This window comes from Thioalkalivibrio sp. AKL7, from assembly GCF_000381705.1.
Lineage (GTDB): Bacteria > Pseudomonadota > Gammaproteobacteria > Ectothiorhodospirales > Ectothiorhodospiraceae > Thioalkalivibrio > Thioalkalivibrio versutus.
Genome location: NZ_KB906951.1, coordinates 112,625 through 168,030 on the forward strand (window position 1 = coordinate 112,625; position 55,406 = coordinate 168,030).

Annotated in this window: 47 protein-coding genes and 1 pseudogene (1 of these 48 cut by a window edge); 38 read left to right on the top strand and 10 right to left on the bottom strand. The window is 64.7% G+C overall.

The genetic code is table 11. The features are described from left to right. The 3 genes in view from bamB to G315_RS0109530 are tightly spaced (at most 49 nt apart) and all read left to right on the top strand, a layout consistent with a single transcriptional unit that may run on beyond the window. Positions 1–185: the end of an outer membrane protein assembly factor BamB gene (bamB, locus tag G315_RS0109520; RefSeq protein ID WP_018145975.1), read on the top strand. It extends 976 nt beyond the left edge of the window; 185 of the gene's 1,161 nt are visible here — the last part of the coding sequence; its start codon lies off the left edge, out of view; the stop codon is at positions 183–185. A 49-nt stretch (positions 186–234) separates the two neighbouring features. After that, positions 235–1,686 carry a ribosome biogenesis GTPase Der gene (gene der / locus G315_RS0109525; protein WP_019612403.1) on the top strand — a complete coding sequence of 484 codons (1,452 nt, stop codon included), beginning with the start codon at positions 235–237 and terminating at the stop codon, positions 1,684–1,686. A 35-nt stretch (positions 1,687–1,721) separates the two neighbouring features. Next, a complete protein-coding gene (locus G315_RS0109530; protein ID WP_026338864.1) occupies positions 1,722–2,882 on the top strand; it encodes an aminotransferase class I/II-fold pyridoxal phosphate-dependent enzyme in 1,161 nt (386 codons plus the stop codon). 19 nt (positions 2,883–2,901) lie between these two features. Here G315_RS0109530 and G315_RS0109535 read toward each other — a convergent pair whose 3' ends face one another. Both G315_RS0109535 and G315_RS0109540 read right to left on the bottom strand, forming a co-directional pair. Beyond that, positions 2,902–4,275: a sodium-dependent transporter gene (locus G315_RS0109535; protein WP_019612405.1), complete on the bottom strand. Its 1,374-nt coding sequence runs from the start codon at positions 4,273–4,275 to the stop codon at positions 2,902–2,904. Positions 4,276–4,278: 3 nt separating this feature from the next. Beyond that, the gene (locus G315_RS0109540; protein ID WP_018145971.1) at positions 4,279–5,916 is read right to left on the bottom strand and encodes an alpha-D-glucose phosphate-specific phosphoglucomutase; all 1,638 of its coding nucleotides are present in this window, start codon (positions 5,914–5,916) and stop codon (positions 4,279–4,281) included. Between the two features lie 428 nt (positions 5,917–6,344). On the opposite strand from G315_RS0109540, the gene G315_RS0109545 reads away from it, so the two are divergent. Continuing rightward, positions 6,345–6,830 carry a DUF1249 domain-containing protein gene (locus G315_RS0109545; RefSeq protein ID WP_018145970.1) on the top strand — a complete coding sequence of 162 codons (486 nt, stop codon included), beginning with the start codon at positions 6,345–6,347 and terminating at the stop codon, positions 6,828–6,830. A gap of 44 nt (positions 6,831–6,874) precedes the next feature. On the opposite strand, the gene G315_RS0109550 is transcribed toward G315_RS0109545, so the two are convergent. Both G315_RS0109550 and G315_RS0109555 read right to left on the bottom strand, forming a co-directional pair. Next, complete coding sequence (locus G315_RS0109550) at positions 6,875–9,010, bottom strand: EAL domain-containing protein (protein ID WP_019612406.1); 2,136 nt, start codon at positions 9,008–9,010, stop codon at positions 6,875–6,877. 24 nt (positions 9,011–9,034) lie between these two features. Further along, on the bottom strand, positions 9,035–11,164 hold the full coding sequence (locus tag G315_RS0109555) for an HDOD domain-containing protein (protein ID WP_018145968.1): 2,130 nt from the start codon (positions 11,162–11,164) through the stop codon (positions 9,035–9,037). A gap of 208 nt (positions 11,165–11,372) precedes the next feature. On the opposite strand from G315_RS0109555, the gene G315_RS0109560 reads away from it, so the two are divergent. Continuing rightward, positions 11,373–12,875, top strand: coding sequence for a MinD/ParA family protein (locus G315_RS0109560; RefSeq protein ID WP_019612407.1), 1,503 nt, complete (start codon positions 11,373–11,375; stop codon positions 12,873–12,875). 22 nt (positions 12,876–12,897) lie between these two features. On the opposite strand, the gene G315_RS14255 is transcribed toward G315_RS0109560, so the two are convergent. Beyond that, positions 12,898–13,074: a PLDc N-terminal domain-containing protein gene (locus G315_RS14255; protein WP_018145966.1), complete on the bottom strand. Its 177-nt coding sequence runs from the start codon at positions 13,072–13,074 to the stop codon at positions 12,898–12,900. A gap of 174 nt (positions 13,075–13,248) precedes the next feature. On the opposite strand from G315_RS14255, the gene G315_RS0109570 reads away from it, so the two are divergent. Further along, positions 13,249–13,698, top strand: a complete 450-nt coding sequence (locus G315_RS0109570) for a YaiI/YqxD family protein (protein WP_018951260.1) — start codon at positions 13,249–13,251, stop codon at positions 13,696–13,698. A 42-nt stretch (positions 13,699–13,740) separates the two neighbouring features. Here G315_RS0109570 and G315_RS0109575 read toward each other — a convergent pair whose 3' ends face one another. Next, positions 13,741–13,947, bottom strand: a complete 207-nt coding sequence (locus G315_RS0109575; RefSeq protein WP_019612408.1) for a hypothetical protein — start codon at positions 13,945–13,947, stop codon at positions 13,741–13,743. Between the two features lie 295 nt (positions 13,948–14,242). Here G315_RS0109575 and G315_RS0109585 point away from each other — a divergent pair, with 295 nt between their 5' ends. The 3 genes from G315_RS0109585 to G315_RS0109595 all read left to right on the top strand — a co-directional run bounded on the left by G315_RS0109585 (position 14,243) and on the right by G315_RS0109595 (position 17,394). Beyond that, entirely contained in the window at positions 14,243–14,557 is a 315-nt protein-coding gene (locus G315_RS0109585; RefSeq protein WP_369699427.1) for a hypothetical protein, read from the top strand. Positions 14,558–14,611: 54 nt separating this feature from the next. Beyond that, entirely contained in the window at positions 14,612–14,938 is a 327-nt protein-coding gene (locus G315_RS0109590; RefSeq protein ID WP_019571378.1) for a non-heme iron oxygenase ferredoxin subunit, read from the top strand. A 467-nt stretch (positions 14,939–15,405) separates the two neighbouring features. After that, entirely contained in the window at positions 15,406–17,394 is a 1,989-nt protein-coding gene (locus G315_RS0109595) for a DUF1631 family protein (protein WP_018145961.1), read from the top strand. A gap of 266 nt (positions 17,395–17,660) precedes the next feature. On the opposite strand, the gene cysZ is transcribed toward G315_RS0109595, so the two are convergent. From cysZ to queF, 4 genes are all read right to left on the bottom strand, one after another. Next, positions 17,661–18,389, bottom strand: a complete 729-nt coding sequence (cysZ, locus tag G315_RS0109600; protein WP_019612409.1) for a sulfate transporter CysZ — start codon at positions 18,387–18,389, stop codon at positions 17,661–17,663. 10 nt (positions 18,390–18,399) lie between these two features. After that, a complete protein-coding gene (locus G315_RS0109605; RefSeq protein ID WP_018145959.1) occupies positions 18,400–18,609 on the bottom strand; it encodes a DUF3185 family protein in 210 nt (69 codons plus the stop codon). A 394-nt stretch (positions 18,610–19,003) separates the two neighbouring features. Continuing rightward, positions 19,004–20,299, bottom strand: a complete 1,296-nt coding sequence (locus G315_RS0109610) for an FGGY-family carbohydrate kinase (protein ID WP_019612410.1) — start codon at positions 20,297–20,299, stop codon at positions 19,004–19,006. 11 nt (positions 20,300–20,310) lie between these two features. Beyond that, the gene (queF, locus tag G315_RS0109615) at positions 20,311–20,733 is read right to left on the bottom strand and encodes a preQ(1) synthase (RefSeq protein ID WP_018145957.1); all 423 of its coding nucleotides are present in this window, start codon (positions 20,731–20,733) and stop codon (positions 20,311–20,313) included. Positions 20,734–20,950: 217 nt separating this feature from the next. On the opposite strand from queF, the gene smc reads away from it, so the two are divergent. The 29 genes and pseudogenes from smc to G315_RS0109775 all read left to right on the top strand — a co-directional run bounded on the left by smc (position 20,951) and on the right by G315_RS0109775 (position 55,260). Further along, on the top strand, positions 20,951–24,445 hold the full coding sequence (smc, locus tag G315_RS0109620) for a chromosome segregation protein SMC (RefSeq protein ID WP_019612411.1): 3,495 nt from the start codon (positions 20,951–20,953) through the stop codon (positions 24,443–24,445). 39 nt (positions 24,446–24,484) lie between these two features. Next, a complete protein-coding gene (locus G315_RS0109625; RefSeq protein ID WP_019612412.1) occupies positions 24,485–25,702 on the top strand; it encodes a cell division protein ZipA C-terminal FtsZ-binding domain-containing protein in 1,218 nt (405 codons plus the stop codon). Further along, positions 25,699–27,789, top strand: coding sequence for an NAD-dependent DNA ligase LigA (gene ligA / locus G315_RS0109630; RefSeq protein WP_019612413.1), 2,091 nt, complete (start codon positions 25,699–25,701; stop codon positions 27,787–27,789). Before G315_RS0109625 ends, ligA begins: the two co-directional genes overlap by 4 nt. Positions 27,790–27,945: 156 nt before the next feature. Continuing rightward, a complete protein-coding gene (locus G315_RS0109635; protein ID WP_019612414.1) occupies positions 27,946–28,401 on the top strand; it encodes a transposase in 456 nt (151 codons plus the stop codon). Positions 28,402–28,687: 286 nt separating this feature from the next. Continuing rightward, on the top strand, positions 28,688–30,589 hold the full coding sequence (locus tag G315_RS0109640; protein WP_026338865.1) for a nucleoside-diphosphate sugar epimerase/dehydratase: 1,902 nt from the start codon (positions 28,688–28,690) through the stop codon (positions 30,587–30,589). Positions 30,590–30,826: 237 nt separating this feature from the next. After that, positions 30,827–31,993 (top strand): nucleotide sugar dehydrogenase, encoded by a 1,167-nt coding sequence (locus G315_RS0109645; RefSeq protein WP_019612416.1) that lies wholly within the window; start codon positions 30,827–30,829, stop codon positions 31,991–31,993. Positions 31,994–32,445: 452 nt separating this feature from the next. Beyond that, positions 32,446–33,300, top strand: coding sequence for a Wzz/FepE/Etk N-terminal domain-containing protein (locus G315_RS0109650; RefSeq protein ID WP_019612418.1), 855 nt, complete (start codon positions 32,446–32,448; stop codon positions 33,298–33,300). A gap of 958 nt (positions 33,301–34,258) precedes the next feature. After that, the gene (locus G315_RS0109655) at positions 34,259–34,480 is read left to right on the top strand and encodes a DUF6290 family protein (protein ID WP_026338866.1); all 222 of its coding nucleotides are present in this window, start codon (positions 34,259–34,261) and stop codon (positions 34,478–34,480) included. Positions 34,481–34,748: 268 nt separating this feature from the next. After that, positions 34,749–35,015, top strand: coding sequence for a type II toxin-antitoxin system RelE/ParE family toxin (locus G315_RS14265; protein WP_081624469.1), 267 nt, complete (start codon positions 34,749–34,751; stop codon positions 35,013–35,015). Between the two features lie 339 nt (positions 35,016–35,354). Beyond that, positions 35,355–35,600, top strand: a complete 246-nt coding sequence (locus tag G315_RS0109665; protein ID WP_019612421.1) for a DUF6364 family protein — start codon at positions 35,355–35,357, stop codon at positions 35,598–35,600. Beyond that, entirely contained in the window at positions 35,597–35,998 is a 402-nt protein-coding gene (locus G315_RS14270) for a PIN domain-containing protein (RefSeq protein ID WP_081624468.1), read from the top strand. Before G315_RS0109665 ends, G315_RS14270 begins: the two co-directional genes overlap by 4 nt. Positions 35,999–36,431: 433 nt before the next feature. After that, complete coding sequence (locus tag G315_RS0109680; RefSeq protein WP_019612424.1) at positions 36,432–36,674, top strand: type II toxin-antitoxin system ParD family antitoxin; 243 nt, start codon at positions 36,432–36,434, stop codon at positions 36,672–36,674. A 296-nt stretch (positions 36,675–36,970) separates the two neighbouring features. Continuing rightward, positions 36,971–37,261 (top strand): type II toxin-antitoxin system RelE/ParE family toxin, encoded by a 291-nt coding sequence (locus G315_RS0109685; protein ID WP_018938976.1) that lies wholly within the window; start codon positions 36,971–36,973, stop codon positions 37,259–37,261. Positions 37,262–37,672: 411 nt separating this feature from the next. Further along, positions 37,673–37,909, top strand: a complete 237-nt coding sequence (locus G315_RS0109690) for an antitoxin (RefSeq protein ID WP_026338867.1) — start codon at positions 37,673–37,675, stop codon at positions 37,907–37,909. A gap of 3 nt (positions 37,910–37,912) precedes the next feature. Beyond that, on the top strand, positions 37,913–38,320 hold the full coding sequence (locus G315_RS0109695) for a type II toxin-antitoxin system VapC family toxin (protein ID WP_019612426.1): 408 nt from the start codon (positions 37,913–37,915) through the stop codon (positions 38,318–38,320). Positions 38,321–38,927: 607 nt separating this feature from the next. Continuing rightward, complete coding sequence (locus G315_RS0109700) at positions 38,928–39,278, top strand: MarR family EPS-associated transcriptional regulator (RefSeq protein WP_019612427.1); 351 nt, start codon at positions 38,928–38,930, stop codon at positions 39,276–39,278. A 429-nt stretch (positions 39,279–39,707) separates the two neighbouring features. Further along, positions 39,708–40,715 carry an NAD-dependent epimerase gene (locus G315_RS0109705; protein ID WP_019612428.1) on the top strand — a complete coding sequence of 336 codons (1,008 nt, stop codon included), beginning with the start codon at positions 39,708–39,710 and terminating at the stop codon, positions 40,713–40,715. A 300-nt stretch (positions 40,716–41,015) separates the two neighbouring features. Continuing rightward, positions 41,016–42,347 (top strand): flippase, encoded by a 1,332-nt coding sequence (locus G315_RS0109710; RefSeq protein WP_019612429.1) that lies wholly within the window; start codon positions 41,016–41,018, stop codon positions 42,345–42,347. A 12-nt stretch (positions 42,348–42,359) separates the two neighbouring features. Then, the gene (locus G315_RS0109715) at positions 42,360–43,442 is read left to right on the top strand and encodes a nitroreductase family protein (RefSeq protein ID WP_019612430.1); all 1,083 of its coding nucleotides are present in this window, start codon (positions 42,360–42,362) and stop codon (positions 43,440–43,442) included. Further along, complete coding sequence (locus tag G315_RS0109720) at positions 43,439–44,593, top strand: polysaccharide pyruvyl transferase family protein (protein WP_019612431.1); 1,155 nt, start codon at positions 43,439–43,441, stop codon at positions 44,591–44,593. The genes G315_RS0109715 and G315_RS0109720 overlap by 4 nt, the downstream gene beginning before the upstream one ends. A gap of 179 nt (positions 44,594–44,772) precedes the next feature. Then, entirely contained in the window at positions 44,773–45,333 is a 561-nt protein-coding gene (locus G315_RS0109725; RefSeq protein WP_026338868.1) for a transposase, read from the top strand. A gap of 99 nt (positions 45,334–45,432) precedes the next feature. Beyond that, positions 45,433–46,548: a GDP-mannose 4,6-dehydratase gene (gene gmd, locus G315_RS0109730; RefSeq protein ID WP_019612433.1), complete on the top strand. Its 1,116-nt coding sequence runs from the start codon at positions 45,433–45,435 to the stop codon at positions 46,546–46,548. 4 nt (positions 46,549–46,552) lie between these two features. Beyond that, a complete protein-coding gene (locus tag G315_RS0109735; protein WP_019612434.1) occupies positions 46,553–47,527 on the top strand; it encodes a GDP-L-fucose synthase in 975 nt (324 codons plus the stop codon). After that, positions 47,527–48,057 carry a GDP-mannose mannosyl hydrolase gene (locus G315_RS0109740; protein WP_019612435.1) on the top strand — a complete coding sequence of 177 codons (531 nt, stop codon included), beginning with the start codon at positions 47,527–47,529 and terminating at the stop codon, positions 48,055–48,057. The genes G315_RS0109735 and G315_RS0109740 overlap by 1 nt, the downstream gene beginning before the upstream one ends. Further along, a complete protein-coding gene (locus G315_RS0109745) occupies positions 48,054–49,487 on the top strand; it encodes a mannose-1-phosphate guanylyltransferase/mannose-6-phosphate isomerase (RefSeq protein WP_019612436.1) in 1,434 nt (477 codons plus the stop codon). The genes G315_RS0109740 and G315_RS0109745 overlap by 4 nt, the downstream gene beginning before the upstream one ends. Before the next feature lie 261 nt (positions 49,488–49,748). Further along, a complete protein-coding gene (locus G315_RS14560) occupies positions 49,749–50,852 on the top strand; it encodes a hypothetical protein (protein ID WP_155986093.1) in 1,104 nt (367 codons plus the stop codon). Positions 50,853–51,357: 505 nt separating this feature from the next. Beyond that, positions 51,358–52,441: pseudogene (locus tag G315_RS14650) on the top strand (IS5 family transposase). A gap of 105 nt (positions 52,442–52,546) precedes the next feature. Continuing rightward, positions 52,547–53,962: a hypothetical protein gene (locus G315_RS0109770; RefSeq protein ID WP_019612441.1), complete on the top strand. Its 1,416-nt coding sequence runs from the start codon at positions 52,547–52,549 to the stop codon at positions 53,960–53,962. A gap of 332 nt (positions 53,963–54,294) precedes the next feature. Beyond that, positions 54,295–55,260, top strand: a complete 966-nt coding sequence (locus tag G315_RS0109775) for an IS5 family transposase (protein ID WP_019612442.1) — start codon at positions 54,295–54,297, stop codon at positions 55,258–55,260. Positions 55,261–55,406 lie beyond the last annotated feature (146 nt).

Here is a 55,406-nt window from a genome sequence, read left to right on the forward strand (position 1 = left end):
TCGTCGGAGATTACGAGGGCTACCTGCACTGGGTCGACGTCGAGGACGGGCGCATTGTCGCCCGGCTGCGCGCCGGTTCCGGTTCCGTGGTTACGCGTCCCACCCTGGTGAACGGCACGCTGTATGTCGTCACCGACAACGGGCAGCTGACGGCCGTGAATCCCTCAATCCGGGGTGACGAGTGAGCCACAAGGTTTCAGGGCGCCGGGTTCTCCGCGCAGGGCGCAGCCGCAGATGATTCCGGTTATCGCCCTGATCGGTCGGCCGAATGTCGGCAAGTCCACGTTGTTCAATCAGCTCACGCGCTCGCGCGATGCCCTGGTGGCGGACGTCGCCGGACTGACGCGTGATCGCCAGTACGGCATTGGCAAGGTCGGCGACTTTCCCTATCTGGTCGTGGACACCGGCGGGCTCTCGGGCGAGGGCGCGGAGATGGACCGCGCGATGGCCGAACAGACCCAGCGCGCGGTGGCCGAAGCGGATCATGTGCTGTTCATGGTGGATGCTCGTGACGGCCTGACGCCGCAGGATCAGGCGATTGCCGATCAGCTGCGTGGCGCCGGGGTAAAGGCGCGGGTCGTGGTGAACAAGACCGATGGTCTGGATGCCGATTCCGTCAGTGCCGAGTTCTATGCGCTCGGGCTGGGGCAGGTGACCTCCATTGCCGCGGCACACGGGCGCGGCGTGCAGGGCCTGATGCAGGCGGTGCGCAAGGACGTGGCGGCCGCACGCCGTGCAGCCAGTGAAGATGCCGAAGACGACGAGGGCGCCAGTGACGGCCTCGACGAGGCGTCACAACAGGCGGCGCTGGATGACTGGCCGGGCATTCGCGTCGCGATCGTCGGACGCCCCAACGTCGGCAAGTCGACCCTGGTGAATCGTATCCTGGGCGACGAGCGCGTGGTGGCCACGGAAGTGGCCGGTACGACCCGCGACAGCATCTTTGTCCCGTTCGAGCGCGACGGTCAGGAGTACACCCTGATCGATACCGCCGGGGTACGCCGCCGGGGCCGGGTCCACGAGGTGATCGAGAAATTCAGCGTCATCAAGACGCTGCAGGCGATCGAGTCTGCCCACGTGGTGGTCCTGGTGGTGGACGCCCATGCCGGGCTGTCGGATCAGGATTCGCACCTGCTGGGGATGGTCATCGAGGCCGGGCGCTCGCTGGTGCTGGCCGTGAACAAGTGGGACGGCCTGGACGACCACGCGCGCGAGCGCATCCGCGACGAGCTGGACCGGCGCCTGGGGTTTGTCGATTTTGCCCGCATGCGCCTGATCTCGGCCTTGCACGGCACCAATGTCGGGCATCTTCTGGACGACGTGTGCGAGGCCCACGCCAGTGCCTTCCGCAAGATCTCCACGCCGGAGCTCACGCGCCTGCTGGAGGCCGCGGTGGCGGAGCACGCGCCACCGATGATCAGCGGCCGGCGCATCAAGCTGCGCTACGCGCACCAGGGGGGGCAGAACCCGCCGGTGATCGTGATCCACGGCAATCAGACCGATGCGCTGGCCGGGAGCTACAAGCGTTACCTGGAAAACTTCTTCCGCAAGCAGCTCAAGCTGGTCGGGACACCGTTGCGGCTCGAATTCCGCTCCGGGCGCAACCCCTACGCGGGCCGGCGCAACAAGCTCACGCCGAGACAGCAGTACAAGCGCAAGCGTCTGATGCGGCACGTGCGCCGCTGATCGCGACGGTGGTCCCGGGGCATCCCGCCAATCCGCTGCGTGACCCGGCGCTGTCCGGCTTCGCCGAGGTGGTGGAGCCGTTTCGGGTGATGGACATCCTGGCGCGGGCCCAGGCGGCCGAGCGCTCCGGGCGCGACATCATCCACCTGGAGGTCGGGGAGCCGGATTTTCCGACGCCGCCCTTGGTGATTGCGGCCGGGCGTGCCGCGTTGGCAGAAGGGGATACCCGCTACACCCCGGCGCACGGAACCCAGGCCTTGCGCGAGGCGCTGTCCGCCGACTACCGGCGACGCCATGGGGCCGAGGTCGACCCGGACCGCATCGTGATCACCGCGGGTGCCTCCGCAGCCATCCTGCTGGCGCTGGCGGCGGGGGTGAATCCGGGCGAGGAAGTCCTGCTGCCGGACCCGGGCTATGCCTGCAACCGCCAGTTCGTCGCCGCGCGTGGGGCGACCCCCGTGGGCCTGCCCGTCCAGGCAGAACATGCCTTCCAGCCGACCGCCGAGTCGATTGCCGCCGCGTGGGGCGCCAATACCCGGGCCGTGCTGCTCGGGTCGCCGGCGAACCCGACCGGGACCTGCCTGTCGCGTGATCGGCTGGCTGCGATCGTCGAGGTCGTGCGCGAGCGCGGAGGCCTGGTGATCATGGACGAGATCTACGCCCAGATCGTCTTCGATACCCCGGAGCCCAGTGCCGCGGCCGGCTTCCCGGATGTGGTGGTGATCAACTCGTTCTCCAAGTACTTCGCCATGACTGGCTGGCGCCTGGGCTGGATGGTGGTGCCGGAGACCTGGGTGGACCCGGTGCGGCGCCTGGCACAGAACCTGTTTGTGGCCCCGGCCAGCATGGCCCAGACCGCGGCGCTGGCGGCCTTCGCGCCCGAGACCGAGGCGTTGCTGCAATCGCGGGTGTGCGAGCTGAAACGCCGCCGGGACGTGCTGCTGGAGGCGCTGCCGGGGCTCGGGCTGGAGGTCCAGGCGCGGCCGGAGGGCGCGTTCTACATCTATGCCGACTGTACCGCCCACGGCCCGGACTCCGAGGCCCTTTGCGCGCGCGTCCTGGACACGGTCGGTGTCGCCCTGACGCCGGGGACGGATTTCAGCCCCAGCCGGGGTCGGGACTACCTGCGTATCGCCTATACCCAGTCCGAGTCCCGCCTGCGCGAGGCCGTCGAGCGCCTGCGGGGCTTGCTGTGATCCCCCTGGCCGGGTCGCGCTATATCCAACCGGCCAGATTCAACAGGAGTGCACCCAGCCCGATCGGCGCCACATAGCGGAGCACGAAACGCCAGATCGTGAACGCGAAGGGGGCCAGGGCGAGTTCGTCGCGGGCCACACGGGTATGCACAACCCAGCCGGCAAATACCGCGATCAGTAGCCCCCCCAACGGGAGCAGCAGGTTGATGGCCACGTGCTCGATGGCGTGGTAGAGGGTCGGGATCTCGCGCCCCAGCAGGGTGATGTCCAGGCGTGTCCAGGCCGCGCCGCTGAACGAGAACACACTGGCCAGGCTCAGCAGCCAGACCGCACCGCCACAGACCAGGACCGCGAGCACGCGTGACGCATGCAGGCGCTCGTGGAACAGGTGCACGAAGGCCTGAACGTTGGTGATCATGGTGCTGAATGCGGCCAGGCTCAGGGTGGCGAAGAACAGGGTCGTCAGCAGGACGCCGGCGGGCACCGCCGCCAGTGCCAGCGGCAGGGTCTGAAACATCAGCCCGGGGCCTTCGGCCGGGTCGAGCCCGAAACCGAACACGATGGGGAAGATCGCCAGCCCCGCGATCAGGGCGACCGCAGTATCCGCCAGTGCCACGCCAATGGCAGTGCGGCCGATGGACGTGTGCTGCGGCAGGTAGGCGCCGAACATCATCAGCACCCCGGAGGCCAGCGTCATGGTGAAGAACGCATGGCCCACCGCGATCAATACACCGTGCGAGGTCAGCGCGGAGAAGTCAGGCCGCAACAGGAAATCCATCGCCTGGCGGACATCCCCAATCCACCAGGCGCTGGCCAGTGCGGTCAGCAGCAGGACCAGCAGCACCGGCATCAGCACATGCAGCCAGCGTTCCAGCCCCTGGCGCAGGCCCAGGGCGACGATGCCGAAGGCCAGGGTGACGGCGAGGGTGCTCCAGGCGAGCATCTCGGCGGGGGAGGCCGTCATGGCGGCGAACACTCCCGCCACCTGGTCGCCATCGGCGCCGACAAAGGCGCCGGTGGCGGCCTTGTGGACGTAGGAGAAGGCCCAGCCGGTGATCACCACGTAGAAGCTCATGATCAGGAAGGCGGAGAACAGGCCCAGCCAGCCGACCAGCTGCCACAGGTCGTGGGCGCCGCTCTCGCGAGCCACTTCGCGGGCCGCGTAGCCAGGCGAGCGGCGGCCCCGGCGACCGATCATGACCTCCGCCATCATGATCGGAATGCCGATCAGGACGATGCAGCCGAGGTAGACCGCGAGAAAGGCGCCACCCCCGTTCTGCCCGAGGATGTACGGAAACTTCCACACATTCCCCAGCCCCACCGCCGAGGCCGTGGCTGCGAGGAAGAAGGCATAGCCGTGGCTCCAGCGCTGCGCAGTGGCAGTGATCGTCATCCGTCAGGTGATGACGTCGGGCTTCTCGCGGCGAGTCAGGCCGGGGATGTCGCCCAGGCGCGATGCAGCGTCAATAAGCGGTCCCAGCAGTTCCTGGGGGTCGGCATCGAGGTGTTCGGGATGGGTCTCGTGCTGCTCGATATACAGGCGCAGGGTGGCGCCCTCGGTGCCGGTGCCGGACAGGCGGAAGACGATGCGGGCACCGCTCTCGAACAGTACCCGCAGGCCCTGGTGCTCGGTCAGGCTGTTGTCCACCGGATCGCGATAGGCGAAGTCGTCCGCCTGGGCGACGCGCATGCCGGCCAGGGACTGGCCCGGCAGTACCGAGAGCTGCTCGCGGATGCGCGCCATCACCTGTTCGGCCCGCTCGCTCTCCACCGCTTCGTAGTCGTGGCGCGTGTAGTAGTGGCGGCCGTACTGGCGCCAGTGATCACGCACGATCTCCTCGACCGACTGGCGGCGTACGGCTAGCAGGTTCAGCCAGAACAGCACGGCCCACAGGCCGTCTTTCTCGCGTACGTGATCGGAACTGGTGCCAAAGCTCTCTTCGCCGCACAGGCGGATGCGCCCGTCGTCCAGCAGGTTGCCGAAGAATTTCCAGCCGGTGGGGGTCTCGAAGCAGGGGACGGCCAGCTTCTCGGCGACCACGTCCACGGCCTGGCTGGTGGGCATGCTGCGGGCCACGCCCTTCAGGCCGTCGGCGAACGCCGGGATGTGATGGGCGTTGGCGGCCATGATGGCGAGGCTGTCCGACGGCGTGACGAAGAACCGGCGCCCGAGGATCATGTTGCGGTCGCCGTCGCCGTCCGACGCGGCCCCGAAATCCGGGGCATCCCGACCGAACAGGGCCTCGCTCAGTTCACGCGTGTGGGACAGATTCGGGTCCGGGTGACGGCCGCCAAAGTCGGCCAGCGGTTCCGCGCGCAGGATGGTGTCGGCCGGGGCGCCGAGGCGGTTGATCAGGATCTCTTCGGCGTACGGGCCGGTGACCGCGTGCATGGAATCGAAGCGCATGCGGAAATGGTCGGATCGCAGCAGTTCGCCGATGCGGTCAAAGTCGAACAGCGTGGCCATGTAGTCGGCGTAGGTGCCCACGGGGTCGACGACCTCGATGTCCATGTCGCCCATCTGTACGGCGTGTAGATGATCGATGTCGACATGCTCTGCGCCGTTGGCGATGCGGTAATGGCTGATGCGGGTGCTCTGCTCGAAGATCGCGTCGGTCACCGAGTGCGGGGCCGGGCCACCGTTGGCGGTGTTGAGCTTGACGCCGAAATCCCCCTCCGGCCCGCCCGGGTTGTGGGAGGCGGACAGGATCAGGGCGCCCGTGGCCCCCCGCGACCGGATCAGGTACGAGGCGGCCGGCGTGGACAGCAGTCCGCCATACCCGATGGCGACCTTCTGTACGCCGTTGGCTGCGGCCATGCGCAGGATGACCTGGATCGCCTCGCGATTGTGGAAGCGCCCGTCGCCGCCGACCAGCAGTTCGCCGTTCTTCAGGTCCGGGCAGGCATCGAAGACGCTCTGGATGTAATTCTCCAGATAGTGCGGCTGGCGGAACTGCCGGACGCGCTTGCGCAGACCGGAGGTGCCGGGTTTCTGGTCGGGAAAGGGTTGGGTCGTGACGACACTTATGTCCATGGGTCGCTCATCCTTGTTGTCCGGGGAGACGCTGAGCAATGCGGACGCTCGCGCTCGAGTCGATACTGTGTGCTGACATGGCGTGGTGACTGGCGTGTAGTCGCTCGGCACAAGGGAGCCGTTCTGCGGGCAACGGGCCCGTTTTCATCCAGCACGGGCGGCCGAGTCCCGTTTTTCGATGCCTTGTGAGGATGGTGCCCCGTGTTCCGCAATCCTGTGTTGCGCCTTGATGAGGACAAGAATGGGCCGGTAGCACCACCACCGGACTGCGTGCCGGGCCGGGTCTCGGAGAACATGGACACCAACGCGTGCGAGTACAACATTGCTCGGCACCTCCCCTGTCGACGTTACCAAAAAGCCCTGGGGGTGTCCTGCTCTGGATGCGGACAATCGGTGTCCCGCGAAACGGTGCTGTTAGACTGCGCGACATGTTGCTGGAGCGTAAGACCCCGTCCCATTTGGAGCCCAGGCCCGAGAGCTTTGCGGCGCTGATGGAGATGTACGAGGAGAACTATCTCGCACTGCGGCGTTTGTGCCCCGAGCTCGAGCGGCAGCCGTTGCGGTCGGTCTCGCGGGTGGAGGGTGCGCTGGATCTGTATCTGGAGGTGCTGGAGCGCACCCGCTACACGACCACGCTGCACCTGACCTACCGGTTCGACCACCAGGGCGAGCGTCGGCAACAGCCGGACATGCGCGTACGCATGTTCCATGATGCGCGGCAGGCGGAGGTGCTGGAGCTGCATTGCCGCACGATGGGCGACGGTCGCGCGCCGGAGATGCTGACCGGTCACCCGGGCCTGGTCTGCCGCTGGAGGCATAACCGGTTCCTGTACAAGTGGCTGCGCTACTGCCTGCGCCAGGGACACCGCTTCCTGGCCGATGCGGCGCCTGAGGTGGTCGCGGCCGATTCGTAGGGACACGCAATGGAGTCGCAGCGTCTCCCGGGTTGCCGGAGAGGCTACTGGCAGGTAGTGGGTGCGGCGAAGAGGGCCTCGTTCTCCAGCAGGGTATGCAGTGGCGCCGGCTGGCCGAACAGGAAGCCCTGAATCATCGGGCACTCCAGGTCGCGCAGATAGTCGCGGTGGGCCTCGGTCTCGACCCCCTCGGCCACGATGTTCATCTGCAACCCGCGGGCCATGGAGATGATCGCGTTGACGATGCAGGCCTCGTCCTCGCGGCAGATCGTATGGGTAAAGCTGCGGTCGATCTTGAGCGTGTGAATCGGCAGCTTCTGCAGGTAGCTTAGCGACGAATAGCCGGTGCCGAAGTCATCCACCGCGATCTGCACGCCGGCGGCCCCTAGACGGTTCAGCTTGTGCACCGTGTCCGGGGTGTCGCTCATCAGCAGGTTCTCGGTGATCTCGACCTCCAGCAGGTCGGGCGGGAAGCCCGTCTCGCCCAGGATGCCGAGGAAATCCTCCACGAAGTCGTCACGCTCGACCAGCACGGGCGACAGGTTCACCGCCAGGCGCAGTTCCGGGTAGCCGTCGCGGCTGTGGCGCTGCATTTCGCGGATGGCGGTGCGCAGGGTCAGACGGTCGAGGTCCACAATCAGGCGGGTCTCCTCGGCGACCGGGATGAACTCGGCCGGGCCCAGCAGCCCGAGCGTGGGGTGATCCCAGCGGATCAGGGCCTCGACGCCCACCATATGCCCGGTTTCCGTATCCACCTGCGGCTGGTAGAGGATATGAAACTCGTCGCGCTCGAGTGCGCGGCGCATGTCCTGTTCCAGTTGCAGTCGCCGCGGCGGATGGCCGCCCATGTCCGGGCTGTACACGCGCACACCCGTCTTGCCACTGCTCTTCTCGCGGTACATTGCGATATCCGCATTCTTGATCAGGGCCTCGAGGTTGTCGCCGGCATCCGGGTAGATCGCGATGCCGATGCTGGCCCCGACGAACAGCTCCTGGTCGCCGATCTTGAGCGGGGCCTGCAGGCTTTCCAGGATCTTGTCGGCTACCTGGATGGCGGCCTCGTTGCTGGCCAGTCCCGGGATCAGCAGCGTGAATTCGTCGCCGCCGAAGCGTGACAGCGTGTCGCCCTTGCGGGTGCAGGCTTGCAGCCGTTGCGCGACCTCCTGCAGCAGGCGGTCGCCCACGGTGTGACCGAGGGAATCGTTGATCACCTTGAAGCGGTTCAGATCGATGAACAGAACCGCCAGCTGGGTGCCCGAGCGGTGCGCATGCGAGATGGCCACATCCACCCGGTCGCGGAACAGGGCCCGGTTGGGCAGTCGGGTCAGGAGGTCGTGATAGGCCTGGAAGTTGATGAAGGCCTCGGATTCCTTGCGGTCGGTGATATCCCGTGCCGTGCCGTAGATCAGCGTTTCGCCGTTGTCCGTGTCGTCGCTGTTGCTGGACGGCCACACCGCGACCTCGAAGAAGCGGCGGCTGCGCGAAGGCGTGCCGGGCTGCAGGGCCAGTTCCACCGAGCGGATGTGGGGGTGCTGGCTGGCGGCCTGTTCGAAGAAGTATTCCGCCTTGTCGCGATCCTCGGGTTCGACGAGGTCGAACACCGAGCGGTCGATCAAGTCGCGGCGGGCATAGCCCAGTAACTCGTGTACACGTGAATTGACGAAACGGAAACGATGGTCGGCGCCGAGAACGAAGACAATATCCGGGGAGTTGTTGACGATCACCCGGTGCAGGCGCTCGGACTTCTCCAGGCGGGCCCGCATGGTCCGATTGGCGTCCTCCAGCGCCTTGTGGTGCAGGGCATTGCGGACGGTGGCCAGTAACTCGGCGGGTTCGTAGGGCTTTTTCAGATAGTCGTGGGCGCCCTCGCGCAGCGCCCCGGCGACATCCTCCACCGTGCTGTTGCCACTGACGACCACGGTGAGGGTCTCGAGCCCGGCGGCCTGCATGAAACGCAGCACGTCCAGTCCGTTGAGTTCCGGCATGGTGAGGTCGAGCAGCAGCAGGTCGTAGTGCTTTTCGCGCAGGGCCTCGATGGCCGCGCCACCCCCCGCGGCCGTCCGCACGGGGTAGCCCTGAATGGTCAGGAGTCCGCGCAGGCTCTCGAGCAGGCCGGGATCGTCATCGGCAATGAGGATTTTGACGGATTGCGGGTCGATCGGCGCGTCGCGTTCGGGCATCGGGGTCTCGTGGTCAGTAGCGAATCATGGTCGCGTCGTCCCTGATGCGCTCGCCAATCCCCGTGACGCGTGGGGCAGTGCGATCTCGAAGCGCGTCCCTGCGCTCCCGCTGGTGAATGAGAGTCCCGCACCGATCTCCTCGGTCAGGCGTTTGACGATGCTGAGCCCGAGCCCGGCATGGCCTGTGCCCTTGGTCGATGTCACAGGCGCGAATGCCGCGGCCTGGACCTCCGCAGGGAGCCCGGGCCCCTTGTCCTCTACCGACAGGGGCACAACCCTGCGGCCGTTCACGGTGGTTGGGGCACGGGTGGCGATGGTGATCTCCCCGCCGGATGCCTGGGCCTCGGCCGCGTTCTTCAGAAGATTGATGAGGATCTGCCGGAGGTGATCCGCGGGGGCCGACAGCGGTGGATCGGAGGGGGTCAGATCCAGGTGCAGGCGGACGCCTCGTGTGCGACAGAGTGAGCCGTCCACGATATCGGCGACCTGGCGGACCAGTGCATTCAGCGAGGCCGGTCCGGTCTCCTCGTTCCCGGCAGCCTGCGGATCGCGCAGGCGCAGCAGGATGCGCCCGACCCGGTCGATTTCCTCCTTGATCAGGCCCAGCTCGTGGCGCGCTTCGTGTTCTTCGCCGAGCTTGTGGTTCAGCACGCCCAGGTAGTTCTGGATGATGCTGAGCGGGTTTCCGGCCTCGTGCACCGTGTCGCGGATGCGCTGCTCGGCGGTGCCGTCCGGGGCATCCGCCGGCTCGGGTGTGGCGACCAGCGCCCGGGCGATCTCGCGTGCGAGGGAGCCGATAAAGTCCGAGCGGGCCTCCAGGGCCTGCGCCTGACTGCGGGCAAGGCCCAGGATCAGCACCCCGGCGGGTTCCTGGCCGTCGGCGAGCAGCGGAAAACTCCACAGGATTTCGGCTTCGCAGAGCCGGAACAGTTGCTGGTCGATCACGGGCAAGCCGGAGGCGTTCTCTTCCTCGTGGAGCTGAATCTCGCGATCCAGCAGCGTATCGGTCACCAGGCTGCGCCCGGGTAGCAGCGGCAGGGTGAAATCGGGGGTCTCGTCGTCCTCCACCCAGGCGGCGACGGACTGGTGATCCGGGTCGATCAGAAACAGCAGGCTGTGGTCTATGCCCAGCGTCAGGTACAGGGTGCGGCGCGCGGCGGTGCAACGCTCCTGCAGGTCGGCCGCCCTGGCCAGCTCGCCATTCATGCGTTCCAGCTCGGTCAGATCACGGACGCGGGCGGCCAGTGCGCGCTCCGCCGCGTGATCGGTCTCCTCCGGGTTTTGATCCGCCGTGGTCCGGGTCGGGCCCAGATCGATTTCCAGTGATCCGGCAATTCGCCGCACGTCCTCGGCCACGCGCCCGCGCAATTCGCGGGTCAATCCCTCGTTGAGGCCGAAAAGGGCATCCGCCGCGGCCAGGGCGATCTCGTTGCACCCGGCGGCGGAATCCTGTGCGCCGGAGCCCGGCAGACAGCCCATTGCATGCGACAGGTTGACCAGCTTGACCAGGTGATGGGCGTCGCGCACGCGCTCGGCCGGTTCCAGGTGGTAGCGCACGGCATCGGCCATGAATGGGCCCAGCCCCCAGGCCTCGAGGCATTCGCCGCCCAGTTCCCCGTAGTGTTGACTGTAGGTTGTGCGTTCGGTCTCGATCAGGTGGGGGTCGTCTTCGGCGGTCTGCAGGATGGGCCAGTAATGCCCCTCGTCACCGACCAGGCGGACCAGGCGCCCGATGTCGATCAGCAGCCCGGCGAGATAGGCCTCCTCGGGCCGCGGATAGCGGGTGAGGGTGGCGAGGACCTGTGCCAGGTTGGCGGTGGTCAGCGCCCGTTGCCAGATGGTGCGCAGGTAGTCGCGATGGCGTGGGCCGAACTCGCCGAACAACTGCTGGATCGACGCGGTCAGGGCCAGGCTGCGCACGGTATCCAGGCCCAGGCTGAACAGGGCGCGGTCAATGGTGCGGCAGGTGGAGCCGCGATAGTAGAAGGGCGAGTTGGCCGCCTGCAGCAGGCGGCTGGACATGCCCGCGTCCTGCATGATCGCCCGGGCCAGGGACTGGAAATCGGCCTCGTTGGCCTGGGTGGCGTCGAGCACCGGGATGAGCGCCTGGGGCAGGCTCGGTAGACCGTCCGTTGCCGTATTGACGCTCGTCATGCTGCTCCCCGGTCGCGTGCAGTCGGCCTGCCGCGCCTTTTGCCCTGTGTGCGTGTCCGGAACCGAAAGTCTGATGCAGTCTGCCGGATCACCACTGGTTCCTGACTATACTGAGTGGTATTGCCCCGCGCCACCGAATGGGGTAGACCGACCGTGAGTTCGCCGTCATTCTTTCCCCATGCCGATGAGTGCCATGCAGGAAGCCGCGATGTCCCGTCACAGCGCCTTGACGGATACCCGTTCCGGGGTCGCCACGCGCCCGCGGGTCCTCGTCGTGGCCAGCGGCAAGGGCGGGGTGGGCAAGTCCAGCATTGCGGTGAACCTGGGGATCACGCTGGCGCGGCGCGGGCGGCGGGTCGGCATCCTGGATGGGGATACCGGCCTCGCCAACGTGAACATCCTGCTGGGGTTGCGCCCGCAACAGGGCCTGGCGGAGGTCCTGGCGGGCGAATGTGGAATCCGCGATATCCTGCTGGAAGGGCCGCACGGCCTGAAGATCATCCCCGGCGCCAGTGGTATTCGCGAATATGCGGAGCTCTCCGGGGCGCATCAGCAGCGGCTGGTGGAGGAACTGGCGAACATCGAGGCGGATTTCGACGACCTGCTGCTGGATACCGCCGCGGGCATCGGTGATACCACGCTCGATTTCCTCGCGGCCGGGCACCAGGTCCTGCTGGTGCTGACGCCGGAACCGACCTCGCTGACCGATGCGTTCTCCCTGCTCAAGCTGGCGTTGCGGCGTCAGGCCCTGGACGTCCGCGTGATCGTGAACATGGTGGCGGATGTCGCCGAGGCCCGCAGCGTCTTCCAGCGGTTTTCCAATGCCGTCGAGAAATACCTGCATACCCGGGTCGAATTTCTCGGCTTCGTCCAGCGCGACGAAAGCCTCCGCTCGGCCGTCACACTGCAGCACCCGGTCGCCCTGTTCGCCGAGAATGACCCCTCGGCGCGTCCGTTCCAGCGCCTGGCGAATGCCCTGGAAGACAGCCTTCCGCATGAAGACGCGCCAGCATTCAGCCTTTTCTGGTGGCGTCGTCTGCAGCTGGAGAGTCCGGCTGCGCATACGCCGTTGGAGGATGCCCGTCCACAAGCCCCGGCGCTCGCTACGGAGCCGCCCCCGGTCGACCATGCTTCGGAAGCCTCGGAAGCCTCGGAAGCCTCGGAAGCCTCGGAAGCCTCGGAAGCCTCGGAAGCCTCGGAAGCCTCGGACGGCTTGGGCAGCGAAGAGGGTGTGCTCGGGCGCTTGCGCGCGGCGTTCGACGTGGCCCTGGAGGCCTCCGAGCCCGAGGCCCTGGCGGTTGAATTGGACGCCATGCACGAAAAGTACCGGGCGCGAACGGGCTGCGCTGCGATCGATCTGATGGCACTGATGGACGCGCTACAGGCGGATCCGGAGGGCCATGCCGGGTTGCTGGGCCGTTTGCGTGCGCGGCTTGCGCCCGCGATGGACGAACCCAGGGACGTAGCGGCTCCGGCGACCGTGCAAGCCGAGGACGGTCGACGACCCGGGGCTGACCGTCCTCCGCCCGATTTCGGCTGGAAGGGTCGGGACGAGTCGGCCGTCAGGCCCGCTCGGGCGGGCTCCGCGTCTCGTGTGCAGGCAACCGCCTACGACGCAGCCCGTTTTGGTCCCCAGGAGGCGCTACTCGAGCGACTGCGTCAGGGGGGCGATGACGCGCCGACCCTTGCGGAGTTCCTGCGCCGGATGTGAGCGCCCGGTGCCTGGGTGCGGCCTACTTGGGCCCGAGCAGCAACCAGGCGATCAGACCGACCAGGGGAAGAAACAGCAGGATCAGGATCCACAGTACTTTCACTATGGGGGTCGCGGGGCTTTGTGCGGTCCGCACGATTGCCCAGATCACGATCAGCAGCCAGATCAGGCCCAGAATGCCGGTGACTTCAATGCCCATGTAATGCTCCTTGCGAGGCTTGGCCCGGAAAGGCCAAGCCTGTCGGTTGACGTCTCCCAAGCTGATAGCACGTGTACCGCCCCGGCGCCAATCCGAACGGTGAGGAAATGTGCCGGGCGCCGCAAACGACTACCCTGCGGCCCGATCATCAGCGAGCTTTCAGGAAGGAGAACCATGAAGATCTGGGTCGACGCGGATGCCTGCCCCGCGGTCATCAAGGAGATTCTGTTTCGTGCGGCGAAGCGGACGGGGGTTCCGGTCACGCTGGTGGCCAATCAGCCGATGCGCACGCCGCCGTCGAAGCTGATCGACTCGATCCAGGTCGGCGCTGGGTTCGACGTGGCCGACAACGAGATTGTCCGGCGCCTTGGCACCGGTGACCTGGTCATCACCGCAGATATCCCGCTGGCCGCGGATGTGATCGAGAACGGTGGGCAGGCGCTGAATCCCCGGGGCGAGCTCTATACTCCCGACAACATCCGCGAGCGCCTCAGCATGCGCGACTTCATGGACACGCTGCGCTCTAGCGGGGTCGAGACCGGCGGCCCGGCGGCGCTGGGCCCGCGCGACCGCCAGGCCTTCGGCAATGCCCTGGATCGCTGGCTTGCTCAGAACGTGAAATAGCGTCCTCGGTCTCCCTGAGGACAACCTATTGAGAGATCACACCTAGATGCGTAGCTGGCGGATCAGTTTCAGGGTTTCGTTGGCGAGCTGTACCCAGTCATCATCCTGCGCGGTACTCCGGGATTCCTGCGCAACGGCGATGGGATGGTCCCGGCCGGGGCTGACAGTCCCTTGGCGGTATTCCTTCGGCGAGGATGGGGCGTTGTTCCAGGTCCGCGGGGCCTGGCGATGGTGGCGTGAAGCGTTCACTGGTGGGTCCGTCCTTGATCGCGGGTGGGTGTGCGATTTACCTGCCCAGGGTAACGGCGGCGATGCCATCAGCTTGAGCGCGCACCTCCGAACGAAAGCGCTCGTGAAGTTCGACGGGGCCGACGTCGCGCGAATGCATCCGGGTTTCCTTAGGCCCGTCATTCAGGGGTGAATGGGCGTGACATGGCGCAGTTTCGGTAGGCTGGAGCCGGATAAGCGTCGGCAGTCGCCGCGAGTGCAACTGGGAGAGAAGATCGTGCTGAAAGGGATCAATGCCGTGTGGCTGGGGCTGGCCATGACCGCCGTGCTGGTGGCTTGCGGGGGCGAGCGCGTATCGCCAGTGACCCTGGAACAGCTGGCTGCATCCGCGCCGGCCTTCAATGGCGAACTGGTGGAAACCGAGGGTGTCGTGAATCGTTTTGATGATCCGGAACACTACTGGCTGGAAGACGATGACATCAACCGCGTGGCGGTCAAGCCCGGTTCGGCGGTGCGCGATCACCTGGGCGAGAACCTGCGGGTGGTGGGGCGCTTCTCCTACCACCCGGAAGAGGGCCGGCGGATCGAGATCGATGCGGCCGCGACCGCAGCCCTGCGGGCGTCTCCCTGAACTGCCAGCGCAGGGGGGGCGATATCGGGAATTTTCAGAAGCAAAGGAGTCGTGATGACGGAATGGATTGACGTAGCCCCGGTGGGGACCATCCAGGATGGCGATCATCGCCTGGTGGAGACAGCGGATACCGAGGTGGCGATCTTTAACCTGGGTGGTGAATATTTTGCCGTGGAGAACCTCTGTACTCACGAGGATGTGCCCATCGCGGATGGTGAGATCGGCGCCGATGACTGCATCACGTGCCCGATGCACGAAGCCCAGTTCTGCCTGCGAACCGGCGAGGTGATGGCCGCGCCTGCCGAGGAACCCCTGACCCGGTTCCCCGTGCGTGTCGAGGGCGAAATGGTTCAGGTGGGAACGCTGCCGCTGGACGCTTAAGGAGACGCGGATCGCGCGTTCGCGGTGGGGCCCCCTGTTTTCCGAGACAAGGCGCGGTGCGCAGCGCCGTAGTCACTCTCCGGCCCAGCGGCGCAACGCAGGATCGGGGAGCAGGGGGCGCCAACCCCTTGAGGGACCGGCCGCCCGTGCTTGGTGGCAATGGGCCCGCTGACCGCGTTGCGGCTCCCTTATGTAGCACGGCTACACTTCGCTCACCGCGCCTTGTCATCGAGAAAAATGGACTCGAGCGCGAACGCTCGAATTGATCCGCATCGCCTTAACGAGCTCCCTGTCCGACGCGGAAACTGTGACGGATGCCTCACTTTGGCCGCGCCTGTACACTATAGGCGGGCTCACGTGGAACTCACGCGAGCCACCACGCGGCAATACGAGGACACCTCACCATGGCAGGCAGGGAGCATACAGACAGAGAAGCACGGGCCGCGGTCTGGTCGGGTCTGTCCGGTTTGTCGGATGCCCAGCGCCAGCAATTGGTGCGCGGGATCGTCCCGCGGGTGACCGATCACCTTGAGCGCTGCCTGGAATCCGTCGCGCAGGAGTGGTTCGCTGGCGGTGACGAGGCCGACAGCGCGGAGTGGGCGAACCAGCTCCAAGGCTATCAGTATGTGCTGCGTCGCCAGTTCGAGGAGGCCCTGGAGCGTGACTTTGTCTCCACAACCTACCCACCCGAGTACGAATTCTCCGGTTCCAGCTACGCCGATGACAACTCCGGCCTGCAAATCCTGGACGATTACCAGTCCACCCGACGCTCCCTGCGTCACAAGCTCGAAGGGCTGGTCCGTGAGCAGAACCGCTACTCCTGGTTCGTATTCCTCCAGGCCGCGCGCGAGGATCACCGCTTCGAGCACCCCGGCTGGGCGCCGTGGTCGCCGCTGAACTGGTACGAGCGTCTGATCGAGTCGGCCGAGGAACAGTTCGGCCGGACGGATATGACGCTGGGCCTGATGCGAGCCTATGTGCGTTGTCTGGGCCAGACGGCCGCACCGACCCTGGCCTTCGTGGTCGAGACAGTCGAGGCCTGCGGGCTGGTCAGAGAGCCGGTGTCCGAGGCCCCGGAGGGCGACTTGCCCGGAACGTCGCGGCGTGCGAGCTGGGCCCAGGCCACCCGGGAAGGGGGCCCCGCCTCGGCGTCGGAACCGGCCGCGGCGGAGGGCGGCGCACCTGGGGTCAGGGGAGCAGGGGGCGTTGCGGTTGCCGGCGCTGTGATGCCGGCCGCGGATGCCGGCCCGGCGGACTGGTTGCAGTGGGCGGCGGCGGCCGGCTGGGTGCCATCTGGCCATGGAGCTGTGGTGGGCGGGGGCGGCGGCCCGGCGACCGGCGCCGCCGTGGTGGCCGAAGCGATGGCGGAACCGCCGATCGAGAGCGTCATCGAGGGTGTCCTGGCCGGCGTGTTCGCCGAGGTGTCGCGCCACCTCGATTGCCATGCGGCGTTTCGCGCGATGATGCTGGATTTGCAACCGCTACTGGTGCGCGCGGTCAGCCGTGACCTCGACTTCTTCCACGACCCCAGGCACCCGTTGCGCGAATGGGTCGGCAGTCTGATCAATACGGGCGTGCGGATCAGCCCCGAGGTCAGCGCGGAAGACTCGGAGGTGGTCAGCCGCTACCTTGATGCGATGCGCCAGAGTATCGAACACTTGGGGAACGTGATCGATGATCTGGATCGCCCGGCGGCGCAGGCGTTGCGGGAGAACTGGGACGCGGCCGTGGCCGCGGAGGACGAATACTGGCGGGCACAGGCCGCCGCGCGCGCGGCGCCGATGTGTCAGAAAGAACGCGCGGCCCGTGCCCGGCGCACCCTGACGGTCTGCGTGCTGGAGACCGGGGCCGAGCTTCCGGAGCGCTCCGCCGAGCAGATCGCCGAGGCCTGGGAAGACCTGCTGGCGGTGGACGAGGCGGCCGTGCAGGTGCTGGACGCCGAGGTGCAGGACGTGGTGCGGGCCATCTGCAACCAGGCGACCCCGCAGGAAGCGAATCCGCTGGTGCAGCGGATCGTGGTGACCGCACGCGAGTTTGGCGCTGACGAGGCGCGCGTCAAGGCGGTCGTGCAGCACCTGGGCCAGGCCCATCTGCAGCGCATCCGGGCCTCCGCTGACGAGCCGCGTTTCGATCCCCAGGCGCGAATCCAGGCGCGGCGTGCCGTGCGCCTCGAGGATGACGACCCCGACCTGTTGACCGATCTCGACGATCCCTGGGTCTTCGATGCCAGCCGGATCCGCACCGGCGAGTGGTTCGAGATGGTCGACAAGGCGACCGGGCAGTTTCACCGCATGGGCCTGGTCTGGCGCGGTGAGGCGACCCGCGGCTACCTGTTCCTGTCGCTGGATCTGGGCGCCAGCCGGCGCCACTCCCTGCAGGGTGTGGCCCAGGAGCTGCGCGAGGGCCGCATGCGCCCGCTCCCCGACGACAACCCGCTGGATGCCCTGCTCGCCTGACCGGCGCCTTTGCGCCAAAGGTCAAAGCCATCTCTGGCACCACGAAGGCACGAAGAGGGATCAAGGGTGGGGGGCACCCGAGAGGGTCCGGAGACGGCGAGGGAATCGGGGTGAGAGCGTTGGTGCCGAGTGCCGTACGGGCTTTTCACGACGACGCGCCTGGTATCGGGCTTGAGGCACCCCGGATTATGGTGGAGGTAGGGTGCGTTGAGCCCTGCCAAACGCACCGTTCGGGGACTTTCGCGTCCATCTGGAGTGTCCCGACGTTAGGCCCGGGGCAGGCGCACTCGCAGGTGGGTCGCGCCGATGACCGCGGCCGGTACCAGCAGCAGATTCACTAGCGGGACCATTGCCAGCAGCGTGGTCCCGGCGCCGAAGCTCAGGGTCTCCAGCCGGTGGGCGCGCACGGTCTTGCGGACCTCGGCGAATGCCAGGCCGTCGTTGGCCAGCGGCGCCTCCAGGAACTCCACGGCCAGCACCCAGCTCCCGAACGTGAACCAGGCGATCGGAGCCAGCAGGTTCAGGCCGGGAATGATCGTGATCAGGAGTACGGGGATAAAAAGCAGGCCGTAGTAGCCGGCCTTGCGCAGCGCGGTTACGGTCGCGTGGCCCATCTCGCCAAGGAACGAGCGCGCCGGCTGGCGGGGCTCGTGGCCCAATCCGCGCGCGGTGCGGTAGGCCAGCGGCCCGGAGAACGGGCTGGCGATGATTGCCGCCAGCGCGACGGCGGAGACCCCAAAGGCCACCAGCAACGCCAGTGCGAACAGGGGCCACAGTAGCCAGGCGAGCCAGTCCCAGCCGCCGGGCAGCCAGGCCGCCAGAAGGGCCTCGAAGCCGAGCCCGGCGGCCGTCGCGAGCCCGATTACGACCAGGATGTTGATGATCAACGGGCCGATCACCAGACCGCGCAGGCCCGGTTCGAATACGCGCGCGAGCCCGCGAAACGGCGCGAGGAAGGCGAGCAGCGGCGTCAGGCGGAGGGTGCCGGCGGGCACGGATGTGCCCTTAGCGGCGCACCCCAAAGATCGCGAGTACGAGGCCCACGACGGACATGATCCCGCCGGCGATCAGGTACATGCGCGTGTCGTCCGTATAGCGCCCCATGAACTCCTGGTGCAGTTCCTCGCCCAGGCTTTCCGTGGCGTTGTAGCCCATCACCAGCAGGATGATGCCGCCCACCAGCAGTGCAATGCCGAGAATTCGCGTCCAGTGCATGTCGTATCCCCTTGTTGTTGGGTGCCTCCCCCGAATGTAGCACCGATCCACGCCCTCGGCGTCATAGCAGTGCACAACGTGGGACGGGTTTTGTGGGAACGGCCTTGGCCGCGAAGCCCCTGCCCGTGCCTTCTTCTGGCAAACAGCGCCGTAGGATGCGACGAGCGCAGCGAATCGCATCAATCACCGGGGGGCTGAGCAATGATGCGATTCGCTGCGCTCATCGCATCCTACGTTTGTTGTCCGAGTCCGGCTTTGTCGGGGGCTTCGCGGCCAAGGCCGTTGCCACAAGATCCCCCTCATGGAATTGGTGGCCCCCAGCCGGCATCGCGATCGGCTTGCAGGCGAAGCCCCGACCAAAGCGGGCGATTGCCGAGCCTCTCGGCCTGGCCGGTCAACCCGTGAAACCCGGCTCCAGCCCCACGCCGATGCGCGCGAGTCGGGCGGCGCCGCTGGCGGCATCGTCGTCCTCGGCAGTGGTCACCGGCAAACCCAGGATCCGGCTGCGGATGCGTGTCCACACGGGGTTCTGGGCGCCGCCACCCAGGGACACGACACGCTCCACGCGCGGGGCGCCCAGCTCGGACAGGCGCTCATAGCCGTCGTGCTCCACCCGGGCAACCCCCTCGAACAGCCCCTGCAGGAAACGCACGTCGTCCTCGGGGCGGGGCGTGAGGCGGGGCTTCAGCTCGGGGTCGTTGACCGGGAAGCGCTCGCCGGGGCGGGGCAGGGGGAGATAGTCGAGCCCGCTGTCGGTCTCGGGGTCGATCGCGGCGCTCAGCCGCTCCAGGGCCGCATCGTCGAACTGCTGGCGCAGCACCGCGCCGCCGCTGTTGGAGGCCCCGCCCACCAGCCAGCGCCCCAGCAGCCGGTGGCTGTAGATCCCGAGTTCCGGGGCGTAGATCGGCTCCGGGGCCAGCTGCTTGATCACCAGCGTGGAGCCCAGGCTGGTCACGCCCGTGGTGGCGTCGCCCACACCGGAGGCGAGGAACCCGGCGATGCTGTCGGTGGTGCCGGCGACCACCCGGCAGGCCGGGTTCAGATGCAGCGATTCCGCCATTTTCGGGTCCAGCGGGCCCAGCACCGTCCCGGCCGGGACCACCTCCGGCAGTAGCGACGCGTCACTGCCCAGGGTCTCCTGCAGCCAGTTCGGCCAGCCGCCCCACAGCGCGTCGTAGCCGAGCTTCAGGGCGTTGTTCTCGTCCATGCGGTCGAAGCGCCCGCGCAGACGTCCGGTAACCCAGTCGGCCTGGTGCAGGACGCGGCGCACGCCGGAGAGCCCCTCGTGGCGCCGCAGCCACAACAGCTTGGCCGCCGACGAGCTGGGGCTGTGCACGGCGGAGTCCGCGGGCGCGACCCCGGCCAGCACCGACAGCATGTCGGTGGCCCGGGCATCGTTGTACATCAGGGCCGGATGGGTCGGGCGTCCGTCGGCATCCAGGCGCAGCAGGGTGGCGGAGGTGCCGTCCACCGCGATGGCGGCGGGCTCGCCGTGCAGATGCGCGGCCGCTTCACGCAGCAGCTCGCGCACAATGGCCCACCACAGCGCGGGGTTCTGTTCCGCCCGCTGCTCGTCGCCCCCGACCGACGCCGGCAGTGCCCGGTGCGCGCTGTGGATGCGCGCGCCCTCCGGGTCCAGCAGCGCCAGCCGGATCCCGGAGGTGCCGAGGTCAATGCCGATGGCGTGCATGGCGGGCTCGGTCAGCCGTTCATGTCCAGCGGGCTGCGCGTCGGCGCCGGCAGGTGCACCGGCTCCGGGGGCGTCCAGCCGGGCTTGCGATGTTCCGCAACCACCGTGGTATAGACGCCGCCACGCACGTTGAAATACGAGGTCAGGCGCATGTAGCGCGGGTCGGTCGCCGCCACCAGATCCGCCAGGATGCGGTTGGTGACCGCCTCGTGGAATGCGCCCTCATCGCGGTAGGACCACATGTAGTTCTTCAGCGACTTCAGCTCCACGCACTTGCCGTCGGCAACGTACTGGATATGGATCTCGGCGAAGTCCGGCTGCCCGGTGGCGGGGCACAGGCAGGTGAACTCCGGGACGCGGATATAGATCGCGAAATCGTTCTCCGGCGCCGGGTTGTCGAAGGTTTCCAGGGTCTTGCTCGGCTGGCTGGGCATGGGTTTGTCGCGTCCTCGGTCGTTCCTGTGGGAGCGGGCCTGCCCGCGAAGCCCCCGCCAAAGCGGGAGGCAAGGAAGGCTTGGCGTGCAGGCGCGCCGCAGGGTTTTGTATGGTTTCGTGAAGCGGTTCGTTTGTCGAACGGGTAGTGGGTCACGGTAAAGGTCGAAGCGTGTACCATTCTAACCCCGACTTTCCTGACCGCGGATAGCGCCGAACGTGCGACTCGCCCGAATCAAGCTGGCCGGCTTCAAGTCGTTCGTGGACCCGACCACACTCGTCCTCCCCGGCAACCGGGTGGGCGTGGTCGGGCCGAACGGCTGTGGCAAGTCCAATACCATCGACGCCGTGCGCTGGGTCATGGGCGAGTCCTCGGCCAAGCACCTGCGCGGGGACTCCAGCGAGGACGTCATCTTTAACGGCTCCTCCAGCCGCAAGCCGGTGGGGCAGGCCTCCATTGAGCTGGTGTTCGACAACTCTGACGGCCGTCTGGGCGGCGAGTACAGCGGCTACGGCGAGATCGCGGTCAAGCGCGCGCTGACCCGCGACGGCCAGTCCAAGTACTTCCTCAACGGCCAGCGCGCGCGCAAGCGCGACGTGGTCGACCTGTTCCTCGGCACCGGTCTGGGCCCGCGCAGCTACGCCATCATCGAGCAGGGCATGATCGCGCGACTGATCGAGGCGCGCCCCGAAGAGCTGCGCGTCTACCTGGAGGAGGCGGCCGGCATCTCCAAGTACAAGGAGCGCCGCCGCGAGACCGAGAACCGGGTACGCCATACCCGCGAGAACCTGGAGCGCCTGGACGACGTGCGCGACGAGGTGTCCAAGCAGGCCGAGCGCCTCAACCGCCAGGCCGCCACCGCCGAGCGCTACCAGGCGCTGGCCGCCGAGCGCCGGCGCAAGCGCGCCGAGGCCATCCTGCTGCGCCTGCAGGCCCAGGAGCAGGAGACGGAGTCCAGCCGTGCCCGCCTGAACGACGCCGAGACGGCGCTGGCTGCGAGCCAGGCCGAGGCCCAAAAGGCGCAGACCGGCACCGAGCAGGCACGCCAGGAGCGGGTCGAGCTGGAGGCCGCCACCACCCAGGCACAAAGCGCCTATTACGATCGCGCCGCCGAGGTCTCGCGCCTGGAACAGTCCATCCGCCATGCGGAGGACGAACTGGCGCGCGAACAGGCCGAACTGCGCCAGCTGGAAAACCGCATCGAGGCCGCCGCCAGCGAACACCAGGCGGTGGAGGCGCGCATCGCCCAGGCGGAACAGGAGAGTACGCAGCGTCAGGAGGCCGCCACGACCGCCGAGGCCGAACGCGAACGCCTGGAGGCTGCCGCCGAAGGTGCCGAAACCGAATACCAGAGCGCACGCGAGGCACTGACCGAATGGGAGCGCTCGCTCGCCGAGCCGCGCCAGAACGCCCAGCTCGCGCGCTCGCGCATGGACAATGCCGAGCATCTGCTCAAGCGCGTCGCCGAGCGCCAGGAACGCGTGGAGGCTGAACGCGCGGCGCTGCCGCAGACCCATCCGGGCACCGAGGCCGACCGCCTGGACGCGGAACTCACCGGGCTGCGCGAGCGCTTGCAGGGGCTGCAGGGCGAACGCGACCAGCAACAGGCCGCGCTGGCCGATCTCGAACAGGCCCAGCGCGAGGAGCAGGACACCCTGCACGCCACCGAACGCGAGGCGCGCGAGGTCGCCGGGCGCCTCGCGGGCCTGGACCACTTCGCCGGCGAGGACGACCCGCAGGAGACCCGCGCCCGCCGCGAGGCCTGGGCGCGCGAGCACGGTCTGGACCTGTCGCGCCCGCTGGTGCAGCAGCTGGAGGTGGCCGAGGGCTGGGATACCGCGGTGGAGATGGTGCTGGGCAGCTGGCTGGAGGCCGCCGTCACCGATCAGCCGGAGACCGCGTCGGATCTCCCCGAAGCGATGCTGCGCCTGGTCGGCACGGGCCTGTCGCACACGCCGCAGGTGCCGGCGGGGAGCCTGGCCGGGCAGGTACAGGGCTCCCCGGTCGTCACGGGCTGGCTCGCCTTGGTGCATTGCGCGGAGGACGCCGACGCGGCGCGGGCACGCCTGGCCACGCTGGGGCCGGGCGAGAGCGTGATCACCCCGGACGGCACCTGGCTGGGCCCGGGCTGGGTCGCTCATCGCACGCTGGAGGGTGGGGCCAGCGGTGCGGTGGCCCGCGTCCGCCTGGCGCGCGAGCTGCAGGAACGCCAGGAAGACCTGAACACCCAGGTGAGCCGGCTGCAGGCTGCGCTGGAAGAACGCAACGAGACCATCGCGGCCACCCGCGCCCGGCGCGAGGCGCTGGACGGGCAGATCCGCGAACAAAAGGCGCAGATCGAGGACCGCGAGCGGCGCGTGCAGCGCCTGCGCGACCAGGCGCGGCAGCTGGAGCAGCAGCAGGAACGTATCGACCGCGAGGCGGGCGAGCTGGACGAGGAGGCCGCGCGCGCCCGCGAGCAGTTCGCCACGGCGGAGGCCGAACGCAACGAGGCCCTGACCCGCATCGAGACCCTGGAGGCCGACCGCGCCGCTCTGGAGGCGCGGGTCGAGGCCGCGCGCACGGCCCAGACCGGAGCGCGCGACGCGGTGCGCGCGGCGCGCGACACGGCCAATCAGGCGCGCATGGCCGAGCAGGAGGCGCGCCATCGCCTGGAACGCGAACAGAACGAACGCGGGCGCCTGGAGCGCCAGCGCGAGGACGACGCCCAGCGCCGCGAGCGCCTGGCGCAGGGGCTCAGCGACCGCCAGGGCCCGCTGGAGCAGTGGCGCGCGGACCTGCAGACCGCGGCGGAGCAGCGCCAGGAGGCCGAGGCACGGTTAACCCAGGCGCGTGCCGACCTGGAGGCCTGCGACGCCCGGCTGCGCGAGCTGGCCGGTACCAGCACCGAGCTCGGCAACCGCGTGGAGGCGCAGCGCTCCACCTGCGAGGAGCTGCGCCTGGACCTGCGCGAACGCTCGGTGCAGATCGAACAGCTCAAGACCCAGTTCCAGGAATCCGGCTTCGCCGCGGAGGCCCTGGCGCCCGAACTACCGGAGGACGCGACCGTCCCCGCCTGGGAACAGGCGATCGGCGAACTGGATCGCAAGATCGAGAAGCTCGGGCCGATCAACCTGGCGGCGATCGACGAGGCGCGCAGCCTGGAGGAGCGCTCGCGCTACCTGGAGGAGCAGCACGCGGACCTGATCGAGGCGCTGGAGACCCTGGAGGCGGCGATGCACCGCATCGACCGCGAGACCCGGGCGCTGTTCAAGCAGACCTTCGATCAGGTGAATGCCGGGCTCGGGCACAAGTTCCAGCGCCTGTTCGGCGGCGGCGAGGCGCGCCTGGAGATGACCGGCGACGACCTCCTGGATACCGGTGTCACCATCATGGCGCGCCCGCCGGGCAAGCGCCTGTCGACCATCCACCTGATGTCCGGCGGCGAGAAGGCGCTCACGGCCTCGGCCCTGGTGTTCGCGATCTTCGAGCTGAATCCGGCGCCCTTCTGCATGCTGGACGAGGTGGACGCCCCACTGGACGAGGCCAACGTCGGGCGCTTCTGTGACCTGCTGCGCGAGATGTCGGAGCAGATCCAGTTCATCTTCATTACTCACAACAAGGCAACGATGGCCATGGCGGAACAGCTGATCGGCGTTACCATGCACGAGCCGGGCGTGTCGCGCCTGGTTAGCGTGGATATCGACGAGGCTGTGGAACTGGCCGAGGCCTGACCGTCGGTATCGGGATCAACGAGGTTTTTTGTGGATTGGATGCGTATCAGCCTGGTCATTTTGGGGATTGTCCTGATCGCGGGGATCTGGGCCGCCCATCGTCTGCGCGCGCGGGCGCAGCAGCGCGATATGGAGGACGATGCCGCGGACTGGGGCGACGAGGCCGTACATATCCGTGCCAGTGACGAGCCGGGCGACAAGCGCTGGTACGAGCCGGCCGAGCCCGGGGACTCCGCTGAACCGGAGGCCGGCTGGGGCGATCCGCTGGATACCGGCCGCAGCGTTCGCACCGGCGGCGCGCGCGAACCCGCGTTCGACGAGCCGCGCATCCCCGGCGCGGCGCACGAGGAGCGCCACGAGCCACACCTCGGTGTGACCGCCAACGACGACGAGCCGGATCTGGAAGCGGACTACGGTCGGCGGGGTGAGCGCGCCCAGGACATCTACGGCGTGCTGGACAGCGACGACGAGCCCACGCCGCCCCCGCCGCACGGGGCATTCGAACCGTCGCCCGAGGATCGCCCGGCCCGGGCCCGGCGCAAGGGTTCGGGCAGCGCCCCGGTCGAGCGGGCCCGCGAGGCGTTCGGGGGGCTGGGTGCACGGCTGCGCTCCGGCATGGATCGCCTGCGTCCGGGCAAGCTCAAGCCAACGCGCGCCGATGACACCCTGGGCGAGCATCTGGATCCGGACCACGAGATGAACCCGGATCTGATCGAGCAACCGGCGCCGGATATGGACACGCTGGGCGAATACGTGTCCGAGCCGCGCGTGGTGGGGCGCAATCCGAGGGCCGACCGCCACCCGGCGGAGGAGAAGATCCTGGTGCTCCATGTGGTCGCGCCGCGCAACAAGCCGTTTACCGGCGTTGCCCTGGGTGCGGCGATGCAGCGCGCCGGAATGACCCCCGGCGAGATGGATATCTACCATTTCTTTGAACCGGAGACGGATGCCGGCGTGCCGCTGTTCTCCGCCGCCAACATGGTCCCGCCCGGCACCCTGCGCGAGGAAGACCTGGCGGACATGATGACGCCCGGTGTCACGCTGTTTACCCAGGTGCATCGTAGCGCCGAGCCACAGCGCGCCTTCGAGGCGTTGCTGGAGCATGCCCACGTGCTGGCGCGCGATCTCGGTGGCAGCATCCTGGATGCCCAGCAGTCCACCGCGACCAACCAGACGCTGGCCTACATGCGCGAGGACCTGAGCGACTGGCTGCGTCGCCACCGCCCGGATGTGCTGCGCCGGCGGAGTACGCGGTGAGCCGGTCGGGTTCGCCTGCCTCGCAGGCTGGCTCGACGGATTCTCCGAAGACGCGCATCGACGCGCTGCGCCGCCAGATCGAGCATCACAACTACCGCTACTACGTGCTCGACGACCCCGAGGTGTCGGACGCCGAGTTCGACGCCCTGATGCGCGAGCTGGAGCAACTGGAGGCGGACCACCCGGAGCTTGTCACCCCCGATTCGCCCACCCAGCGCGTGGGCGCCAGCCCTTCCGAGGGCTTTGCCACGGTCCGGCATCGTCTGCCGATGCTCTCGCTGGCCAACGGCTTCGAGGCGGACGCGATCCGCGACTTCGACCGCCGCGTGCGCGAACGGCTGGCCAAGCAGACCGGCGATGCGACACGGGTCGAGGCGGCTGTCACCTACATGGCCGAGCCCAAGCTGGACGGCCTGGCGATCAGCCTGATCTACGAGGACGGTCGCCTGATCCAGGCCGCCACCCGCGGCGACGGCGAGACCGGCGAGGATGTGACCGCGAACGTGCGCACCGTGCGCCCGATCCCGCTGCACCTGGGCGACCGCTTCACCGACGATGCCCCGCGGGTGCTGGAGGTGCGCGGCGAGGTTTTCATGCGCCGTGCCGATTTCGAGCGCCTGAACGCCGGGCTGGAGGCCGACGGTCTGCGTGGCTTCATGAACCCGCGCAATGCCGCCGCCGGCAGTCTGCGCCAGCTGGACTCGAAGGTGACCGCGCGCCGCCCGCTCAGCTTCTTCGCCTACTCGGTGGGTTTCGTCGAGGGTGGAACGCTGCCGGACACCCAGTCCGGCACGCTGGACTGGCTGCAGCAGCTCGGCTTTCCGGCCTGCCCGGAGCGCGAGGTGCTGGAGGGCGTCGAGGCGTGCCTCGACTACTACGAGCGCCTGGCTGCCCGCCGCGCGGGGCTGGACTACGACATCGACGGCATCGTCTACAAGGTGGATGCCCTGGCCGATCAGCAGCAGCTCGGCTTCGTCTCGCGCGCGCCGCGCTGGGCCATCGCCCACAAGTTCCCGGCGGAGGAGCGCACCACCACGCTGCGCAATGTCGAGTTCCGCGTCGGCCGCACCGGTGCGCTAACACCCGTGGCGCGCCTGGAGCCGGTGCTGGTCGGCGGCGTGATGGTCAGCAACGCCACCCTGCACAACATGGACGAGATTGCGCGCAAGGGTGTGCGCATTGGCGATCGCGTGATTGTGCGCCGCGCGGGTGACGTGATCCCCGAGGTGGTGGGCCGCGCCGGTGGCGAGCGTCCCACCGATACCCGCGCCATCGAGATGCCCGCGGCCTGCCCGGAGTGCGACTCGCACATCGAGCGCACCGAAGGCGAGGTCGTGGCCCGCTGCACCGGCGGGCTGGTATGCCCGGCGCAGCGGCGCGAGGCCCTCAAGCACTTCGTCTCGCGCCGCGCGATGGATATCGAGGGCTTTGGCGAAAAGATCATCGAACAGCTGGCGGATGGCGGCATTGTGCAAAGCCCGGCGGATCTCTTCGCGCTGGATGCCGAGCGGCTGGCAGCGCTGGAACGGGTCGGCCCCAAACTGGCCGAGAACCTGGTCAACGCCCTGGAGCAGGCGCGCGAGACCACGCTGGCGCGCTTCATCTTCGCGCTCGGTATCCGCGAGGTGGGGGAGGTCACCGCCCGCAACCTGGCCGAATACTACGGCGACCTCGACACGCTGATGCAGGCGGATGCCGAGGCGCTGCAGGAGGTCCCGGATGTCGGCCCCATCGTCGCCGAGCACATCGCCAACTTCTTCGCCGAGCCGCACAACCTCCAGGTGATCCGCGCCCTGCGCGACGCCGATGTGCACTGGCCCGACCCGCCCCGGCGCGAGGCCGCGGAGACCGGTGACGACGCGCCGCTGGCGGGCTGCACCTACGTCCTCACCGGCAGCTTCGACGCCATGACCCGCGACGAGGCCAAGGCCGCGCTGGAAGCCCGCGGCGCCAAGATCACCGGCTCCGTCTCCAAAAAGACCACCGCCGTCATCGCCGGCGCCGATCCCGGCTCCAAGGTCACCAAGGCCGAATCCCTGGACATCCCCATCCTCGGCCCCGGCGACCTCGCCCAGCTCCTCGCCTGAGGCAATTTGGGCTGTCGCAATTGCACTGTGGGAGCGGGCCTTGCCCGCGAAGCGCCTGCCGGTGCCGGGCTTGGGCGGGAGGCATTCGCGGGCAAGGCCCGCTCCCACAAAGCTCGTTCCTGCAAGTAAGTGCTTCAACAAGTCAGGGAGGTTGGAATGCCACGGAAGGCACGAACGCACCGTCTGCGCCTCGGCCGTTTCAGCGAGCCGGGGCGGGTCTATCTGATCACCGCGGTCTGTGCTGATCGGCAAGCCTGGTTTTCGCAATTCGACCAGGGTCGCTGCGTCGTTCATGCGTTGCGCGATCTGGAAGGCGCGGCGTCGACGCTCTGTTTCGTGGTCATGCCTGACCATGTGCACTGGCTGATGCAGTTGGAAGGGGGTGACCTCTCCAGTACCGTGCAAAAGCTCAAGAGTCTCTCTACCCGCCGGATTGGGCGACTGCGGAGGTGCACGTGTCGAGTGTGGCAGAGCGGCTTCCACGACCGCGCGTTGCGCCGGGAAGAGGATCTCCAGGCGGTCGCCCGCTATGTGGTGGCGAACCCGCTGCGGGCAGGGCTGGTCGGCAATCTCGGTGATTACCCCCTGTGGGATGCGGCCTGGCTGGAGTAAAGGGCTGAATGGACTTTGGCGGGGGCTTCGCGGCCAGGGCCGCTCCCACAGTAAACCAAGCCTGGGGTACCCTTGTGGGAGCGGGCCTGCCCGCGAAGCCCCTGCCAGCATGGAATGATCACAACCCTTTCGGCGATGAGTGCATTTTCATCACGGCTTGCTTATGCTCCGCACGCCGCGATGGAGAGCGGCGGCGAGCGGGTGCGTACACTTGCTGTAGTGTAATCCGGGTAGTTTTTATGGGCGGGAGAGTCGGGCGAGACATGCCGGAACGGTGTTGCAGATCATGCTGAGAAAGGGCCTGGAAAGCTTGTTCAAGCTGCCGCGCTCGAAGAAGCGCTGGCTCATGGTGCTAGCGGATACCGTCATGCTGCCGCTGGCGTTGTGGTCCGGCTTTGCGATCCGCCTGGCCGAGCCGTTCCCGCCGATCATGCTGGAAACCTGGTGGCTGTTCCCGCTGGTGGTGCTGATTGGTATCCCGCTGTTCGTGAGGCTGGGGCTTTATCGGGCCGTTGTGCGATTCATGGGGGCGCGCACCATCTGGGCCGTGGGTTCCGGGGTGGTGATCCTGGCGCTGGTGCTGTGGGCTTCTGCAACCCTGGCGCAAGTCGAAGGCTTCCCGCGGTCGGCGCCGATCAATTTCGCGATCGTGGCCTTCATCTATGTCGGCGGCAGCCGGTTCCTGGTGCGCACGTGGTATCGCTCGATCATCGAGGCGGGCGCGGGTGCCGAGCCGGTGGTGGTGTTCGGGGCGGGCGAGGCCGGCGTGCAGCTCCTGTCCGGGCTCAAGGCCGGGGGCCGGTTTCGAGTGGTCGCCTTCGTGGACGAGGATCGCAGCCTGCAGGGGAGTTCGATCGACGGGATTCCCGTCCATAGTCCGGATCGTCTGGAGCGCTTTGTGTCGCGTTTTCGGGTCAAGCGGATGCTCCTGGCCATCCCGTCCGCGACGCGCCAGGAACGCCGGCGCATCCTGGAACAGCTGGAACCGCTCCCGGTGTACGTGCAGACAGTTCCGTCGATGGAGTCGGTGGTCTCGGGGCATGCGAGCCTGGAACAGCTGGAAGACGTGGACATCGCCGATCTGCTCGGGCGCGACCCGGTACCCCCGGACCCCGAGCTGCTGACCTGCAGCGTGCACGGGCGGGTGGTGATGGTGACCGGCGCGGGCGGCTCCATTGGCTCCGAGCTGTGCCGGCGCATTATCCGCCTGGAGCCGGCGGCGCTGATCCTGTTCGAGCGCAACGAGTTTGCGCTCTACAGCATCGAGCGCGAGCTGCAGGAGTACTCGGCGCAACTGGAGCAGTGCCCGGCCATCCACGCGGTGCTGGGCTCGGTGGCCAATGCGCGGCGTGTGGCCTCCGTGCTGGCGGAATACGGCGTACAAACGCTGTACCACGCCGCGGCCTACAAGCATGTGCCGATCGTCGAGGCCAACCTGATCGAGGGCGTGCGCAACAATGTCTTCGGTACCGCCGTGCTCGCGGAGGCGGCGCTCAATGCCGGCGTGGACCGCTTTATCCTGATCTCCACCGACAAGGCCGTGCGCCCCACCAACGTCATGGGGGCCACCAAGCGCCTGGCCGAGATGGTCCTGCAGGATCGCGCCCGCGAGCAGCGCGAGACCATCTTCAGCATGGTGCGCTTCGGCAACGTGCTGGGCTCGTCCGGCTCCGTGGTGCCGCTGTTCCACCAGCAGATCCGCGATGGCGGCCCGTTGACGGTGACCCATCCGGAGATCACGCGCTACTTCATGTCCATCCCCGAGGCGGCGGAGCTGGTCATCCAGGCCGGCGCCATGGCCGAGGGCGGCGAGGTCTACGTGCTCGACATGGGCGAGCCGGTGCGCATCGTGGACCTGGCGCGGCGCATGATCCATCTGCATGGGCGCCAGGTGAAGGAAGATGGCGTGCCCGAAGATGGCGTGGAGATCGTGTTCACCGGCCTGCGTCCGGGCGAGAAGCTCTACGAGGAGCTGCTGATCGGCGACAACGTCCAGGCCACGGGCCATCCGCGGATCATGCGCGCACGCGAGGACTGCGTATCGGCGCAGGACCTGCACGCAGCCCTCAATCAGCTGGACCAGGCCGACCGCGACATGGACACCGAGCGGGCCTGCCGCACCATCCGCGCTGTAGTACACGAGTACGCCCCGGCCAATCACCCACCGCAGGAACGCGTGGCTGGGTAAGGCGGGCGTTAACCTTTCGTGCCCCCGATCGCATCATTGTTCATGGCGCCCCAGTATCCTCGGGCGCTGGACAAACGTGCCAGCGCCCTTGCGCCCCTGTAGGAGCCTGCTCGCAGGCGGAGCCCCTGCCCGCGCCGAACTTTGGCAGGGGCTTCGCCGCCAAGGCGGCTCCTACGGGGCTCGGACGCACGGCCGACGAACTTGGCTACACAGATTGCAACAGGAAGGAAACCAGGAATGAAAATCGCAGTCGCCGGAACCGGCTACGTCGGGCTCTCCAACGCCGTCTTGCTCGCGCAGCACCATGAGGTCGTCGCGCTCGACGTGGTGCCGGAGAAGGTCGAGCAGATCAACCGCAAGCACTCCCCGATCATCGATGTCGAGATCCAGGACTTCCTGGAAAACCACGCGCTGAACCTCAAGGCCACGCTGGACAAGCAGGAGGCCTACGCGGATGCGGACTTCGTGATCATCGCCACGCCGACGGACTACGACCCGCAGACCAACTACTTCAACACCTCTACGGTGGAGTCGGTCATCCGCGACGTGCTGGAGATTAATCCGCACGCAGTGATGGTCATCAAGTCCACCGTGCCGGTCGGCTACACGCGCGAGATCAAGGCGCAGCTGGAAACCGACAACATCCTGTTCTCGCCGGAGTTCCTGCGCGAGGGCCGGGCGCTGTACGACAACCTGCACCCCTCCCGGATCATCGTCGGCGAGCAGTCCGAGCGGGCCGAGACCTTCGCCCGGCTGCTAGCGGAAGGCGCGATGGACGACGATATCCCCATGGTCTTCACGCACTCGACCGAGGCCGAGGCGATCAAGCTGTTTGCCAATACCTACCTGGCGATGCGCGTGGCGTATTTCAACGAACTGGACAGTTACGCCGAAGCCAACGGCCTGGATACGCGTCAGATCATCGAGGGCGTGTGCCTGGACCCGCGCATCGGCAGCCACTACAACAATCCGTCGTTCGGCTTTGGCGGCTATTGCCTGCCGAAAGACACCAAGCAGCTGCTGGCCAACTACGACGAGGTCCCGAACAACATTATCAAGGCCATTGTTGACGCCAATCGCACGCGCAAGGACTTTGTTTCCGACGCGATCATCAAGCGTCAGCCAAAGGTCGTCGGCATCTATCGCCTGGTCATGAAGAGCGGCTCCGACAACTTCCGCGCCTCCGCCATCCAGGGCGTGATGAAGCGCATCAAGGCCAAGGGCATCGAGGTCGTCGTCTACGAGCCGGAACTCCCCGATGACGAGTTCTACCGCTCCCGCGTCATCCGCGACCTGGACGAGTTCAAGCGCGTGTCCGACGTCATCGTCGCCAACCGCATCACCGACGACCTCCGCGACCAGACCGACAAGGTCTACACCCGCGACCTCTTCAACAACGACTGACCCAGCCCGGTTCGCTGTCCCCTTGTAGGACGGGCGCGCCCGCGAAGCCCCCGCCAAAGCCAGCCCTGGTCCCCCTTGGCGAGCAGGCCCGCTCCCACAAGGCTCGTCTCCGTGCTCATGCAGCCACGGACCGACGTGCCTTCGGTTGGGTCATCTCGGCGGATGCGGCTTTATGCCTCTGATCAGCACCGGCTGGCCGGTTGCGGGTGTCATTTGGTGGCGCGCGTATAAAAGGGCGGCGGCTAACCTTGCAAAAAGCCCTGGTTTCCGGTCCAATCGCGACGCCCCGGGGTTGAACCCTTAAGGCACTTCGAGCCCGCGTTATGGCAACGCCCGAGCGCCTTCCTGGCAAGTGGTTCGGGGCCGCCATCACGGCCGGTATCGACCTGGCCGAACACCTCGGGCCGAACCGAGGCCCCCTGCACATTGCGTTTGAATACAGGAACTGACTCATGAACGATCCCGCCGGTCCGCAATCCCGTCCGTACGATGACGAAATCAGTCTGTACGATCTGTGGGATGTGCTGATGCGCCGTTTGCCGGTCCTGCTGGGTGTTGCGGTACTCACGGTCGTTCTGGGTGTCGTATATGCCTTGATGCAGCCGGTGGAGTACGAATATCGCTCGGGTGTGGATCTCCCGAGGATCTATTCCGCCGGGTTCATCGACGTGGTCTCACAGGATATGGTGATCGCTCGGCTCGAGGACGTACTGATCCCGCAGCAACGCGATCAGCTCTTCGGCGACGAGGAGCGGGGGCCTCGCGTTCGCGTGAGTGCCCACGGCTCGGACTACAGCCTGATCCTGGAGTCCACCAGTACGCGCGAGGCCGCCGAGCATGTGGCGGATCTCCACGAGGGGGTGATCGCGGCTATGGGCGAGTGGCTGAGGCCACGGTTTGAACAAAGCCTGGCCAGCCATCTGAGGCCCTTGAACAACCGCCTCGAGGTGCTGGATGAGCAGATCGCGCTGCTGCAGGAGGACCTCAACGCGCTCTACGAGCGTCTGGGCGAGGGCGATGACATCGCCGGCTTGATCGTGGCCCAGCAAATTGGCGATATCCGCCGCGAGCTGTCCAGGCTGCGTTCGTCCCGCACCGATGCGGCATCCAGTGCCGAAACGGTTGAAGCAATGAGCCGCGATACCGAACAAACCTTCCTTGCCGGGGAGTCGGACGATCCGGCCGGCGCGGGCCGGTCGCTCATCGTCGCGCTGTCCGTGGTGCTTGGCGGCATGCTCGGATTGTTTGCGGCGTTCTTCTGGGAGTTCGTCAGCAACGCCCGCAGCCGCCGCCCCGAACAAGGCTAGCGACGGACTCTTGTAGCGTAGCCCGCTGAAGCTGCTGGAGGGGCATCCCTCAAAGCCGGGTCACGTCCGCTCGCGGGTCCGTCGGGGCGCGCACGCCCTCATTGCAATGCGACCGATCGGCAGGAATAGGCGTGCCAGGCGCCTCGGCCCGCTCCAGCACAAACGCGCCGATCGCCAAGCCCTGCTGGCCGCGATGGAATCACTCCCCACCGAGCACCAGGACGCAAAGTCCGCGACCGATCCTCCGGCCCGGTAGGGGTGGGGGGCCGGGCTGCCGAGCTGGACGCACCCACAATCCCGGCCACCCTGCGGAACGGGACTGTCCGCGAAGCCCTTGCCGTAGCCGGATGATACCAATTCGCTGTCCCACCCCATTATGCCGACGCGGGGCACGTACCCGTTGTCATCCGGGCCGTTGCAAACCCAGCTCGGTCCTCCCGACGGTAGCGCAACGGCCATCCCGTCAGCCCGGCCGCAGGGACACCCCGCCCCGTCATCCCGGCCGAAGCTCACCCACCACGCCCGTCATCCCGGCCGCAGCGAAGCGAAGAGCCGGGATCTCCAGGGTGGGGGCCGCCCGGACGCACGAGATCCCGGATAACCGCTCCGCGGTTTCCGGGATGACGGGGAGCGGGGTGGATTCGGGGATGGTTCTCGGGGTGAGACGCCAGGCTGATGGGTGGGACGAGCCACGGCCGTAGGGAAACCCCGTCCCGTCATGCCGGCCGCAGCGAAGCGAAGAGCCGGGATCATGGGTGGTGGGGGCTGCCCGTACGGGGGAGATCCCGGATAACCGCTACACGGGTTCCGGGATGCCGAAGCGTAGGGCTTCGTGGTGGCCCGGAGGAACGAGCGCATGGCTGGTGCCGGGGAGATGGTATGCGCTGGCATGGTCGTCGAGTTTGGGTGGCCCACCGCGGTGCTATACTTGTATAGCAATTTCTGGGAGGTGATACCCATGCTGGCTTTGCGTCTACCTGAAGATGTGGAAGAACGCCTGGCTGCCCTGGCCAAGGCCACAGGCCGGAGCAAGAGCTACTATGCGCGCGAGGCAATCGTGCAGCATTTGGAAGACCTTGAAGACATCTACCTGGCCGAGCAGCGCCTGATTGACCACCGCAAGGGAAGCGGCGAGACGGTTTCCATGGATGAAATGAGGCGTCTGCAAGGGAGACGCTGATCGATTCGCGCGTTCGCGCTCGAGTCTATTTTGCTTGCTGACAAGGTGCGGTGACCGCCGTGCAGTCACTCTGCACAAGGGAGCCGGAACGCCGTCAGCGGGCAAAATCGGCCGAGCCCCTCCGGGGTTGGGCCCCATTTTTCCCGATCCTGCGTTGCGCCGCTTGCCGGTAGAACCACTACCGGTCTGCGCGACACGCCTGGTCGCGGAAAAAATGAGGCGCCAACGCGAACGTACGAATCGGTCAGCGTCTCCCTGAAGTTGGACGATTGAATTCGACAAGCGCGTAGAGAAGGATCTCCGCGGACTCGATAGGCAGGCAGCCCACCGGATTCTCAAATACCTGAACGAGCGGGTTGCACCACTTGATGACCCGCGCCGGCTGGGTAAACCGCTTACTGGAGAACTGGGCGAATACTGGCGCTATCGCGTTGGGCCATACCGTGTCATCGCGTCGATTGAGGATGACCGGTTCCGGGTGCTGGTCATCCGCGTGGCTCACCGCAACACGGTCTATCGCCAGGGGAAGGTATAAGCCCCGCACATAGCCACGGGCTCCTACCGGCCTGAGCCGTCACGTGGTGTAGGAGCCCAGTCACCTGGGCGATCGGCCTGTCCAGCGCCGCAATCGCCGAGAGGCTCGGCTGCTACTGGTTCGGAGCCACGGTACGTCGACGGTCATCCCGGCCGCAGCGAAGCGAAGAGCCGGGATCTCCAGCGGGTAGGGTTGCTCGGACGCACGACATCCCGGATAACCGCTCCGCGGTTTGCCAGATGATCCGCGGTTTGCCAGATGACGAGTTGGTATTAGGTGTGGATGGATCCGTGCCGTACAATTCCATGGTATCTGCCATACACCCCGAGAGGTGATCGCGTGGAACAGGAAACCACCAAGGTGACCGTGCGCCTGCCCAAGCAGGATGTGGAGTTCGCGAAGGCCTATGCCAAGGCACACGGCATGAGCATGACCGAGGTGATTGATCGCCATCTACGCCGCCTTCGCGCGCTCGAGCGTCATGCACCCAGTGCCGAGTTGGAAGCGATTACCGGCCTGATCCCCGCCGATGTGGATGCAGAGCAGGCCTATCACGATCACCTGCGCGACAAGCATCAATCGTGATTATGCTCGACCTGAACGTCCTGCTGGACGTTTTGCAAAAGCGCGAGCCGCACTACCGTGTTTCGGCGGCAGTTCTGGAACAAGTCCTTCACGGTGAAGAAGCGGGTGCCCTTAGTGCACATGCGGCGACCACGGTGTACTACCTGGTTGCACGGTATGCGGATCGCACGTCGGCTGCTCGGGCATTGAGCTGGCTGCTCCAGCATTTGCATGTATGCGCGGTGGGACGTGCCGAACTCGAACGAGCCCAATCACTCGGTTGGACGGATTTCGAAGATGCCGTGGTAGCAGCTGCCGCCCAGCATGCGGATTGCTCCTGCATCGTCACACGCAACGTCAAGGATTTCGCCGGTTCGCCTGTGCCCGCGCTGACGCCGCAGGAATTCCTCCTTCGTTAACGTCAGTTCTCCGGCCTGCTCATGCCCCCCAATCGCCGAGAGGCTCGGCTCCGACAGGTCCGGAGCCACGGTACGTGATCGGTCATCCCGGCCGCAGCAAAGCGAAGAGCCGGGATCTCCACCGCAGGGGGCCGCCCGGACGCGGGAGATCCCGGATAACCGCTACGCGGTTTCCGGGATGACGGGGTGAGAGGCGCGGTTGCCGGGAAGAAACATACAAGCCCAGCCCCGGGGTGATCGGGCCCCACCTATGCCCCAATCGCCGAGAGGGCTCGGCTCCTACAGGTCCAGGGCCACCTTGCGTAGAACGGTTATGCCGGTCGACGCGAAGGGAAGGGCCGGGATCCGGGGGTGCGGTCGCACAATGGATTCGGGACGGCTATCATTGACTTTATGGCAAAGATTGCCAAGAAAGTTGGAGGTTTGAGAGGCTATGGCGACCATGAACGTATCGCTTCCCGGCCCGATGAAGAACTGGGTCGAAAAGCAGGCCGAATCCGGTCAGTACAGCAACGTCAGCGATTACGTGCGCGATCTGATCCGTCACGACCAGGAGCGTGCCGAGAAGGTCGAGCGCATGCAGACGTTCGTCACGGAAGCGCTGGAGAGCGGTCCCGGCCAGCACAGTATGGAAGAGCTCCGCGAGCGGGCGGCGCGCCAATGTTCCGGTTCCTGACTCGCCAGGGAGACGCTGATTGAATCGCACGTTCGCGCTCGAGTCGCTTTTGCGTGCGAACAAGGCGCGGTGACTGCCGTGCAGTCATTCTGCACAAGGGAACCGCAACGCCGTGCGCGCACAAAAGCGGCCGAGCCCTTCCTTTCAATAGCGTGTAGGGGTTGGCACCCCAGGTTCCCCGATCCTGCGTTGCGCCGCTTGCGGGTAGAACCACTACCCGCTGCACGACGCGCCTGGTCTCGGAAAACCTGGGTTATCAACGCGAGCGCGCGCTTCAATCAGCGTCTCCCTCGGTAATGCCCTTTTACCTGAGTGAAAAGGCGGAGGAGGATGTCATCTCCATCTTCGTCCAGGGCGCAGCAGAGTTTGGTCTTGACCAGGCAGGGCGGTATCACGCAGCGCTGGAGCGCCAGTTCCGGTTCCTGGCGGAGAACCCGCTGGTGGCCCGCGAACGCGCCGAAATCGCTCCGCCTGTACGTGTCCACCCGTTTCAGGCGCATATCGTCGTCTACATCCTGGATCCGGTTGGCGACGTCTATATTCTCCGGGTGCGCCACGCACACGAAGATTGGCTTCCCAATCCTTGATGTTTGCCGCAAGCCGATACGAGCCAGCCAACGCCCCAATCGCCGAGAGGCTCGGCTCCGACAGGTCCGGAGTCACCGCAGATGAACGGTCCTCCCGGCCGCCGCGCGCCCCCACCGTCATCCCGGCCGCAGCGAAGCGAAGAGCCGGGATCTCCAGCGGTGGGGGCCGCCCGGACGCACGAGATCCCGGATAACCGCTCCGCGGTTTCCGGGATGACGGAGGGGTGGCGCGGTTTCCGGGATGACGGAGGGGTGGCGCGGTTTCCGGGATGACGGAGGGGTGGCGCGGTTTCCGGGATGACGGTGGGCCGCGCTGGTTGTATGAGCCGAACCCACTGAGCGATGAGGCCTGGAAACACGCCGCTGGCTGGGATATGCTTTAGGCATATGCAGTCATTTTGAGGCTAGATAATGAAGCGACGCACTGCGAGTTTGTTTCGGAATGGGCGCAGTCAGGCCGTACGGCTGCCGAAGGGATTTACGTTCGATACCGATGAGGTGGTCATCGAAAAGCACGGGGACGCATTGATCCTGCGGGCCAAGCCGCGGTCCTGGGATGATTATTTCCTGGGTCCTGCCGAGACCCTGCCCGACGACTTTCCCGATTCGATCGAGGATCGAATGGCCCAGGATCGCGAGGCGTTGTGATCCATGCGCTATATGCTGGACACGAACATCTGTATCTACATCATGAAACGCCGGCCGCCCGAGGTGCACGAACGGTTACGCCACGTGCCGGTGGGGGAGGTCGGCCTATCCGCCGTCGTCCTGGCGGAATTGCGTTACGGCGTTTGCCGGTCGAATCAGAAAGAGCGTAGCGAGGCCGCATTGGAGCGTTTTCTGGCTTTCACGCAGGTGTGCGACTGGCCGGAAGAAGCAGCCGACCATTACGGGGACATCCGGGCTGAGCTGGAACACGCTGGCGCCCCCATTGGCGCAAACGACCTTCTGATAGCGGCGCACGCACGGGCAACAGGAACCGTACTAGTGACGAACAATGGGCGCGAGTTTGAGCGTGTGCCCGGACTGCAGGTGCAAAACTGGGCGTCGGCACATTGACCGCGCGCCGGTATCCCCGCGCCGACACGCGGCAGCGTTAGTCCGTGGCCGGAACGCTACACTCATCCCGTCATTCCGGCCGTAACCGCACGCCCGCCTCCTCATCCCGGCCGTAACCGCACCCCGTCATCCCGGCCGTAGCGAAGCGAAGAGCCGGGATCTCCACCGCTGGGGGCCGCCCGGGCGCACGAGATCCCGGATAACCGCTACGCGGTTTCCGGGACGACGGGGGTGGAGGGGATTTGGAGTTGATTTTCGGGGTGGTTCTCGGGGTGGTTCTCGGGGTCGGGCGCCAGGCTGATGGATGGGACGAGCCGCGGCCGTAGGGAAACCCCATCCCGTCATCCCGGCCGCAGCGAAGCGAAGAGCCGGGATCTCCAGCGGCGGGACTGCCCCGATGGGGCCGGCAGAAACCAATCCGTCCCGTTGCCCTTTCTTGCGCGCGCGTCCCATTGCCATGCGACCGGCCGATATGCTCTACTTTCGCCCTTCGTTCACCCGGTGAACGCACAGTCAGCAGCTTCCCCCAGGGCGGGCCCGCGAATAATCCGGGTGCACCGTCCCGGCGGTAGCGTGCCCAAACGCTGCCCACCGAATCGATAACCTATTGATTGAAGACGACCTTCATCTGGAAGTGCTCCGCCTGCTGGAGCGCGAGCCGGACATGAGCCAGCGCCAGCTCGCGCGGGCGCTGGGCCTGTCGGTGGGCAAGACGCACTACGCGCTCAAGGCCGTGCTCGACCGCGGCTGGGTCAAGGCGCAGAACTTCCGCCGCTCGGATAACCGCTCCGCCTACCTGTACAAGCTCACGGCAAGCGGCCTGCAGGAAAAGGCCCGCCTGGCGTACGGCCTGCTGCAGCGCAAACGTGCCGAGCACGAAACCCTGATGACCGAAATCGAACAACTCCGCGCCGAGGTGCAAAACGCCAAACCCGCGGATGAGCCACCCACCCCGTAGGAGCCGCCTTGGCGGCGAAGCCCCCGCCAGAGCCGGCCGCGAGCCCTGGGCCACCCCACATACCAATGACCCGTCCGGCACACCCTCCCGGTCATCCCGGCCTTAGCGAAGCGAAGAGCCGGGATCTCCATCGGTGGGGGCAGCCCGGACGCGGGAGATCCCGGATAACCGCTCCGCGGTTTCCGGGATGACGGTGGGGCAGGGCGGTATCCAGGATGGCGGCCTCGGACGTCGCGGTTCCCGGGGTGCCAAAGAACAAACCCCGTCACTGCGAGGAGCGCAGCGACGCGGCAGTCTCCAGGAACGCCGCAGACCTTAATACGTCACCACGACCAAAGTGCCGAGAATCGCCGGAACCGAAAGCACTTGTAGAGCGGGCTTGCCCGCGAACAACCCATCAATCAACAGACTCCAAACACAAAGAACAAAATGAAAGTACTCATAACTGGCTCGGCCGGCTTTATTGGCGGCGCCCTGAGCCTGCGCCTGCTGGAGCGCGGCGACCAGGTGATCGGCGTCGACAACCTGAACGACTACTACGACGTCTCGCTCAAGGAAGCGCGCCTGGCGCGCACCCAGGACCACCCGAACTACACCGAGGTGCGCGAGGACATCGCCGATCGCGCCGCGATGGAGCGGGTGTTCCGCGAGCACCGGCCGGAGCGGGTGGTGAACCTGGCGGCCCAGGCCGGCGTGCGCTATTCACTGGAGAACCCGGCGGCCTATGTCGACACCAACCTGGTCGGTTTCGGCAACATCCTGGAGGGCTGCCGCCATAACGGCGTCGAGCACCTGGTCTATGCCAGCTCGAGCTCGGTCTACGGCGCCAACACCACCATGCCGTTCTCGGTGCACGACAACGTCGATCACCCGCTGAGCCTGTACGCCGCCAGCAAGAAGGCCAACGAGCTGATGGCGCATACCTACAGCCATCTCTATGACCTGCCGGTGACCGGGCTGCGCTTCTTCACTGTCTACGGCCCCTGGGGCCGCCCGGACATGGCGCTGTTCATGTTCACCAAAAAGATCCTGGCGGGCGAGCCGATCGACGTCTTCAACTACGGCCACCACCGGCGCGACTTCACCTACATCGACGACATCGTCGAGGGCGTGATCCGCACCCTGGATCACGTGGCCCCGCGCAACCCCGACTGGAACGGGGCCGAGCCCGACTCGGCCACCAGCGCAGCCCCCTACCGGCTTTACAACATCGGCAACCACGAGCCGGTGGAACTGATGCGCTACATCGAGGTGCTCGAGGACTGCCTCGGCAAGAAGGCCGAGAAGAATCTCCTGCCGCTGCAGCCGGGCGACGTGCCGGACACCTATGCCGACGTCGAGGCCCTGCGCCAGGACGTGGGCTATGCCCCCGCCACCCGCGTGGAAGACGGCATCGCCCGCTTTGTCGAGTGGTATCGCGAGTACTACCGGATCTGACCGCTCAAATGTGACAAACCACTACGTCCAGAAACGAACCGTCATTGCGAGCGGCGCCCTGGGGGCAAGCGGCCAGCGCTCGCAAGGGGTGCAGTGGAAATGCTTCAGTATGAGTAGCACCGTCGCACTAACGCGCCGCGCGGTGGATCGCAGAACAAATAGCGTCCACCTCTTTTATGGCTGGATGATGCGTCGTCAACTGACGATGCGGAAGGGCGAGGGCAGAGCTGCAATGGGGTCTCTCACCGGCAGTACTCCCGAAGGTCTGGTTTCGCGCTCCAAGCAGGAGCATTTGTCGCTGTGAAAGTCGGGTTGATCTCGAGCAAATACCGCCGCCTGAGGAAATACCTAAACAACTCCTACTGGATCATGGGGGAGAAGGTTATAGGGCTTGGGCTCGCGTTCGTGGCGACAGTGTTCGTCGCGCGCCATCTGGGCCCGGAGGATTTTGGTTCGCTGGCGTATGCGTTGTCCCTTGCCGCTTTGTTCGCGGCTGCGGGCCATATGGGGCTTCAAGGCCTGGTTGTCCGCGAGATCGTCAAGGATGAAACGGGGCGCGCGGAGACCCTTGGAACCTCCGCTCTGCTCAAGTTGCTGGGGATGGGTGCGGGGTACCTGGTGCTACTGACCTACGCTGTTGCGTACGAGGGCCTCGGCAGCACCGAGTTCTATCTGATCGCCATTGCAGGGGCTGCCTTATTGTTTCGCCCGCTGGACGTAGTCGATTTCTGGTTTCAGGCGTTTGTGCAGGCGCGGTATGCCGCCATCGCCCGAGTGTCCTCGCACGTACTGGCCACCGCGTTCAAGCTGGGGCTGGTCTTCGCGGGTTCGGGCCTGGTGTATTTCGCGACGGCACAGGTGTTGCAGGCCGTAGTGGCGGCCTTGTTGCTGCTTCTCTTCTTCCGGCTCAAGGCCGAACTCCGTCTTGCCCATTGGCGGTTCAGCTGGTCTCGTGCCAAGGAGCTATTGAGTCAGGGCTGGCTCATCTACCTGGGATCGGTCTTCGCGGTTATCTACCTGAAGGTGGACCTGGTGATGCTCCGGTGGCTGGCGGATCCCCAGGAAGTGGGGCAGTACGCAGTGGCGGCCCAGCTTTCCGAAGCCTGGTACTTTGTTCCAACCGCGATCGTTGCCTCGTTTTTTCCTAAGCTGATCAAGCTGCGCGAGCAGGACGAGGCGTTGTTTTACCGGCGGCTCCAGCAACTGTTTGACGTACTGTTCATGATCGGGTTGGTCGTGGCCGTCGCTATGACGGTCGCCGCGCCCTGGATCATCGCGTTGTTCTTCGGGCCGGAGTACGCAGCGAGCGCCTCGATCCTGGTGATCCACATCTGGGCCGCCATCTTCATTTTCATGCGTGCGGCGTTTTCGAAATGGGTTCTCATTGAGAACGCGCTCTATTTCTCGTTGCTTACGCAGGGCCTCGGTGCCCTTGCCAACGTGCTTCTGAACTACCTCCTGATTCCCATGCATGGGGGCATCGGCGCTGCCTACGCAACGCTCTTCTCCTATGCGACCGCATCCTTCTTCGCACTTTTCTTCTACCAGCGGACGCGCGCCGTCTTCTGGCAGATGGCGTGGGCGGCCCTTGCGCCTATCCGGTATCCCTTTCGACTTGCGCGTACACGATAAAAGACAAAAACCATGATCTCCGTCCTTCGAAAAGCGATCCCGGCGCCGGCCAAACGTACGATCCATAGAACACTCGACTGGCTTGGGGCCCGGAGTGTCCGGGTTTTCTCGGCCAACCGGTGGCTGGCCAGCCTGTACTACTGTGTCTTCAGTCGGCGTTTCGACCGCGAACACCTCGCCGTGCTCAAGGGGCGGGCTGCCTACCACCGTGCGCTGCGGGCAATGGAGCGTACTTCGCCGCTCCTCCGCCGCAATGTGCACCGCCTCGAGAAAGGGCTGATCATGCGCCCACGCCGGAAGGTATTTGCGGAGGCGTTCATCCTTGAGACCGTTCGTTGTTACAACCGGGCCAAGGATCGGCCGGGCTACTCGCCGGACGAGCTCCGGTGGGCCAGGGACGTACTGGACGAATACTTCAGCGTTGTCGAAGACACGCCCACGATCAGCAAGGCGCGCAAGGAATACGGTGAGGCTTCTGATGCCGAACACAGTGACGGTAACGAAATTCGGATGTTCAAGCCTTACCCGATGTCGGAGTGCCCGGCGAGCCCCGTATCCTTCGAGCAGCTTGCCACGCTCTTTGTTCGGCGGAGATCCGTTCGCTGGTACCGGCAGCAGCCAGTACCCGATGACTTGATTCAAAAGGCCATAAACGCAGCCTCTCTAGCGCCCTCGGCGTGTAACCGGCAGCCGTTCCGGTTTGTCGTCGCGAAGGCACCGGCCATAGCCACAAAGATTGCCGAATGCGCGGGAGGTACCACGGGCTTCGCCCATCAACTGCCGGCCGTTATCGTGGTGGTCGGCGACCTCTCCGCCTACCCGAAGGAACGCGATCGCCACCTGATCTATATCGACGCATCCCTCGCATCCATGCAGCTGATGCTTGCCGCGGAGACGCTGGGGCTTTCTACCTGCCCCATTAACTGGCCGGACGTCGATCTCGCCGAAGAGAAGCTTCAGCGTATTCTGAAGCTCCCGGGCCATGAACGCGTGGTGATGCTGATTTCCATCGGCTACGGCGATCCCGAGAGCGGTATTCCTTATTCGCAGAAGAAGCAAAATTCACTGATTACGCAGGAGTGTTCGGCAGAATGATCATCGAGATTCAAAAAGCCGGGTTCGTGAACAAGGGCGCGGAACTGATGCTGCGCGCGATCCTCGAAAGGCTTCGTGCGACATACCCGGACGCAATCTTGACCATGGCCCCGTCGCACCCGGGTGGGTCGCAACCGTTCCGGAAATTGGTGGATGCGGGTATGTATCCGAAAGCATGGCTCTATTACAAAGGGGTTCAATGGGGGCATCTCGCAGGTCTGGTACCCCGAAAGGTCCGTGAGATGTACGGGGTGATTCTGGATAGCGACGTCGACGTGGTGATTGATGCGGCGGGCTTCGCATACAGTGACCAGTGGGGCGAGCGTAATTCCCGCGAGCTGGCGCAGTCGGCGAGGCGGTGGCGCAAGCAGGGTACTAAGGTGATCCTAATGCCTCAGGCTTTTGGTCCGTATACGAGCACGCGCATTCGCAAGTCGATTCGGAATGCAGTCGACAATATCGATTTGGTCATGCCCCGGGAACGAACCTCCTATGAGTACTTGACGGACGTCACCGGGGAGCGGGCGAACATCCGCCAGTACCCGGATTTCACCAACCTGGTTGATGGGGTCGTGCCGGAATACTTCGACCGTAACCAGCATGGGGTGTGTCTTGTGCCGAACTACCGCATGGTCGACAAGACAGACGGCTCACGGAGTAGTGCGTATCTCCCATTCATGGTGCGCTGTGCCCAACAGCTACGGGAGAAGGGCGCAAAGCCGTTCATCTTGGTGCACGAGGGCGCGAATGATCGCTGGCTTGCCGACCAGATCTCGGAGGGTGCCGGCGGGCTCCCTGTTCTCGTCGAGGACGATCCGCTGAAGATTAAGGGAATCCTTGGCGCAAGTTTTGCCACCATCGGTAGCCGATTCCACGGACTGGTGAGTGCACTCAGCCAGGGCGTCCCCTCGCTCGCCACCGGTTGGAGCCACAAGTATCAGGAACTGTTCCGTGACTACGGCTTCCCCGAAGGCGTGGTGTCCGTAGATGACCCTGATGACGAACTGGCCGATAAAATCGATCGGTTGGTTGATGAGCGGGCCAACCGCGAGCTTTCGGAATCTCTGAAAAATGAATCCGCGCGACTCAAATCTTGCTCGGAGGCGATGTGGGGCGAGGTGTTTTCCGTGATCGACCGAACAGGCGAATAAGGGGTAGGTGGAGATCACCGGCTGCCGCAACGGACCGTAACAGGGACAGATTGTTTGGTGGCAAGGATGCGGCGGTGATGGAGGAGAAGGGGTATGCCAAGGATGGCGCGAGCGCAGTGAAACGGGGACAGATTTATTTTCGTCGCAGGGAGCGGGCCGGATGATTCGGGAGGGAAGGCATGCCAAGGATGGCGCGAGTGGTGTTGCCGCATATGCCGCACCACGTGGTGCAGCGGGGGCCCAATCGACAGGCGGTGTTTGCCGGGGCTGAGGATTGCGAGCGGTACTTGGAGGATTTGCGGGAGCTGAGCAGTGGGCTGGACATCCGGGTGTATGGGTACTGCTTGATGACGAACCACGTGCGCCTCTTGCTGGGCCATGGCGAGGAGGTGGCCGCCATGGGCCGGCTGATGAAGGCGCGTGCGGCGCGTGCGAGGATGGCGCCAGCGGCCGGTGAGTCCGCCTGGTCCAGTTTCCGTCAGCGAATGGGCGAGGAAGATCAATGGATCGATTTGGACCCGGCGTACTCGGACCTGGCAGACAACGGTTCCGATCGGCGTGCACGCTATGCCCGCTTAGTGCAGCAGGGCGTACCGGAGCAGGAGCTGTCGCTGATGCGCGAGGCCCTGCAGCGAGGACAGCTCACCGGCAAACAGCGCTTCGTGAATGAGGTGGAACAGATCATCGGCTGCCGCATCGAGCGCCGCCGCCTCGACCGTCCGCGTTCACGCCGGAGATGAGAAAGTAAATCTGTCCCCGATTTCGATTGGGGTTATGTGAATCCTTAGCATGTGGTTCGGTTTGGGCGAGTTCGTGTTCTGGGAGCTATTGAGGGAATTATGAAAAGAGCGTTGATTTCGGGAGTAACTGGGCAAGATGGGTCATATTTGGCGGAGCTGCTTTTAGGTATGGGTTACGAAGTGCATGGTATTAAACGACGAGCGTCGTCGTTTAATACCGAGCGAGTGGATCACATCTATCAGGATCCGCATGAAGCTAACTCTGGCTTTGTTCTTCACTATGGTGATCTGTCGGATAGCTCCAATCTGACACGTTTGGTACAGGAGATTAAGCCCGACGAGGTCTATAACCTCGGCGCTCAAAGCCATGTTGCGGTGAGCTTTGAATCACCGGAATACACTGCTGATGTCGTTGGCATGGGCACCCTTCGTTTGCTTGAGGCCATTAGGATCTGCAATCTAGAGGAGAAGACCCGTTTCTACCAGGCATCAACTTCGGAACTCTATGGGCTAGTTCAGGAAACCCCCCAGCGCGAGACCACGCCGTTCTACCCCCGTAGCCCGTACGCTGCTGCAAAGATGTATGCCTACTGGATTACCGTGAACTATCGCGAGTCCTATGGGATGTACGCCTGTAACGGGATCCTCTTCAACCACGAATCGCCCCGCCGCGGCGAGACCTTCGTCACGCGCAAGATCACCCGGGGGCTCGCCCACATCGCCCAGGGTCTGCAGAGCTGTCTTTACCTCGGCAACATGAATGCCCTGCGCGACTGGGGGCATGCCAAGGACTACGTGCGCATGCAGTGGATGATGCTGCAGCAGGAGCAACCGGAGGACTTCGTGATCGCCACAGGTCGCCAGTGTTCGGTGCGCGACTTCGTACGGATGGCAGCGGCGGAACTTGGTATCGATCTGCGGTTCGAGGGCGAGGGCGTGGAGGAGCGCGGTATCGTCGCCGCCATCACGGGCGACAGCGCCCCGGCCCTGAAGAAGGGGGATGTCGTGGTGGCGGTCGACCCGCGCTACTTCCGCCCCGCCGAGGTGGAGACCCTGCTGGGAGACCCCTCGAAGGCCAAGGCCGTGCTCGGGTGGGAGCCTGAAATTACGGTGGAAGAGATGTGCGCCGAGATGGTCGCCGCCGATCTCCACGAGGCGCGACGCCATGCCCTGCTCAAGGAGCATGGCTACGACATGCCGCTGACCCGGGAGTGATCCAATGAGTCGTGACACCACCCAGACCGTCTTCGTTGCCGGTCATCGCGGTATGGTCGGTTCGGCCCTCTGTCGCCGCCTGGAGGCGCTGGGCTACGAGCGGGTCGTTACGCGCTCGCGGGAGGCACTGGATCTGCTCGATCAGAAGGCGGTGGCCACGTTCGTGCGAGAGGAGGCGATCGATCAGGTCTACCTTGCCGCCGCCAAGGTGGGCGGGATCCACGCCAACAATACCTACCCGGCCGAGTTCATCCGCGACAATCTGGTCATCGAGACCAACGTAATCCATGGCGCCCACCTGGCCGGGGTGCAAAAGCTGCTGTTCTTGGGCTCTTCGTGCATCTACCCGCGTAACGCGGAGCAGCCCATGCGCGAGGAGGCCCTGCTCACTGGAGAGCTCGAGCCCACCAATGAGCCCTACGCCATCGCTAAGATCGCCGGGATCAAGCTCTGCGAGAGCTACAACCGGCAGTATGCGCGCGACTACCGCAGTGTGATGCCCACGAACCTGTACGGGCCCAACGACAACTTCCACCCCGAGAACAGTCACGTGATCCCGGCGCTGTTGCGCCGCTTCCACGAGGCGGTGGAGGCGGGGCAGGAGGAGGTTGTGATCTGGGGCAGTGGGACCCCCATGCGCGAATTCCTCCATGTGGACGACATGGCGGCGGCCAGCGTGCATGTGATGGAGCTGGACGAGGCGACCTACCAGGCCTATACCCAGCCGACGCTTTCGCATATCAACGTGGGCACCGGCGAGGATTGCAGCATACGCGAGCTTGCGGAAACCGTAGCCCGGGTGACCGGGTTTACCGGGCGTCTGCGCTTCGATACCGACAAACCCGACGGCGCGCCGCGCAAGCTGCTCGATGTCTCGCGCCTGTCGGCCTTGGGCTGGCAAGCCGGGATCTCCCTGGAGGATGGGCTGCGTGAAGCCTACCAGTGGTTCTTGGACCACCAGGATCGCTTCCGCAGCTGATGTGGCTTTCGGAGAATACCTTCCGCGATGTGCTGGGCGCGGCCCCGCTGGTGTCGATCGATTTGGTGATCGGGAATGCCGATGGCGAGCTCCTGCTCGGCCTGCGGAACAACCGGCCGGCGCAGGGCCTCTGGTTTGTGCCAGGGGGGCGTGTGCAGCGCGGTGAGTCCCTCGATGCGGCCTTCGCGCGGGTGAGCCGTGAAGAACTGGGTCTGGCCATTTCCCGTGGTGAAGCCCGCCTGCTGGGGGCTTATGACCACCTCTACGACGACGATGTCTTTGGCGCAGGGATCGGTACCCACTATGTGGCTCTGGCCCATTACGTGCGCCTGAAGATGGACCTGTTCAGCCTGCCGAAGGCGCAACACCGGGATTACCGCTGGTGGCACCCGGATGCGATCCGTGCGAGCAGCGAGGTGCACGCCAACACGCGTGCCTATCTCGACGCTGTACGTGCACTTTATGTATCAATGCCCGGGGAAGGGTTTGTAGGAGGGAGCATGCTGGTGAGAACGGAGGAGAGTGAATGAGCCTGGTTCCCCTGATCATGGCCGGAGGCACGGGTTCGCGCCTCTGGCCTCTCTCGCGGCAATTGAATCCGAAGCAGTTTCGCTCCCTGACCGGGAAGCGGACCATGTTTCAGGAGACCTTGGCGCGCCTGGAAGGCCTGGAGGATGCCGATCCGATAGTGATCTGCAACGAGGAGCACCGCTTCATTGTGGCCGAGCAGTTGCGTCAGGGGCCCGTGGAGTCGGCAGCCATCCTGCTGGAGCCGGTGGGGCGCAATACGGCACCGGCGATTGCCCTGGGTGCCCTCCATGCAATGACCCACGGTGATGATCCGGTGCTGATGGTGATGGCCGCCGATCATCGTATTGCTGATGTCGAGGCCTTCCACGCCGCCATCCACACAGCTCGGCCGCTGGCCGAGGCGGGTGAGCTAGTGACCTTCGGGGTCGTGCCTACCCACGCCGAGACCGGATATGGCTACATCCAGCGTGGTGAGGCGGTGGACGGGGGTGGTGGCTACGCCGTGGCGCGCTTTATCGAGAAACCGGATGCGGCGACGGCCGAGGCGTGGCTGGCCGGGGGAGAGCACTACTGGAACAGCGGTATGTTCATGTTCCGTGCCGGGCGCTATCTGGAAGAGCTGGAGCGGTTGCAGCCGGACATGGTGGCGGCCTGTCGGGCCGCACTGGCGGAAGGTGAGCGGGACATGGATTTTGTGCGCCTGGCGCGGGAGTCCTTTACCACCTGTCCGGCGGAGTCGGTGGATTACGCGGTGATGGAGCACACCCGTTCGGTGGTAGTGCCGCTGGATGCCGGCTGGAGTGATATCGGCTCCTGGTCGGCGCTGTGGGAGGTGAATCCGAAGGACGCTGATGGCAATGCGGTGCACGGTGATGTGCTGACTGATGCCAGTCGCAATTCCCTGGTACACGCAGAGCACCGAATGGTAGCGACCCTGGGTATCGATGACCTGGTGATCGTCGAGACCAAGGATGCGGTGCTGGTGGCCCACAAGGACCGGGTTCAGGAGGTGAAGCGGCTGGTCGAGCGGTTGCGCGAGGCAGGTCGCTGCGAGCACTTGGACCATCGGGAGGTCTACCGGCCCTGGGGCTGCTACGACTCCATCGATGCCGGGGAGCGATTCCAGGTCAAGCGCATTACGGTGAAGCCCGGGGAGCGGCTTTCGGTACAGATGCATCACCACCGCGCCGAGCACTGGGTGGTGGTGAGCGGTACGGCGCGGGTGACCAACGGTGACCGAAGCTACCTAGTATCCGAAAATGAGTCAACTTTCATCCCGGTGGGTCATATTCATTCCCTCGAAAATCCAGGGAAGATTCCGCTGGAGCTCGTAGAAGTGCAGTCCGGGTCCTATCTGGGTGAAGACGACATTGTCCGTTTAGACGATCAGTACGGAAGGGTACCTACGACAGTAGAACCTTCTGTTTGATTCGCACTTGGATGGCCGAACCGTCAGATGCGATGCCGTACTACTTACGCCGCCCCTGTCTGTTAATGTGACCTCAAACCACCACTGTATGGCGTCACACTGAAAGACAAGGGCAGCGTGATGGGCACCACACCGACAGCTCGCGACAAATCCGTAAAGGGTAATGATGTCCGTCCAGGATAAGGTAGTCACGTAGTTATGGAAAGTCTTCCAATTGTCATCCCCGCATTCAATAGGCCTGGCTCGCTCTCAAGGTTGTTAATGAGCCTTGCGGGTGCCGACTATGGAGATTCCGTGCCGCGCCTTTTAATTAGCATCGAAGGTGGTGCGGACCAAGCCGTTATTGATGTCGCTGCAAATTTCGAATGGCAAGGCGCCAAAGAGGTGATCGTTCACCATGCACGGAGGGGACTCCGCAATCATATTTTATGGTGCGGGGATATTAGCCTCAAGTACGGTGGCGTGATCCTCCTTGAAGATGACCTGTTTGTCTCCAAGTATTTCTACCAATATGCTAAAAAGGTTATCTCTCACTATGAGTGCAGTCGCTCAAGTGAGAATATCGGATCGTATTCTCTGTACTCGTTCCACCTAAGCGAATCGGCTAACGTGCCATTCGCACCGATTGACGACGGATATGATGTTTATTTCCTTCAGGCTTGTTCTTCTTGGGGGCAGGTGTGGACTAAACGTCAATGGGTGTCTTTCAAGAAGTGGTATTCAGAAAACAAGAACCTTCCAGTCGCGGTTGAAGATGGTCTACCGTTCAATGTGGCTAGCTGGCCGGAAACGTCTTGGAAAAAATATTTTAATAAGTTTATGGTCGTCCGCGGCCTGCACTCTGTCGTGCCTAGGGTCTCGTTAACTACTAATTTTGGAGACGTCGGCTCGCACCACGACGGGAGCTCCAAGTACCAAGTTCCAATTTTATTGGGCGCAAAGCGATGGGCATTCCCTTGTATTTCGGAGTCGCGCGCGGTTTATGACGCATTCTTTGAGGTTGATATTGAGCGAGTATTGTCTAAAATAAAAAACGTTCGAGCGACGGACATAGCGGTTGATCTGGATGGTGTTAAAGATCTACGTCTGGAAAAGAAAAAATATGTATTGACATCGAGACCAGCCAAACATGCTGTAGCGAGATTTGACGATGCGATGTATCCAATAATCTCGAATGTTATCAATAATGTGCCAGGTGATGCCCTAGCTCTCGCAGAAAAGCGATATGTTGTAAAGTTTAAAACCCGCCTCAATCGAATAGAACGAGAAACTCAGTTTTTGAGCGCTCGAGATAAACTGGACCTAGCCCTTGGCGCCCTGCGCAAGAAGCTTCATAAGCTGATTAGGGGGAAGCGTGTTTCGTAACTGAGGCAGGCGGTCCTTAAACGCCGCGCCTTATCCGCCTTGTGTCTATGGACTTGATCGGCAAGCGACGATTCCATACTAGGTGGGAATATCGTTTTTTCGATGTTTGCGTTGTGGATTATCGTGATCGGCAAGTTTGCCTATGTGGTGTATGAGAGTGTATTGGTTGGTTTGGTTGTCGGATATTGGGTGTGGAGTGCGCTTTGCTGGAGGCCGCGTTCGCGGGACGGGGGCTAGGAGAACGCTGATGTATAAGCAGCCTGTAACCGGTTCTTTGGCGCGTCGAGGCGTTTGTGGAGATGCTCTGGGGGGATCACGGTTGCCTGGACCACTGTTACCGCAGGGAGTCGCCCTTTTGGAGGCGCGTTCGCGTTGCGGTCCGGCGCACCTGTCGCCTTCGCGTAATTCGGCCCATTACGGAAACGCTGGTTTCGTCGCTCCCGATCTCGGGGGTCGAGCGGGTGGGGGAAGATGGCGCTAGATGTCCTGCCCGCGGTTATGGGCGATTTCCCAGACCAGCTTGTCCGATCTCGAGTATTTCGCAACGCTAAAGAAGACCCGTCGCAGCCTATTTCTGCGTGGATCCACACGATTAGTAGACGGGCGGCACTGGTGGAGGCTATCGAGGCGCACTAGCCGAAGGGGAAGCGCAGCCGATCGGCGGTCGAACTGGAACGGATGTTGCGGTTGCGGATGTATAGGGCGCAGCTGGGCTTTAACGTGTCAGACGAAGGGATTGAAAGCGCAATCTACGACGGTCGGGCGATAGGGGCTTTGTCGGGCCAGACGTGAGCCGCGAAGGCGCCCCGGATGCCACGACCTTGCTGTAGTTCCGCCGATTACTGGAGCAAAACAACCTGACCCAGTTGATCGTCGACCGGGTCAGCGCGGACCTGCGAGAGCGAGGCCTGTTGCAGCGCGAAGGGACGGTCGTGGATGCCACGCATATGGCGGCGATGCCGTCGACCCAAAACCAGGAGAACGCGCGCGATCCGGATATACACCGGTCCAGACTGGGAACCAGCGGGACTCCGGGATGAGGGCGGATATCGGGGCCGGCGCCGTCACCGGTCTTGGCCACACGCTAAAGGGTACGGCCGCGAAGGTCTCGGACGTCTTGCATGTGCCGGAACTTCTTCACGGCGAAGAAGCCAGCGTGCATGGCGACACTGGCTAGATCGTCGCGGAGTTCCGGCTGTACGGGCATTGATCGGAGTTGCATATCGCGCGCAAGCGCGCAATGTCGGAAGGCCCAGAGCGCGATTAGGTCCGCGCCCATGAACGGCACAAGGAACGGTTGCGTCCCATCTTGGAGCATCCGTTCCCTGTGGTGAAAAACCTGTTCGGGTCGCTCGAGCTGCGTTACCCGCGTCTCAGGAAGAACACCGCGCATCTGCAAAGTATGTTCGCGATGGCGAACCCGTACCGCGCGTTGATGAGGCCGCTTGCCAAGTGGCAACAAAGGAATAAGAAAGTGGCAGAGTCGGAGCAACAACCTAGTACCGGTTGTAAAACATATTTCAACGCAGACATGTTCGTGCTGCACGAATAATCGTCGTTGTATTATCGGTTCGTTTAGTCTTTATTGATCAGGAGACGCGGGCCAACGATTTATATAGGGACCGATAGATGACTTCCAATGACCATGTGAGCACCAGATCGCAGCATGATTCGTGGTCGGGAAGGGGGGGGGTATGGGGCCGCCATTAACGGTGCTTCCCGGCGTTGCGGCGGCGTTGGTGGCAGTTCTGGTTGGAATCGGTACAGAGGGATTGCCCAAACTCGTGTTGTTCGCGATCTATTTAACGGGGATCCTGTGGGTTTCGCTGCAGAATTTTCGATTTGGGGTCAGTGTATTAGTGGCGTTGTTGCCGCAGCAGGGCGTCATACGCTGGGACGACTGGGAAAGTTCTTCGCCCGCCGGGGTGGTCACACTGCTGACTATTGGTTTGGTTGCTACTCTGGCCATCAGGAAAGTGATTAAACGTAAGCCGGTGTCGTTCATGAGGCAGGAGATCCCATTATTAGGACTGATGGCGATTTTCCTGTCATTAGTTATCGCTCAAATTATCGCTTCTTCTTCGTTGTCGCCCGTCTTGATCCTTTTGATGGCTAGGGAGTATGTGGTTCCGCTTCTTACCTTTGTTCTGGTGTACGCAGTACTTAAGGAAGATACCCGATTGGGCCCGTATATTTTATTGGTTTTATTTATTTCGACGGTCTTTGTCGCAGTATTAAATCTTGTTCACTATATATTTGGCCTTGGGATTGACTTACCACGCTGGGTCGTCCATTACAGTAGTGGCATTCCGGCGGTAAGGACCTTCGGTCCGTTGGAGCTCCCGAGATTGAATCACATCCTGGGTTTGTCAACGCAAGGGGCTGGGGCTGTCTACTATGTGATTGTTGGCGCGGTGGGTCTGACCTTGAGCAATGCATTTTCTTGGAGCTGGGGTCGACGTGTGATGCTTGTCGCTGGATCGCTCGTGCTTTTTTCTGCAGCACTGCTCAGCTTGTCCCTCTCAGCGATCTTCGCGGCTGCGCTAATCGTCTTTGCGTGGCTAGTTATGACGCTTAGATCCCCTTCAAGGGCTTGTCAAAATACTGGGATTATCTTGTTAGTCCCTGCGGTTGCATTCATGATGGTCGTGTTTTATTGGGTCAGCTTGTCGGGATTGACGATTTACGAATATGGTTATCAATCGTTCATTAAGCCAGTAGGCGAGTGGTTGGCGCGCATGACGTTATACGATTTCGTCTTTGGAAGTGGCTTGGGCTTGAAGGGTGCAACCTGGTTGGAGAATAACGCGTTGGATGTGCCAGGTGCGGTGATATTTGATCGGTGGGTGCTTGTGGCGTTTCTTCAAATGGGAATGATCGGTTTCCTGAGCATGATGTCAGTGTGGGTAGCTGCGTTACTGACCGCCGTGTTTCAACCGACCGAACGCGGCAATCCGGTGCTTTGGGCGTGCGCGGCGATATTCGTGGGGATGTTTGCGTTTGCACATGGAGCGGCGCCCTTAGAACGGTTGTTTTCGCCTCTTTTTGGGATGGGGTTGGCGCTTCTTTTAACCTCCATGGAATATACCAAAAGGCCCATTATCCACTGATGTAAATAATGCCATATTTATCGCCTTTATACGGGGATTTATCTAGTTATCGCAGGAGTCGCTGTTCGCTGGAAGACTACACCGGCCGGTTATGTCTCCTGTGAGGCGTTTGTTGCGGTAAACAGCAAACGGGTCCGATGCAGGTATAAGGCCTCCTGCAGAGGGGGTGGGAATGTAGACGCCCGCGCAAACGGGCGGACGCTAGGTGTTGCTGGCGTAGACGGGGAGATCCGCGAACACCTGAGGAGACGCTGATTTAATCCGCGGCCGCTCCCGTCTGGCGAGCGGGTTTGGGATAATGGCGGCAGGTTTCCTGCCCGAGGTGATGGGCGATGTCCCAGCGCAGTTTTTCCGATCTCGAGTACTCCGCCAAGCGCAAGCAGACGCGGCGCGACCGCTTTCTGGGGGAGATCGATGCGATCACGCCCTGGGCGGCGCTGGTGGAGGCGATCGAGCCGCACTACCCGACGGGGAAGCGGGGTCGTCCGCCGATTGGTCTGGAACGGATGCTGCGGATGTACGTGGCCCAGCAGTGCTTCAACCTGTCGGACGAAGGGATCGAGGACGGGGTGTACGACAGCCAGGCGATCCGGAGCTTTGTCGGGATCGACCTGAGCCGCGAAGACGCCCCGGATGCTACGACCCTGCTGCAGTTCCGCCGGCTGCTGGAACAGCACAACCTGACCCAGATCATCTTCGACCGGATCAACGCCCATCTGCAGCAGCGGGGCCTTCTACTGCGCGAAGGGACGGTCGTTGATGCCACCCTGATCGCGGCCCCGCCGTCGACCAAGAACCGGGAGAAGGCCCGCGACCCGGAGATGCACCAGACGAAGAAGGGCAATCAGTGGTACTTCGGGATGAAGGCGCATATCGGGGCCGATGTCGTCACCGGCCTGGTTCATACCGTGAAGGGTACCGCTGCGAATGTCTCGGACGTCTCGCAGGTGCCGGAACTGCTCCACGGCGAGGAAGCCAGTCTGCATGGCGATGCCGGTTACATCGGTGCGGAGAAGCGACTGGAAGGGCATCGTCCGGAGACGCATATCGCGCGCAAGCGCGGCACGGTGCGCGCGATGCCGGAAGGCCCAGAGCGCGACCAGGTGCGGGCCGATGAGCGGCAGAAGGCCCAGTTGCGTTCGATCGTGGAGCATCCGTTCCATGTGCTGAAGAACCTGTTCGGGTATCGCAAGGTGCGCTACCGGGGCCTCAAGAAGAACACCGCGCAGCTGCACAGCCTGTTCGCCCTGGCGAACCTGTACCGTGCGCGAAGATGGGGGCTGCTGCCGCAGGGGTAGTGTATCCGCAGGACCGGAAATCGCCCCTGTAACCGCCAAAAACGGCGGTTACAGGGGCCCAGGCCGGCCGTAATGGCCCCAGTGCCCTTCCAAAAACGCTTCGGCGGGGCACGGAGCCGGATGCAGGCCCATTGATCAGTGTCTCC

Coding starts and splice junctions, on each gene's coding strand:
- der (WP_019612403.1), top strand. CDS start 235: ATGATTCCGGTTATCGCCCTGATCGGTCGGCCGAATGTCGGCAAGTCC.
- G315_RS0109535 (WP_019612405.1), bottom strand. CDS start 4,275: ATGACGATCACTGCCACTGCGCAGCGCTGGAGCCACGGCTATGCCTTC.
- G315_RS0109540 (WP_018145971.1), bottom strand. CDS start 5,916: ATGGACATAAGTGTCGTCACGACCCAACCCTTTCCCGACCAGAAACCC.
- G315_RS0109545 (WP_018145970.1), top strand. CDS start 6,345: ATGTTGCTGGAGCGTAAGACCCCGTCCCATTTGGAGCCCAGGCCCGAG.
- G315_RS0109550 (WP_019612406.1), bottom strand. CDS start 9,010: ATGCCCGAACGCGACGCGCCGATCGACCCGCAATCCGTCAAAATCCTC.
- G315_RS0109555 (WP_018145968.1), bottom strand. CDS start 11,164: ATGACGAGCGTCAATACGGCAACGGACGGTCTACCGAGCCTGCCCCAG.
- G315_RS0109560 (WP_019612407.1), top strand. CDS start 11,373: ATGTCCCGTCACAGCGCCTTGACGGATACCCGTTCCGGGGTCGCCACG.
- G315_RS14255 (WP_018145966.1), bottom strand. CDS start 13,074: ATGGGCATTGAAGTCACCGGCATTCTGGGCCTGATCTGGCTGCTGATC.
- G315_RS0109570 (WP_018951260.1), top strand. CDS start 13,249: ATGAAGATCTGGGTCGACGCGGATGCCTGCCCCGCGGTCATCAAGGAG.
- G315_RS0109585 (WP_369699427.1), top strand. CDS start 14,243: ATGACCGCCGTGCTGGTGGCTTGCGGGGGCGAGCGCGTATCGCCAGTG.
- G315_RS0109590 (WP_019571378.1), top strand. CDS start 14,612: ATGACGGAATGGATTGACGTAGCCCCGGTGGGGACCATCCAGGATGGC.
- G315_RS0109605 (WP_018145959.1), bottom strand. CDS start 18,609: ATGCACTGGACGCGAATTCTCGGCATTGCACTGCTGGTGGGCGGCATC.
- G315_RS0109610 (WP_019612410.1), bottom strand. CDS start 20,299: ATGCACGCCATCGGCATTGACCTCGGCACCTCCGGGATCCGGCTGGCG.
- queF (WP_018145957.1), bottom strand. CDS start 20,733: ATGCCCAGCCAGCCGAGCAAGACCCTGGAAACCTTCGACAACCCGGCG.
- G315_RS0109625 (WP_019612412.1), top strand. CDS start 24,485: ATGCGTATCAGCCTGGTCATTTTGGGGATTGTCCTGATCGCGGGGATC.
- G315_RS0109635 (WP_019612414.1), top strand. CDS start 27,946: ATGCCACGGAAGGCACGAACGCACCGTCTGCGCCTCGGCCGTTTCAGC.
- G315_RS0109640 (WP_026338865.1), top strand. CDS start 28,688: ATGCTGAGAAAGGGCCTGGAAAGCTTGTTCAAGCTGCCGCGCTCGAAG.
- G315_RS0109645 (WP_019612416.1), top strand. CDS start 30,827: ATGAAAATCGCAGTCGCCGGAACCGGCTACGTCGGGCTCTCCAACGCC.
- G315_RS0109650 (WP_019612418.1), top strand. CDS start 32,446: ATGAACGATCCCGCCGGTCCGCAATCCCGTCCGTACGATGACGAAATC.
- G315_RS0109655 (WP_026338866.1), top strand. CDS start 34,259: ATGCTGGCTTTGCGTCTACCTGAAGATGTGGAAGAACGCCTGGCTGCC.
- G315_RS0109680 (WP_019612424.1), top strand. CDS start 36,432: ATGGCGACCATGAACGTATCGCTTCCCGGCCCGATGAAGAACTGGGTC.
- G315_RS0109685 (WP_018938976.1), top strand. CDS start 36,971: ATGCCCTTTTACCTGAGTGAAAAGGCGGAGGAGGATGTCATCTCCATC.
- G315_RS0109690 (WP_026338867.1), top strand. CDS start 37,673: ATGAAGCGACGCACTGCGAGTTTGTTTCGGAATGGGCGCAGTCAGGCC.
- G315_RS0109695 (WP_019612426.1), top strand. CDS start 37,913: ATGCGCTATATGCTGGACACGAACATCTGTATCTACATCATGAAACGC.
- G315_RS0109705 (WP_019612428.1), top strand. CDS start 39,708: ATGAAAGTACTCATAACTGGCTCGGCCGGCTTTATTGGCGGCGCCCTG.
- G315_RS0109715 (WP_019612430.1), top strand. CDS start 42,360: ATGATCTCCGTCCTTCGAAAAGCGATCCCGGCGCCGGCCAAACGTACG.
- G315_RS0109720 (WP_019612431.1), top strand. CDS start 43,439: ATGATCATCGAGATTCAAAAAGCCGGGTTCGTGAACAAGGGCGCGGAA.
- G315_RS0109725 (WP_026338868.1), top strand. CDS start 44,773: ATGCCAAGGATGGCGCGAGTGGTGTTGCCGCATATGCCGCACCACGTG.
- gmd (WP_019612433.1), top strand. CDS start 45,433: ATGAAAAGAGCGTTGATTTCGGGAGTAACTGGGCAAGATGGGTCATAT.
- G315_RS0109735 (WP_019612434.1), top strand. CDS start 46,553: ATGAGTCGTGACACCACCCAGACCGTCTTCGTTGCCGGTCATCGCGGT.
- G315_RS0109740 (WP_019612435.1), top strand. CDS start 47,527: ATGTGGCTTTCGGAGAATACCTTCCGCGATGTGCTGGGCGCGGCCCCG.
- G315_RS0109745 (WP_019612436.1), top strand. CDS start 48,054: ATGAGCCTGGTTCCCCTGATCATGGCCGGAGGCACGGGTTCGCGCCTC.
- G315_RS14560 (WP_155986093.1), top strand. CDS start 49,749: ATGAGCCTTGCGGGTGCCGACTATGGAGATTCCGTGCCGCGCCTTTTA.
- G315_RS0109770 (WP_019612441.1), top strand. CDS start 52,547: ATGGGGCCGCCATTAACGGTGCTTCCCGGCGTTGCGGCGGCGTTGGTG.
- G315_RS0109775 (WP_019612442.1), top strand. CDS start 54,295: ATGTCCCAGCGCAGTTTTTCCGATCTCGAGTACTCCGCCAAGCGCAAG.